Source organism: Cyclobacterium plantarum, assembly GCF_011290685.1.
Lineage (GTDB): Bacteria > Bacteroidota > Bacteroidia > Cytophagales > Cyclobacteriaceae > Cyclobacterium > Cyclobacterium plantarum.
In genome coordinates this window covers 519,697-577,367 of the sequence record NZ_JAANYN010000003.1, presented here as the reverse complement: position 1 = coordinate 577,367, position 57,671 = coordinate 519,697, and the positions used below count along the sequence as shown (strand labels likewise).

The following is a 57,671-nucleotide window of genomic DNA, read 5'->3' as shown; positions in this document are numbered from 1 at the left end:
GATATCCTGCTTTTGTCAATGTGGCTATGAGTTCTTTTTCATTCGTTTCAGTGGGGCTAAATTTAATGTTCACTAATTTTTTCATAGCCTTCGTATTTACGTCTTCCACACCTTTTGTTTCCTTTAAAATATCGGATATTTTTTCCGCACAACCCTGACAAACCATGTTGTCAATGGTCAATGATATTTCTTTCATACTTTCCTTTTTATTGAGTAAAAATTCATAAATCTTATCAATCTCCTGCATTTTGTCTGTTAGTTCGTAAAGTCCTAAATCAGGAAATTGGTTTTTAATAATTGCTATTCGTTCTTCTTGTCCACAATTACCCGGACAGGCTTCCAATGCCTCCGAAATTTTCATTGCCAAAGTTTTCCTGAATACTTCATCTAAAAGAAGCTGCTGAGTTTTTTCAAAACCTTTGTTAACCGCTTTAAACTGATTTAATATTTGGGCAGGGTCATTGCTTTCGTCAAGCATTTTTATTACTCCTACAACCTGACCTTTAATGCTATTTAGTCGGTCTTTAAGGTCTTTTGTCAAATCTCTTGGCAACATATTAATTAAGTTAAAAACCACCCAACCTCCATTATTTGCAAGTTGGGTGGTAATGGGTTAATAAATTAAATGGCTTTACCAATACCTGCTGCTGCTAATTCTTCCTTACTTACTCCTCTGTTCTGACAACAAGCAAGTAATTTCCCGTTAACTGCAACCGCTGGTAGAGAAGTAATGTTATACTCTTTCATTTTGTCTACGCAGACTTTGTCGTCACATTGTTTAACAAGGTCGTAAACGGTTACTTCACAAGAGTCGCAAGCCATTTCTTTTACTGTTTTTACAGTTGGTTCACATACCGGACACCCGGCTGTAAATACTTCAATTTGTCTTTTCATTGTTTTACGTTTTTAATGATTAATATTAACTACGGTACAAAGGTGCGACTGGTCAGGGGGTGGTCTCCAAGTTTATTTTCAAATATTTTTAGTTTTCTATCGAACGAGGGGAAATTCAGGCTCTTTTGGTTTTTCTGTAGTTGATTTATTAGCAACAACTTTCTTTCTCTTGAATTGAAGGACATTTTACAGAACCATAACTACAATAGACACAGCAATCCCCTTTATTAGGTTTCAAAACTGTTTTACAATTCTCACACTCGTAAAAAAATTGACAAGCATCAGTTGGCATATCCTCCACTTTTTTATGTCCGCAGTTTGGACAAGTAATTTCTGATTTTAATTGGACTTCCATTTGTTTTCTTTTTTATCGGTTACTTTATACCCTGTTGAGTTAATTGCTTTCTCGATTTCCTTTTCATTGGTTTTGGTTTTGTCAAATTCAACGATTGCATTTCCATTTTCGTAGGACGCTTTTGAGTTTACAATTCCGTTGAGTTTATTTACTTCGTGATTGACGTGTTCTTCACAACTCACACAAGTCATTCCGCTGATTTTAAATTCCGTTGTTTTAATGTCCGATTTGTCAACTACGATTACTTGTTTTTCTGTATTTGGGTAAAAAATTCCTGAATAGTATGGGAAAGCCAACATCACAATTGCAAATACAGTTACAATTCCTAAAAATTTCTTTGATTGAATAAATTTTGGTTTTTCGTCCGTTTCGCATTCACAGTCAATTTCTTTACGAGGTTTTAGTTTTTGATACCAAGCAAAACCGAGAACTAAAATTGTCAGTCCGATTAAATAAGGTCTAAAAGGTTCTATCCAAGAAAATGTTGAAGCAATTCCGCTCGTTCCTGCGATTAGAGCCAAAACTGGTGTAATACAACATAATGAAGCTGTAATCGCGGTTAACAAACCTGCACCAATTAATTTGTTTTCACTTTTCATATCGTTTCCAAGATTTTGTTTTTATCAAGTATCTCAAAGAACGGATTTAACATTTTTTCGTATTCCGCTGTCAATGAGTAAAATATTGTTTGAGCTTCTCTTTCCGTTTCTATTAAATTTCGGTCTTTCATTTTTCTCAAATGTTGAGAGATTGCAGAAATGTTCATACCAAGAATATCGCTTAAATCACAAACGCAAAGTCTTTTTTCCTCAAAGAGTAAGTAAAGTATTTTCAGCCGAACGCTATTTCCAACTAATGAAAGTCTGTTTGCTAAATAGTCGAACGATTCGTTTAATTCCGAAACTGTCTCTTTACAACGATTTATCTGTTTAATATCAGCTTGTTGTCTTATGCAAGAATTATTTTCCATAAAACAAAGTTACATTTATTACTTATTTAAGCAAATACTTAAATATAAAATTCTCAAGCGTTGGGAAAATTTAGGCTCTTTTGCTTGTGAAGTGGTCGCACGTGCGTTGGGGCAAGCAAATGTGCCTAAATGTGCGGTTGGCTTTTTCGCATGGCACACAACATCTGTATATAGCTATGTCTTGAAAGGGCAGTTGCGTGTATATGTACTATGTCCACAACTCATCTCCTGATTTCGCTGGTCAAATTAAGGAATTCGGATAAGAAATCAAGCCCTATTCACTGCAATTATCGGATTCATCATCCGCTTTCCATTCATCCAATTTCCAAAGTGAAGTTCCTTCGCCAATTATTCCGGCATTTATTTGATGAACGAATCGTAGGAATCCGGAAAGCCTGCGGTCAACACCGTTATTTCCTGGATTAGGCGTTTTACACCGTATTCAGCATTTGAAGCCTTATCAAATGTCTCTTCATCGCAGGATGCGATTTACTAACAGAGAACAACCTGACTTTCTTGAAAATTTATTCTTCCCTGCGGTTGTTCCATCAAGTAGGTATGTCCGAGCTTGGGAAAAGTGATACCTACCCCAATCGAAATCGAATCGGAAGATACATCCATGCAGTGGTGGGACTGCCTTGAAGATCACGGGCAGGCAGGAAACCCCCGGCGTATCGTTCCAGTACCCGTTCCACTTCTTTGACCAGGCTGGGATCTGAGGAAGCGCGGTTTACCACGAAGCTATCCATCAATTCCCCCCGCTCATCGATTTTCAGACCAAGCCAGATTTCCCCTTCTGCCCGGTTATTTCTGGCAGATTGGGGATAGGACAGGTTCTTGCCCAGGAATTCGTTCCAGGCCTTCATGTCAGGTAAACCAGGCTTAAAAATATCCCTATCCACGGCTTCCTCTTCTCCGTCGGGGGCTATAAAGAAGCCTTCGCAGTTTAGTGAGCTATCGCAAACCAGGTCGAGCACCGGTTTGTCCCCAACAAATACTTTGGTATAGTTGGCATTATCTTTCCGATACTTGAACTGCGTATACTTCAAGGTGCCATCCGAGGCATAATGTTTCTCTTCTTCCCAGACCGGCTCTAGAGGCTCAGACGCTTCAAACATCGATTTTTTCGCAGAGACTAAAGCGTAATTAAGGTCATAGGTTTTTTCTACCAATTCCCCCTCCGGGGAAACGGTGACTATTTTGCTGTATTTTTGATCTTCATCGCCGGATGCTATGGGCAAAAAATGCGCGTCCAGGGGGATGATTTTTCTTTCCTGCGCTTCCACAAGACCCGGGAATCCCAAATATCCAAGTCCTACAACCAATCCAAAAAACGTCCATTTACCCTTCATCATATCGCTAAACTATCACAATTTTGACAAATTACCAACTAGAAACTTATTTCTATCTCCTTGGCTTTTGCCTTCTACAAAGACATTTATGCAAAGCATTTAAACCCATTCATCAATCCAAACCGATAACGACCTTACTGTATAACCATGTCCATTGTCGAAAATTTAGATGTCATGATGGCAAAACGGAAAATATCCCTGAACGAACTCTCCGAAAAGGTGGATATCCCCTATCCAATCTTTCCATCCTTAAGACCGGTAAGGCAAAAGCCGTCCGATTTACCACCTTGGAAGCGATCCGCAAGGCCTTCGATTGTCAGCCGGGGGATATGCTGGAGTTTGTGGAGGATTGAAATAATATAGTTTCTGACAAGTTTTAATATATATGAACTACAAAGGCCACTCTGATACAGAAGTAATCGCCAACCGAATACCTAGCGGCAACAATAATAAATGTAAAATATCCAAAAATCTCATTTGGAAAATATTGCTTGAAATCGTATGTTTCAACCAAAGGACTGAACGCTGGACTACCTACAAATTCGACGGGGAGTCCCCTATTGGTGCAGCCTCATCTTAAGCAGGCCCAAGCGTTAAGAAATCATTCGCCGCGGCGGATGATTTTAGCGATGAGCCGAACATGCAGGGAGATACAGTCTGTACCGATTCATCGGTAAGGCCCTTACCTACGTTTGGTCGAGTGAGGGGTGCTCCGCAGGCTTATGGTTATGGCCTGCGGCCATCCTCGATTATAGGCAGTCTCTCATTTTTTCATTGCTTCGGCTTTTAATTCTTTCGGCATTTTTTCAATGGCGTAACGAAGTGCTATCCGTGGCATTACCTCTTTTTTTGATACCACATAATCAAAAACTTCCTTTTGGTTACTTTCACTTGCAGCTTTCAACATCCAACCGTAACCTTTTTGCACCATATCGTCTTTATCTAAAAGTAAAATGTCTGCAATTTCAAATATTTCTTTCAGAAACAATCCCTTTCTTGCAGGTATAATCAGGCTTACGGCAGAAGCTCTTTTTGTCCATCGATTATTTGATTTTGCCCATTTCTTTAATTCGTTAAGATATTCGGGATACATCATTATAAATGTTCCTATGGTATGGTTACAAAGTGTATCGCAATCTGCCCAATTGTTTACATATTTATTCACCAAACGTTTAAAAAATTCAAAGTCAGCGGTTTCGTATTGTTTCTTTAAAGACTCAGTAAACTTGCAAGCAATTATCGCTTCTTCAAGATACCCGGATTTCCATAGCTCTTCGCAAATATCAAAAACATGTTGTTTGGAATACGTCTTTATCTGTTTGTTTAATTCCTTTGCTATTTTGGTGACTTCGGCAGTTTTAGCTCCATAGACTAAAGCTTTCTCTCCTTTTTTAAAAAAACGACTCGCATCATTCCGTGTTTTAATACCGGCATTATTTTGCAATGCCAATCTTATTTTATCCATTAGTTCTTCTTTCATCAGGTTGAAATTTTATCGAAGGTTCTTTTTATAGTTGAGCAGAGTTTTAAAGCCTTCAAAGGATTCTTCATCTTTTATATCAACCATCAGTGGAATCAGTTTGCCTGTTGGCTTTGTGCTTGAAAAAGTAGATTTAATTTCTTCGTTAAAACTTAAACCCAATACTCCCGGACGAGTTTTTTCAGCAAAAATGAAACTGGCTTTAATGAAATTCTCCCAGATGGAAATCCAAACAATCTTTTTTTTCTTGCAAATAGCTTTTCCGTCTTTTTAATATCTCCATTCAAGGTCAATTCCTGTTGTTATGAAATATTCAGCAGTTGAAGCTAGTAGAAAATAGGAATCTAAGTTTGTAAAGCTGGTTAACCTCTGCCTGGCTTATTTTTAAAAGACAAAAAAGTGCTATTTCTTCCACTAATACCAACAAAACCAGTACGGCTGCCGGCTTCAGGGTCATATTTCCTTTACGGGCTTATCAGGTTTGGCATAGGCCAATCTGCCCAGCCTTTTCCCTACATGATAGGCATCGATCCCTGAGGAAGTAACCGTACCTAACTTGTCCAGATCAATAAAACCATCTTCACCCAATGCCTTTTCTTCAACATAAACATGTTCAATCTTTCCAATAATCAAAACAGTTTCATTGATAGACAGGGTGATTTGATCTGCCAGACTACAACCAATTTTGAGCGGACTATCTGACACATAGGGAGCCTTAAAGTCATCTTTATATTCCTCTTTTAACCCTGTTGCCTCAAATTCGGAAATTTTCCACCGGGCGCTGCATTGATGCGCAGCTTTATAAAAAGATGCCATTACATGATTTAAGGTAAAGCATTTGTTTTGACGAATATTTTCCAAAGTATGTCGCTCTACCGAATGAGGCCTGAACAAAACACCTACCAAAGGGGGATTCGCTCCAATATGAAAAACCTGACTAAAAGGGGCAAGATTGGTCACCTTGGTTTCCTGATTAATAGTGCCAATAAGATTCAGGCTTTTATAACCACTAAGACAGTTTATAAAATCTCTTCGGAATCCTTGTTCAGCATCAAGGATGTCCTGTAGGGTAAAATGCTTCATCAGGTAACAATGGCTTCCTCCAGTGAATCACAATATTTAATATCCAGGTTGTCAATAATGTTTCCCGGATTTTTTTCAAGTATCTCTTTCTTGGCAATCATCACCATTTTTTCAAACCATTTTTCCGGGGGCAGGATTTTACGGTGTACCGTAATGCCTTCAGCATACATTTCTTTTTTCCAATCAAGGAAATACCATTCCATGCTGGGTTGATGAAAAGCCCTGAGTGCTCTCTTGTCAAAAATAAATTTATGAAATTTTCCTTTTCTTATAATGGCTGATATTTTGTGGAAAGTTTCTTTGAAATCTTCAATGGGTACATAATCGACCAGAAGTTCGCAAACGATAGTTCCGCTGATTTCATTGACCAAAACCCTGGCGTATCTTCCTTCAAAAGATAGGTCAAAGTTTTTCATCGCCGATTTATTCAAGGTGTCATTCATTTTTAGCAGGTTTAAAAGCAATTACCCCTAATTTTACGGAATAAGTGAATAATAGATTTAGTGAAAAGAGTTTTTCCTTTGCTTTTTTTCATTTTCTACCTCCTCCTTAAAATTATCCAGATCCTCTTCCAGCTTTATAGCATAGTTTATGGTGGTTTTCATCAGCTCCTGCTGCGCTTCTATCTGTTCTTTCAAACGAGAAAGTTCCAGATTCATTTCCAGCAATTTTTCTTCATAAGCTCTTCTAAGCCGTTCTTTCTCTATTTGCGCTTTTTTAAGCTCTGCCTTAAAAATCAAATATGATTCAGGTGGAGTCCTCATATTACTCTTAAATTTATTTTAGGGACAATACCCTTTTTCATCTACACTTTGTTCAACCTAAATGTTGTAAGATAATGAAATTTTATCTAACGCTGGATAAGCCTCCGTCTATTTTTAAAACCTGGCCTGTGGTCCATGATGATTTTTCTGACAATAAAAAAACCACCGCCTCTGCCATATCATTGACATTTCCATGTCTTCCAAGGGGGTGCCTTCTGCCTGCAGCCTCCTTCTTTTCAGGACTGGACAATAAAGCTTCCGCCAGAGGAGTATCTGTAAGGGATGGGGCGATGGTATTTACCCTGATACCAGCATTGGCCCATTCGGCGGCCAGGGACCGGCTCAGCCCTTCAACTGCACCCTTGGCTCCAGCAATGGAGCTATGAAATCCCATCCCCGTTTGTACTGCAACGGTACTGAATAATACAACCGAAGCGTTGCCTGATTTTTTCAATGGCTTTTGCAATGCCTGCAATACTTTTACAACCCCTAAATAATTTATTTCAAGGTCTTTTTGAAAATCAGAAAGTGAAATACGGTGAAATGGCTTAAGGTTAATCGTTCCAGGACAATATACCAACCCATGCACTTCCTCGGGTATGCCTTCTATTTCTTTGAAACCTGAAGTGATATCCAAATTTCCGGATCCGGTTTTTGATTTGGAGAAGGCAAACACGTTTGCACCCTCTTTTTCCAATAGCTCTTTCACTTTTCCACCTATGCCACTGTTTCCCCCAATAATCACAATATTTCTATGCTCCATTTTCATTATATTTTACTAATACAATCCATTAAACTTTAAATTGTTTGCTTCTTTTAGGTATTAAACCAAAATTTAATGCTGCCTTGGAATAAAAAAAATCTCCCGTCAAAGCCACTGACGGGAGATAACTGATATATAATGAAGCTTTTGATTTATTAAATTTTCAGCTACCTGGGCAATTCCAGATATTTGAGAAATTCATTTCTTTTTTGATCCTCTTTCTCAAATATTCCGCTATAAAAAGAAGTCACTGTACTACTGCTGTTGTCTTTAACACCTCTGCTGGAAACACACATGTGATCCGCATCCAGGATTACGGCTACATCTTCTGTACCAAGTGCTTCCCTGAGCTCATTGCCGATCTGTACAGTCAGTCTCTCCTGTACCTGAGGCCTTTTGGCAAAATACTGAACAATACGGTTTATTTTGGACAAGCCGATTACATGACCATTGGAAACATAGGCGACATGTGCTTTACCGAAAATAGGCACGAAATGGTGCTCACAGTGGGAATAGAAGGTAATGTCTTTCTCTACCAACATTTCCTTGTACCGAAATTTATTCTCAAAAAGTTTGGCCTCCGGTTTATTTTTTGGATCAAGACCACTAAAAACCTCTTTAACAAACATTTTTGCTACCCGCTTGGGTGTGCCTTTAAGGCTATCATCGGTTAAATCCAGGCCCAGTACATACATGATTTCCTTAAAATGTTTTTCTATCAATTCCATTTTAAGCTCATCATCCATCTCAAAGGCATCTCCCCGCAATGGCGTATCATGTGAAAATGCCACATGCTCATCGCCCAATTCCTCTATATTGAGATCAATTCCCGCTGAATTCAACAAAGTTTCTTTCTGTTTCATATAATCGAACTGTTAAGTCGTATTTTTTTTCAATTTTTTCTCTCAAAATATTCCAAATAACCACAGCAATGTTTTCTGCAGTTGGGTTAAGGGTTTTAAATTCATCTGTATCTAAATTTAGGTTTTTGTGATCAAATCTATCGCTAACATACTGCTTTATCAGATCCTTTAACAGCTTCATGTCGTAGACATAACCTGTATTGGGATCAATAGGACCCTCAAGCTTTACAATAAGGTCATAGTTGTGTCCATGATAATTATCATTATTACACTTTCCAAAAACTTCCCTGTTTTTTTCTGCTGTCCAGTTGGGATTGTGCAAACGGTGTGCGGCATTAAAATGAGCTTTTCTGTAGACGGCAACTTTCATAGGATTTTTAACAGCTATATCCTTAATTTTGTTTAATAAAAGGAAAAATTAATTCAACAAAAATAATAACTCCTTCTTTCCCAGAAGATTTCATTTAAAGTAAAATATTGTCAGTTCGTATTTTTGTCAAATGATTTCCAACGCAAACAACAACAGTTTTAGGGCAATGGGTTCAAAATTGTTTCAATTTAAAGCCTTCAAATAGATAAAAAATTGAACTGAAAATAATATTTTTATGGTTAAGATGTTGTTAATTGGATCAGGGGAGAATTCAAAGTATCCCTGTGACCTTAAGATCCTTTTCTTTAATCATCCTTAATATGGTAAACAGGCTTATTATTATACTTCTTTTTCTAGCCAGTCCGGTGCTTTCCTTCGGAGATGGCAGGTTATCTATTCATGAACATAGAAATATCCGGACAATGGCCGCAAACCATTCAGATAAGTTGTCCGTGCTAACTGATTTAATCTGGCGAAATATTCAACAAGAGTCGGTATTATTAAGAAAGGAGGTTTTGGAACTGGCTTTGAGGGGATACCAGCGCATGCAGGAACAAGGCCTGATAAAAGAAGGCAAACCTTTAACCGTAATTGATTTTGACCTTCCCTCTACCCAGAAGAGACTTTGGGTCATCGATATGAAAAGTCAAACATTGCAACATACCTCTCTGGTGTCACACGGGAGAAACTCAGGCCTGGTCAAAGCCGAAAAATTTTCCAATACACCGGAAAGCCATATGAGCAGTTTGGGTTTTTATTTAACAGGCGAAACGTACATAGGCAAACACGGAGCGTCCCTGCGGCTCGACGGGCTCGAAAGGGGGATCAATGATCAGGCCAGATCCAGGGCAATAGTGATTCATGCTGCAGATTATGCAGAGCCTTCATTTTTGAAAAATTATGGCCGATTAGGCAGGAGTTTGGGCTGTCCGGCACTTCCAACGGAGCACTATGAAGAAATAATTGCATTGATTAAGGAAAAAAGCTGTCTGTTTATCCATGCTGATCAACGTTCCTATAAAGAAAAATCAGTTTTCGTGAATCAGGGGTAATTGCAGTAGTTTTAACAATTCACCGTCTCTGGAATAGATATCCCTTCTAATGTTTTCCCTGAACGCCCCATCTGACCAAAAAGTAAGGTACAGGATGATTACGGGTATTTTCTTTTTTAAGGTTACCGTTTGTTCTTTACCGCTTTCCATGGCATTTCTTATCCTTTCTTCATTCCATAACGGTTGGTCGGAAAGCAACAGTTGGGCCAGTTCAAAGGGTTTCTGAATACGGATACAACCTGAGCTTAAGGCCCTGTCTGCCCTGAAAAACAATTCTCTGGATGGTGTATCGTGAATGTAAACGTTGTATTTATTGGGAAACATGAATTTCACCAATCCCAAAGCATTATGCCTTCCGGGTGTCTGCCGCACCATGTAGGGGAAATTATTGCGACTGATACCGGACCAGTTGATGGCTTTCGGGTCAATCTCCCTACCGGAAAAATCCAGGATTTTCATCCTTTTGACGGCCAAATAACCAATGTCTTTTTTTACTGCCGGAATAACGTCATTTTTTAGAATGGTAGGTGGTACCGTCCATGTTGGACTAAAGACAAGGTAGGACATTTCTGCATTGAATACAGGAGTCTTTCTATAGGATTGCCCCACAATCGCATTGGAGTGTAATAAGGTGTCCCTTTCCCGGATATAATCCATGGAATAGTTGGCGATGTTTACAAGCACAAATTCCTGAAGTGTAGTATCGGGAAGCCATCTAAGCCTTTCCATATTTACCATTGCCTTATCTATCAAAGCCTTTGGGTCTTGGTTTAATGCTTCAATGGTTGCTTTTCCAAGTTTCCCATCCGGGAGAAGTCCGTTTCGCAGCTGAAATCGCTTCACCCCTTCCATCATGAGACTGTCGTAAACTTCAATTTCCCCCACACCCTGCGCATAGTTTTCCAGATCTTTCCAAAAGATCAGAATATCCCTGATAGCAGGAATCTGGGTAGCAGCTTGTCCCGGTTCAAGTGGTTCTTCGGGAACCGGATTTTTCCAATTTAGGCCCGTAGAGGCTTGTTCCATCTCGTAGTACTTTTTTAAAGACTGTCTCATCCTCTGGTAAATTGGAAACTTTGGATGAAGACTAAAAAGCTGTTGACGGACATTTTGCTTTGCCAGAGCCAGGTTTAGTTTTTCAAGCAGCCTGGGATCATCTTCTTTGGATTGGATATCCCAGATGCCCTCCAGGTGTTCGGGATGCACTTTCCCCTGGTACAAATGTTTGGCCAACAGCATAAACGCATCACTGAGTAAGATATCCATCTTGGCAAGCTCTTTTTCTGTGAGGATTTCATCGGACAGGGATCTTTCAAACAAAAAATTAAGCTGTTCCAGGTGATAATCTGCCGGCACCAGCCCATCAAACTTAGACTGCTGGATGAGCAGTCTTAATTCCAGTGCTTCGCAGGAAGGTTTTGATTCCTCCAGCCAGCCGGGCAAAAATGCCCTTTCCGAATAAAAGGTAAGGAGATAAGACCTGGAGTAAATCCTGCCGGCCTGAAATTCCATGCTGACTTGGGATTCATCTCCTTCTAATAATGCTCTTATTTCCATTGGCGTATCTTGATAGGATACTTCGCTAAATGCTGAAAAAGGAAAAAAAATCAGGAAAAAGAGCGTGCCCGGGATATTAAATAAATGGTGAAATGGAATACTCATGTTAACTGGTAGTTTTGAAATTCCCTCCCCAGATCCCATGCCTTTTTCAGCATGGCCAGAAAGCCATCCATTTCAGCCAAAGGGACCATATTTGGACCGTCGCTCAAAGCTTTGGAGGGATCAGGATGGGTTTCAATAAAAAAACCATCAACCCCTGCAGCTCCTGCTGCCCTTGCCAGGTAAGGGGCCATTTGTCTTTGTCCACCACTGCTGCCCTGATTGCCTCCAGGCTGTTGCACACTGTGGGTCACATCAAAAACCACCGGTGCAAATTGTCTCATGATGGGTAAAGCCCGCATATCGACCACCAGGTTGTGGTACCCCAAAGAAAAACCCCTCTCGGTAAGGCAAACCTGCTGGTTGCCGGTGGAGCGGATTTTGTCTACAGCATACTGCATGTCTTCAGGAGCCATGAATTGCCCTCTTTTTATCTTTATGGCCTTTCCTGTTTTTCCTGCTGCCAGTAACAAATCGGTTTGCCGGCATAAAAAGGCGGGGATCTGAATCACATCTACTACTTCGGCCACAGCTTCCAGCTGATAGCTTTCATGCACATCGGTAACCAACGGTACCTTTAAAGTATTGCCAACAGTTTGTAATACCTCCAAAGAGCGATCAAAACCAATCCCCCTGAAGGATCCTCCGGAGGTACGGTTGGCCTTGTCGAAGGAAGCCTTGAATACAAAACCAAAGCCGTTTTTTTGGGCAAAAGCCTTGACCTGCTCACCGATTTCCAAACATATATCAAGGCTCTCAACGGCGCAGGGCCCGGAAAAAAGCACCGGCTCCCCTCCTCCCAGCTGGAGGTCTTCTCTTATCGACATGCGGTAAGGACTTACTATCATTGCGATGTTTTTAAATGAGTTGATGGGGATTTATATACTGATCTTCAGTCCCCCCTGAGCATATAGGATAATATCTGCCAATTCCCGGAAGGCACCTTTTCCTCCTTTTGTAAGGGTAACGTAATCCACCTTGTCCCGGATGTAGGCCATGGCATCAGCAGGTGCGGCCGACAAGCCTACTTTGCCGAGCAATTCCAGGTCAATGAGGTCATCCCCTATATAGGCTACTTCAGAAGTAGAAATGCCCTTTTTTTCTATTATTTCTTTCAAGGTAGCCCATTTGTCCCGGACACCGTGAAAATGAAAATCCACCTTCATTTGTTCACATCGAACCTGCGATACCTTCACATTCCTGCCTGAAAGGATGCCGGTTTGAATTCCGGACAATTTCAGGTAAGCAATGATCTGCCCGTCTTTTACCTGAAATTTTTTATATTCCATTCCATTGTCATCCAGAATGATTCCCCCATCAGTCAGGACACCGTCCAGATCCGATACCAGAAGCTTGATCAGCATTGCTTTTTGAAGCAGGGTTCCGGGAATGTGCTTGAAATGATCCATTATCTTTTGTTTTTCCACTGAATGGAATAAAGATCCAATCTTCTTTGGGCCAGGTTCCTCACACTACCTGCTTTTCGCAACTTGGTCAGCAAATCCAGGTCAACGTCAGCCACAATGGTGGTCTCCGTATTGAGTGAGGCCTCTGCGATGATGGCATCGTGAGGAAATGAAAAGTCTGAGGGGGAATAGATGGCCGCTTGTGAATGTTGAATATCCATGTTTTCCACCCTTGGCAAATTACCTACGGAACCGGTAATGGCCACATAACATTCGTTTTCTATCGCCCTGGATTTGGCACAGGTACTTACCCTAAGGTAGGCATTTTTTGTATCTGTCCAAAAGGGAACGAAGAGGATGTCCATTTCCTTTTCGGCCAAAATGCGGCTCAATTCAGGGAATTCAATGTCATAACAAATCAAAATCCCCACTTTACCTGCATCCGTATCAAAAACCTTGATCCCGTTTCCTCCCTGCAGGCCCCAGTAGGATTGTTCATCAGGAGTAATGTGCAACTTATATTGTTTGTCCATGGTGCCATCCCTTCTGCACAAATAACTCACATTACGCAATTTTTTTCCATCATATTCGGGCATACTTCCGGCGATGATGTTCACATTGTAGGAAAGGGCCAGATCCCGCATGCGGTTTACAATCTCTTCTGTGTACTCCGCCAAATTTCTGATGGCTTCAGAAGCATCCATTTTGTTAAATTCAGCAAGCAGCGGCGCATTGAAAAACTCCGGGAACAAACAGAAATCAGACTTATAATCCGATACCGTATCGACAAAAAACTCCACCTGCTGCATCAGATCATCCACATCATTGAAACGCCTCATTTTCCATTGGACCAATCCAAGCCGGACGATGGTCTTTTTATTACCGATTAGTTTTTCCTCCTTCTCGTAATAGATGTTGATCCATTCCAACAAGGTGGCATATGCCCTGGAGTCGGTGTCTTCCGGAAGGTATTTGGTGATTACCTTTCTCACATGAAATTCATTGGCCAGCTGAAAGGAAAGCACGGGGTCAAATATTTCCTTGTTCTTGACCAATTCAATGTATTTCCTGGGAGACATCTGGTCAGCATATTTGTTGTAGCCCGGTATCCTGCCTCCCGCAATAATTGACCTGAGGTTCAGGTTTTCGCAAAGCTCCTTCCTGGCATCATATAGCCTTCTGCCCAATCGAAGCCCCCTGTACTCCTTGTCTACAAATACATCTGTACCGTATAGGGTATCCCCTTCTTCATCATGGGTATCAAATTTGCCGTAGCCGGTGATCTGGTCATAGGTGTGGTTGTCTCCATATTTGGCATAATCGACAATCAGACTCAGGGCCACAGCGACCACTTTTCCATTGTCTTCCAGACAAATCTGCCCTTCCGGAAAAGCATTCAGTTGGTTCTTGAATTCCTCCTTGGTCCAGGTCATTCCCTGGGTTTTGTAGGCGGAAACCATGATTCCACGGATATCATTGAAATCGGAATGTTTGATATTCCTGAGTTTGAGTCGGTGTTCGAGTTCTTCTTTTTGTTTACTCATAACGTAAAATTAATTACAAATTTACCTAAATTGATGGCTAATGATGAATACCCACCAGAATTTATCGGTCTTTTTTCAACATTTGAACAAAGCGAGAGGACTGTGGTTTTAAGGATCGAATGTAATGAAAGGTCCTTTAATGACTGTCAAAAAAAATACATATATTGGAAATCGTCAAATACCTGCTTGCGGACAAAACCCCTAAAACTGCAGCCTGAGAAAAATGAAGGAAATAATTGAAGATATAAAAAATGGCGATTTCGAGGCCTTTTTAGGGCATTTCAACGATCTGTTGAACCTGAAACTTTTGATGCTGGGGGAGACCAAATTAACCCTGGGTTTGTTTATCAGTCTCGTCGTGGCAATTTTTTTACTTTTTTTTATTGCCGAATTGGCCAGAAAATTTTTGGCCAACAAAGTGCTGACACGCTACAAACTGGAAGTTGGCGTCAGGCAATCTATTGCCACTATATTTAAATATGTACTGATCATTTTTGGCTTGGTGACCATCCTCCAAAACAGCAATGTGGACCTGAGTGCCCTAGGCATTTTGGCGGGAGCCATAGGGGTAGGGATTGGCTTTGGACTGCAGAATATCACGAATAATTTTATCAGTGGCCTGATCATCCTCTTTGAGAGGCCCATCAAGGTAGGTGACCGGATAGAAGTCGATGATGTTTACGGGGATGTGATCAAAATCTCCGCCAGGTCCACCATGGTACTGACAAACGATAATATTTCCATTATTGTACCCAACAGCCAATTTATCGACAATGCGGTGATCAACTGGTCGCACAATGACAGGAATATCCGGTTCAATATCCCCGTGGGCGTTTCCTACCGGGAAGACCCGGCAAAGATCAAAAGAATTCTACTTGAGGTGGTCAATGCCAATGAGGGGGTGCTTAAATTCCCGGAACCTGATGTGCTGTTTGAGCAATATAACGACAGTAGCATTGATTTTAACCTCAGGGTTTGGACCTCTCAATATATCAATAAACCCAAAGTATTAAAAAGCCAGTTGTATTATGAGATCTTCAAAAGGTTTGGTGAGGAAAAGGTAGAAATTCCTTTTCCTCAGAGAGATCTTCACATTCGATCCGGCCTGGAGAAATTTACTCCTTCCTAATTTTTTTTATTATTGCCTTTTATTTTATATTTAGGCTTTAAAACCCAAGGGGTTACATGGGTGGGATATAGGTGAAGTTTTTTATGCATAAATTCTTTTTGTTTGCAGTATTTTTTTTGCTGTTTCTTTCAACAGAGATACTGGCCCAAAGCATGTATAGGTTCAGGTTTGAAGAACCCTGGTCATTCTCCCTGCAAGCAGGACCTTCCCAATATTTCGGAGATTTGTATGCTTTATGGCAGTATAGTGAAGGGATACAGCCTGATTATAATGCTGCTATGAGTGCCAGGTACACATTCGGTACCAACCTTAAAGCCAGGGTAGACCTTACTTATTACCAGATATCAGGTCAGGATGTCAAAGCAGATCCAAGAAGTGGCCGTATTCCGAGAGATTTAAATTTTAGAAGCAGAAACTGGGAAGCAGCATTTTTGGTTGAATACTATTATAAGCCGGTAAAAGTTTACAACATCACCCGTGAATTCATCAATCCCTATGTGTTTTTTGGAGTAGGAGCAAGTACCAATAATCCACGGACCCTTTACCGGGAGAATTGGGTCGATTTGAGGCCTTTGAGAACGGAGAATGAACTCTATGCAAATAGGGTAATGGTTTTTCCCATGGGTTTGGGACTGAAATACAAAGTAAATGTGTACATGGATTTTTTCATCGAGGGAAATTACCGGTTTACCCTTTCCGATTACCTGGACGATATCAGCACTTACAATATTTCCGGATATTATGAGGAGTTAATTGCTGATTATGTTTCCGGGGAAAATCCCGACAGGCTCAGGCTGTCCGTGAGACAACCCAGGTACCTGCTGCCCAATGGGGAGCCTAATGTTGAACTGATCAGAAACAGCAGGGGAGCTCCACGCAGAGGTAGTGGCGACCCGCGGTTGGATGAGCCCGAGGCAAGGTATGATGGATATTTCACCTTGAATTTTGGGGCTGAAATTTACTTCTCTCAGGATATCTGGGACAACTGGATTTTCAGACACCGGGGAAGGGGGTTCAGGTTCTGGTAGATAGGTTCAATTCAAGCCTGAAGCTATTGCTGATCTACTGCGACTTTTTAGCGATTTTTTCCTAACAAGGAGTTTTAGATATCCATCTAATGTCTTATCTCAAAACCCAATTCCCCTTATTCAGGCATTGCTAAGTCAGCAGGTAAAATTGAATCACTTTGCTTTTGGCGATATTTCTGTGGTTAAGACCACGATCTAAAGTGAATACCGATATTTTTTATAATTTTGAAGCTGAATCTAACTTACAAATAGACCAATACAGCAAATGTCTGATTATAATTTTCGTGCCATTGAGAAAAAATGGCAGGGCCGCTGGGAGCAATCCAGGCTTTTTAATGCCAAAGTTGATACCGATAAACCAAAATTTTATTCTTTGGACATGTTTCCCTATCCCTCAGGAGCAGGTCTTCATGTAGGGCATCCACTGGGATATATTGCTTCCGATATCGTCACCCGGTACAAAAGGTTGAAGGGCTTTAATGTTTTGCATCCCATGGGTTACGATTCCTTCGGACTTCCAGCAGAGCAATATGCGATTCAGACAGGGCAGCATCCGGCCATTACCACCGAAAAAAACATCGCGAGATATACGGAGCAACTGAAAAATATTGGTTTCGCATTTGATTGGGAAAAGGAGGTAAGGACCTCTGAACCGGATTACTACCGCTGGACCCAGTGGATTTTCATGCAGCTTTTTGACAGCTATTATGATCTGGATGCGGATAAAGCAATGCCCATCAGTCACCTGGTTTCGATTTTTGAAAAAGAAGGTAGTCAGGGAGTTCGCGCCGTTTGCGATGAAAACCCGACTTCTTTCAGCCAGGCGGACTGGCAGGGCTTTTCGGAAGCACAACAACAGGAAATATTATTGCAGTACCGGCTGACTTTCCTGGCAGAGACCACGGTCAACTGGTGTGCGGCCCTGGGTACCGTGCTTTCTAATGATGAAGTCAAGGACGGCTATTCCGAAAGAGGAGGCCATCCGGTAGAAAGGAAGCGCATGATGCAGTGGAGCATGCGGATCACTGCCTATGCAGAGCGACTACTCAAAGGCCTGGACAAGCTGGAATGGCCGGAGCCGGTCAAGGAGATGCAGCGGAATTGGATTGGAAGGTCTGTTGGCGCAGAAATGGTCTTCGATATTGAAGGACATACAGATAAAATCAAAGTATTTACCACAAGAATAGATACCATTTATGGGGTAACCTACCTGGCTTTGGCACCGGAACATGAGTTGGTAGGACAATTGATTACTGATGAGCAGCGGGAAGTTGCCGAATCCTACGTGGCCCAGGCCAAGAACCGTTCCGAAAGGGACAGGATGGCCGATGTGAAGACCATTTCGGGTGCATTTACCGGGAGCTATGCGACCAACCCTTTTAACGGGGAACAAATCCCCATCTGGATAGCAGACTATGTGTTGGCCGGATATGGTACCGGTGCCGTGATGGCCGTGCCCGCACATGATGAGCGGGATTATAATTTTGCCAACCACTTCGGTCTGGAAATCAGACAGGTGATAGAAGGGAGCATGGAAGATGGTTCTTTTCCCGGTAAGGGAGGCACGATTATGAATTCCGGATTTATCAGTGGTTTGGAAATGCAGGCGGCCATGGACAAGGCCATCGCCTTTCTGGAAGAAAAAGGAATAGGAAAGGGCAAGATCCAATATAAAATGAGGGATGCCATCTTTACCCGGCAGCGGTACTGGGGGGAACCCTTGCCCGTGTATTTTAAAGAAGGATTGCCCTACCTGATAGCTGAAAAGGATTTGCCCCTCAGGTTGCCTGAGGTGGACAAGTACCTGCCCACCGAGGATGGGGCGCCACCGCTGGGAAGAGCCAGAGACTGGACTTACACCACTTCAGAGGGGTCTTTTCCTCTGGAAATGAGCACCATGCCGGGCTGGGCCGGGTCGAGTTGGTATTTTTTCAGGTACATGGATGCCAAAAACCAAGACGTTTTTGTCAGCCCCGAGGCGGCAGATTATTGGGGAGCAGTGGACCTGTATATTGGTGGCGCAGAGCATGCTACCGGGCATTTGTTGTATTCCAGGTTCTGGACCAAGTTTCTCTATGACCGTGGCCTGGTGCCCATAGCCGAGCCATTCCAGAAAATGATCAACCAGGGCATGATTCAGGGCAGGTCAAATTTTGTGTACCGGAAAAAAGGCAGCAATACCTTTATCAGCCATGGATTGATCGGGGACCATGAAGTGATCCCCATGCATGTGGATGTCAATATCGTCCATAACGATCATTTGGACCTGGAGGCATTCAAACAATGGCGACCTGATCTGGCTGACGCTGCATTTCTGCTGGAGGATGGCAAGTATGTCTGTGGTGCCGAAGTGGAGAAAATGTCCAAATCCAAATACAATGTGGTCAATCCGGATGATGTGATCGAGAGCTATGGGGCGGATACCCTGCGCCTGTACGAAATGTTTTTGGGCCCGCTGGAACAGTTTAAGCCCTGGAATACCAATGGGATAGATGGGGTTTTCAAATTTTTGAAGAAATTGTGGCGGCTTTTCCACGACCAGAACGGAAATTGGCAGGTGACTGAGGAGAAGGCCTCCAAAGAAGCTTTGAAAGCCCTTCACAAAACCATTCAAAAAGTGGAGGAAGATGTAGAACGCCATGCCTTCAATACGTCTGTTTCTTCCTTTATGATCTGTGTCAATGAGCTGTCTGCACTCAAGTGCAAGCAAAGGGAAGTTTTGGAGCCCCTGTTGGTCATCCTTTCCCCTTATGCGCCCCATATAGCGGAAGAGCTTTGGGAGAAGCTGGGGCATGCCCAATCCATCATACATGAGCATTATCCGCAGGCGGAAGAGCAATACCTTACCGAGGACAGTCATGAATACCCCGTTTCCATCAATGGCAAAATGCGGGCAAAGATCAAGCTGTCACTGAGCCTTTCCAGGCCCGAAATCGAAGCTGCTGCTCTGGAGCACGAGGACCTGCAAAAATGGATAGCCGGCAAAACACCCAAAAAAGTCATCGTGGTCCCCGGCAAGATTGTGAATATCGTGCTGTGATGGGTTTTTGCCGGGGTGGAGATGGTGTTTGTTTACAATGGTTAACCGAAAAGGGAGGTTGATGGGGGATACATAAGTTATCTGCAAGCCTTTTTTACTATGTTATATGACTAGAATTTTATTGATTTTAATAATACTTATAAGTTCATGTAATAATCCTAAAAATGCGTCTAATGGTGCAAAACCTAATACTTTAGTGGGTACTTTCTCAAATTCATTGCTGAAGCCTGAACATATCTTACAAGGTGAGGTCAAAAAAATAGAAAAAAACATTATTAAAGCCCTTACAACTAATAATTCAGATTCGGTTCAGCAGGCCCTTGAGGAAATATATTATTGGGATCAAGTTTATAGAGATAGCACTCAGAAGGGTTTCAATCTAGTCAATCGATCAAAACAAAAATATTTTTTAATAGAGAAAATGAATGAAAATATTGTATTAAATTTTTTAAAAGAATCTGGTTGGCCTAAAACAAAAAACATGACCAAAAAAGCACAAGATGCTTTTTGTCTTGTTGTTATCCATAGTCAGAATAAGGAATTAAATATAATCTCGTCTTCGCTATTGGATGAGGCATTTTATATGGATTCTTCGATGAACAATGAACTGTTTGCTGCCACCTACGACAAAATACAAGTGAGTTTTGGCCGAAATTATAAATTTGGTACGCTTCGATTTAAAAAAGAGGAACATCATGATACTACTATGATTAAAATCAATAAAAACAGGCGAGCAATTGGATTATCAGATATATAAACTAAGATTGGACGATTAAAATAAAGGACCAGCAGAAAACTTCATCTTGGATAAAGCCTAAATCCCGGTAAAGATTCTATTTTGTACTTCCAATAAAATCCGGTCATAAGTCTAGGGCTCCGGAAGGACCCGCAGTCTCCAAGCCGAATCCCGTTAGGGATCATATCAAAGGTGAGCTGGTATAAAATTCAACGGTTCGGAAATTCCTAACCGTTCACAGGGAAGGAAACCGGGAGGTTAGTAGAGAATTGCTGCACTATAGTTTAAGCGTCATCCTTTTTGGGAGTTTGGATAAAATCCAAAAGAGGCAAGTAATTCCGTATTTCGGCTTCAGACTCCAAAGATGCATTTCCGAACTTCAATACTACGGTTCCGAACTGAAACGATCCGTTTTTTAACCGCAAACATCCACCTTTTTACCCGGATCAGCCGCCAAAATGGCATCCTATTCCGCCTTTTAGCTGCATTGACCCACTTCCGAACCGCAAGCTTGCGGTTCAGAACCTGACAGGCCGGGTTCCGAAGTACTACCCCCCAGTTACGAAGTACCCTCTTCAAGCCGAAAATTCGAAAAGCTTCGGTCAACCTGTCAGGGTTTTTCTATTTTGACTGGAAAGTCTCGGTTTTTGGGTCAAAATCAGACCTTCCGAACCTTAAGAGGGGACTTCCGAACCGCAACGTTCGGGTTCCGAACTTCGTGCTTGTCAGTTTGAAGTCCCCCTCCCCACTTGGGAAGTAGGGAGGGGGACTTTGGTTCAATTCATAGTAAATTACCTTATATTGAGAAATGATTTCGTATGATGCAGCTCCATTTTCCAATGGGGCCTTCTTAAACCCTATAGAACGCAAAACCACATGCCCAAAGAGAGTAAGGACAAAAAGGTTCAATCCATTTCTGAAATACCATTCTCCGAATGGAAGACCATACTGATAAACGTAAAAGACCAGATTGGTGAAAACAATGTAGTCATTGTTTCGGCCGGTGTAGGATTTTTTGGCTTTTTGGCCATTTTCCCCGCAATTATGGCCCTGATATCCATTTATGGTTTCGTCATGGATCCGCAGCAAATCGAGGAGCAGGTATCTAAAATCAGTTCGATGATGCCAGAGCAGACACATGAAATCCTCCAATACCGGGTGGATCAGTTTATCAAGCCCACGGGAGATTCCCTGGGATGGGGTACCATTTTCGGAATTCTGCTGGGTATCTGGATTGCCAATATTGGGACAAAATCATTGTTCAGGGGAATAAACATCGCCTATGAAACCAAAAGTAATCGGGGGATCATCAAACACAATGCGCTTACTTTATTATTTACCTTTGGGGCCATCATTTTAATCATTCTAAGTGCTGCCCTGATCGTGGCATTTCCCTCAATAGTGGAACAAATAGGTTTACCGGATAATATTGAAAGCCTTATCAGTTGGCTGCGGTGGTTGATCATGGGGCTTATTCTGGTGGGTAGTATTGGCCTGATTTACAGATTTGGACCGGGAAGGAAGCGGCCTGAGTTCAAGTGGGTCATTCCAGGTGCCGTATTAGCCAGCCTTTTGTGGCTTTTGGCTTCCTGGGGATTTTCATTTTACATCCGCAATTTCTGGAATTTAGGTGAAATTTATGGCTCCATTTCAGCCGTTGTTTTTCTGATGCTCTGGCTTTTTATCAGCACTTTTATTATTCTCCTGGGAGCAGAATTGAATTCCGAAATTGAGCAACATGCCCTTAAAGATCCGGTTGATCCTAAATAACACCGAAGTTATTAAACAGCATCCATTTTCAACCACTGGAAGTGGGGCCGGTACCTAGGCTAAACCCACAGTAAAAAATAAAAAAGCTTCTCGTTAAGGAGAAGCTCTAACTGGCTGATTTTCAATGTACCAGGAGCGGGAATCGAACCCGCACGGCCTAATGGCCACAAGATTTTAAGTCTTGCGTGTCTACCTATTCCACCATCCCGGCATGTATAGAAAGTCCAAAGTTAGGTAAAATCCAGGATTTTACCTTTACCAAACACCCCCTAAATAAGAAAGCCCTGATTCAGGGCTTTTCTTGGAGCGAAAGACGAGATTCGAACTCGCGACCCCGACCTTGGCAAGGTCGTGCTCTACCAGCTGAGCTACTTTCGCTGATCATGATATAAAACACGAAAAGTCTTTTCTTACCGTATTTGTGAGTGCAAATTTACGCTATAATTTCTATTCTCCAATAATCCACAGGAAATTTTTACGCCATAAAACCTAGCCCCCTGAGCCTAAAACCACTAGCCTATTCCAAAATTTTCTTGACCTCATTCAGTTTCAGCAAGGCCTCTACCGGAGAAATGGTATTGATATCCAGGGATTCCAGCAAATCCCTGGCTTCCTTAAACTTGGGGTCAATCTCAAAAAGACTCAATTGATAATTGTTTTTGGGCATGTCTTTCATCTTTTCCTGATGCTGCTGCAACTGCTTGTCCTTTTCCAGGTACTTCATGATCTCCGCCGCCCGCAACACTACCGGATTGGGCATGCCGGCCATCTGGGCCACATGAATGCCAAAACTGTGCTCACTCCCCCCTTTTTCCAACTTGCGCATAAAGATGACCTTGTTGCCTACCTCTTTTACCGAAACATTGAAATTCTTTACCTTCGGAAAATCCGTCGCCAGTTGGTTCAATTCGTGATAATGGGTGGCAAAGAGGGTTTTGGCCTTGCACCTGGGGTGGTTATGCAGGTATTCCACAATCGACCAGGCAATGGAAATACCGTCATAGGTAGAAGTACCCCTTCCGATTTCATCCATCAGCACCAGACTGCGATCGGAAAGGTTGTTCAAAATACTCGCCGTCTCTGTCATCTCCACCATAAAGGTAGATTCTCCCTTGGACAGGTTATCGGAAGCGCCTACCCGGGTAAAAACCTTATCCACCATGCCTATGCGCGCAAAAGAGGCGGGCACAAAACTTCCCATTTGCGCCATCAGGACTATCAGGGCTGTCTGCCGCAACAACGCAGATTTACCCGCCATATTGGGTCCCGTGATGATAATGACCTGTTGGGAAGAATTATCCAGGTAAATGTCATTCGGCACATATTCCTCTCCTATGGCCAGCTGCTTTTCGATAACCGGATGACGGCCATCTCTGATTTCTATCGATTCGGAGCCGGTAATCTTGGGGGCACAGTAGTTGTTTTCCGCAGCTACTTCGGCAAAACTCAATAAGCAGTCGAGGGCCGCCAGCACCCGGGCATTTTGCTGGATCTGCGTCACATAATCCCCTGCATCCTGTACCAGCAACTGGAAATACTTTTGCTCCAATGCCACCAGCCGCTCCTCCGCATGCAGGATTTTTTCTTCATAGGTTTTCAGTTCCTCGGTAATGTATCGCTCGGCATTGACCAGGGTCTGCTTGCGGATCCACTCTGCCGGAACCTTGTCCTTGTGGGTATTGCTTACCTCCAGGTAATAACCAAAAACCTTATTGAAGGCCACTTTCAGGGAGCTGATCCCTGTCCGTTGCACCTCTCTTTGCTGGATCTGCACCAGGTAATCCTTACCGGAATTGGCCAGTTTGCGGTATTCATCCAGGTCCGGGTCTACCCCATTTTTGATAATGCCCCCCTGATGGGTCAGCATGGGGGCATCATCCATCAATTCCTTTTCAATTTTCTCCAGCAGGTAAGCACAGGTATTCAGCTGGTCTGCAAGCTTCTTCAGGGAGCCATGTTTTTGCTTACCAAGCAGGTCCTTGATGGGAAGGGTACTTTTAAGGGCCTTTTTCAGCTGGTTCATTTCCCGGGGATTGATCCTGCCCACCGCCACTTTGGAAATCAGCCTTTCCAGGTCCCCTACATGCTTGAGATGGGAAAACAATTCCTCCCTCAGTTCCGCTTCCTGATAAAAAAAATCAACCGATTTTTGTCTTTCGACGATGGGTTCTTTCTCCTTTAAAGGAAGCACCAGCCATTTTTTCATCATTCTGCTACCCATAGGCGTCTGGGTCCTATCCAGAATCTGGATGAGGGGAATCCCCCCTTCCTGTTGGGAAAAAATCAATTCCAGATTGCGGATGGTGAATTTATCCAGCCAGACATATTTCTCCTCCGCTATCCTGGATATAGCCGCAATATGCCTGACTTCCTTGTGCTCGGTTTCTTCCAGGTAATACAAAACGGCACCTGCCGCAATGGTGCCCAATACCATATTTTCTATGCCATACCCCTTCAGGTTATTGGTACCGAAATGATTGACCAGTTTCTCGTAAGTATATTCCTGTTGATACACCCAATCCTCACAATGAAAAGTGGTGAAATCATTTTTCAGCAAAGCCCCTGCGGCAGCCCGCGAAGCCTTGGAGTGGATCACTTCAGAGGGGTTAAAACTTTGCAGCAGTTTTTCTATATAGGATTGGTTGCCCTGTGCACACATGAACTCCCCGGTAGAGAGATCCAGGAAAGCGATTCCAAGTTGCTCTCCCTCAAAATGAATGCTGGCCAAAAAATTATTCCTTCTCTTATCCAGTACATTGTCATTGTAGGCAAGTCCGGGAGTGACCAGTTCCGTGACACCCCTTTTGACAATACCTTTTACCTCCCTGGGATCTTCCAGTTGGTCGCAAATGGCCACCCTGTTTCCAGCCCGCACCAATTTGGGCAAGTAGGCGTCCAGGGAATGATGGGGAAATCCCGCCAGTTCGATATGCGAAGCAGACCCGTTGGCCCTTTTGGTCAGCACAATATCCAGGATTTTGCTGGCCTTGATGGCATCTTCTCCAAAAGTTTCATAAAAGTCCCCTACCCTGAAAAGCAATATCGCTCCGGGATGTTTTGCCTTGATGGCATTGTACTGTTTCATCAGAGGGGTTTCTTTCACTGCCGGTTTAGCCATGTGAGCATTGTGTTTTGTAAAATAAATCCTGAATTTACCGCTTCCTTAGGATAAACAAAAATAAGGTAAAAAATAAGGGCTTTCTAATTTTTCAGCCAGCACTTATCTTTACATCTTTAAACCCTGTCCGAATATGAAAAAACTTAGTTTAGATGAGCTCAACCGCTTATCTGTTGAGGCATTTAAAAAAGCCGATAAAAACCCAATTGTATTGGTTTTGGACAATGTACGCAGCCTGAACAATGTTGGTGCTGCTTTCCGCACTGGAGATGCCTTCCTGGTCGAGAAAATATTCCTCTGTGGCATCACTGGTACCCCACCGCACCGGGACATTCACAAAACGGCCCTGGGTGCTACCGAATCCGTGGCCTGGGAATACCGCGAAAACACCATTGAGCTGATCAGGGAACTCCACCACGAAGGCTACCAGGTTTGCGTGCTGGAGCAGGCATCCCATAGCATTCCCTTAAACCGCTTTCAGCCAAAGCCCGGCCAGCCATATGCCCTTGTTTTTGGGAATGAGGTCTTTGGTGTACATGAGGATGTGGTGCTGGCAGCAGATCATGTGCTGGAAATCCCCCAGCTGGGTACCAAGCATTCCCTCAACATCTCTGTCACAATTGGCATTGCCTTGTGGGACCTGGTCTGCAAGACTGAGGGATTGGAAAAATAAACTGATCTTCTGCACGAAACTATGGGGAGCTATACCAACCTTGTCTTAAAGGTACCGTTTATAGTCAAAAAAGACCATCATTGAACTTACTCTGATTCATGAAAACATTTCTTTCTGTAGTTGCAGTTTTTTGCATTAGCTGTATTCTGAGCAGCTGTAAAACACAGCAATCCCTACCTGCCGGAGATACCAGTAGAAATGCCCTTGATTGGGAAGGCACCTATGAGGGCATCCTCCCCTGCGCCGATTGTGAGGGCATCGCCACTTCCATCCGGCTTGACCGGGAAGGAAAATACCTGAAAGTGACTCGTTATATGGGAGAAAGTGAGGAGGAATTCCGGCAGGAAGGCCGTTTTGAATGGAATCCTGAGGGCAATATTATCGCCTTATCCGGTATGGACAACGCACCGAATCAATACCTGGTGGGCGAAAACCAGCTTTTTCACCTGGACGGGGAAGGTAAAAGAATAACCGGAGACCTGGCAAATTCCTACGTGTTAAAAAAAGTAGTTGCCAAAACAGCCCATCCTTTACTCAACAGCAATTGGATGCTAACAAACATGGAGAAATTTCCGGAAGAAGACTGGACTCCGGGAGAGATCTTTGTTTTTCTGGAGGAAGAAAGCAACCGCCTGCATGGTTTTGGCGGCTGCAATAATTTTTTCGGTGTATACGAACTAAAAACCGAAAACCAGCTGGAGCTTGGAAAGATTGGCAGGACCCAAAAATACTGTCAGGACGAGATGCAGGCAGAAAATTACTTTTTCGCCTACCTGGAACAGGTACGGTATTACCGGCTGGAGGGGGATAGGCTGGAGTTAAGGGATGAGGGCAACAAGCTGCTGCTTACTTTTACTAAAAAGTCCGGGGATGATTAAAAATTCTTTTAATTTCTTAGGAAATTTAAAATTTATCGGCTAATTTTTTAGTCTAAAATTAAACTGCCGATGAAAAACTCCATCATTTTGGGCCTGTTTCTGGTCCTCGCTTCCTGCCAATCTTCTGGCAATGAATCCGGATCTGGCCAGGAATTTGACGTCCAACTGGATACGGTGATGGTCCACCCGGGAGAGGAAATCCTATTTCTAAATTCTCAGTTGTACCATGCCAAGCTGACTCCGGATAAAAAATACCTCTATAACTTCAATTATCAGGAATTCAGCATCGAAAAGATTGATCTGGACGAGTTAAAATTCGTCCGCAAAATCACCTTGGATAAAGAGGGGCCGAACGGACTGGGAGCCAACTTCCGCAACCTGGAGATGATTGGCGAGGATCGGTTTTTATTTTGCAGCTACGGGCAGGACAATATTGTGAACGATCAGGGTAAAAAACTGGAGCAGTTTGATCTGGGCAAATTGGGTGAGGATTCCGGGGAATTCGAAGAAGGCGATTACATTCAGGTACCGTTGAGTATCGGTGATGAAGGGCAGCACTTTGCTGGAATGGTGACCAACTGGGAAAAGAAAACGGCAAAACTGGTACTCATTGATCGGGAAGAAAACCGGGTGACCAGCTTTGCTGCGCCTGAAATTGAGAAAGCGTCCAAATTTGAAATTATGCTCAATGACGGGGAAATGAGAATGGGCCTGGGCACCCGTCGGTTTGGGACGGTAGAGAATGGGAAGCTTATTTTTGGAACCGGGGTAGGACATGAGCTTTATGTACTGGATCCAGAGGCGGAAGAATTCCGCCTGGTGAGCTATACCAGTGAAGTCCTCCCTCCGGAAAAGAGCGGAGATTTCCCGGCAGAGGTCAGTAGTCAAAACGAAATGCGGGTCATTCACGAGAAAATCCAATCTGACATCAACTTTGCCGCTCCGGTTTGGGACGAAAAAAAGCAGGTGTATTATCGTTTGGCTTTCCGGATGGAGTTTGACGACTCACAGCCCATTCCTGAAGGGAGTTTTATGCGGGAAATCAGTGGAGCAAATGTCTACCTGACCGTTTTGGACAAGGATTTCAATCCGCTTAGTGAAGGGCAACTTACCACAATGAACACATATCCTCCTTTTCATTTTGCCAAAGACGGCAAGCTATGGCTCTTCGAAAATCTGGAGGATGAAATGGGCTTTGTCCGGATGGATATTTCCTGGTAAGGAGAATATGGATAGGCATTGACCTTTGGGGTTTTCCCAACCCCGAAGGTCTTTTCCGAAGCCCGGACGTTAAAACCTTCGGGGTCCCAAAGACCCCAAAGGTTAAATCAGCAACGCGACCTTTGGGGTTTCCATAACCCCGAAGGTCTTTTCCGAAGCCCGGACGTTAAAACCTTCGGGGTCCCAAAGACTCCAAAGGTTAAATCAAGACCGCGACCTTTGGGGTTTCCATAACCCCGAAGGTCTCTACCGTAGCTCGGTCGTTAAAACCTTCGGGGTCCCAAAGACCCCAAAGGTTAAATCAGGACCGCGACCTTTGGGGTTTTCAAATACCCCGAAGGTCTTTCCCGAAACCAGGACGATAAAACCGTCGAGGTCTTAAAGACCTCAACGGTTATAAATCAGGACCGCGACCTTTGGGGTTTCCGCAATCCTGTATTTCTTTTAGTTTTATTGGAAAATTTGTATTTTCATTCCACTAAACTTTTCAAATTATGATGGATATTTTTGAGGTTGGGGGTATTTATCATTTATACAATAAGGCAATTGGAAATGAAAAGTTATTTCCGAGGGAAGAGAATTACGCCTATTTCCTTGAAAAATACCATCATTATCTCAATGATAAGTTGGAAACATTGGCATTCTGTCTTATTCCCAATCATTTTCATTTTTTAGTAAAGGCCAAAGAAAACACTACAAATGGACTAATTGTCAAAGCATTTTCAGATTTCCTGAATTCTTATTCCAAAAGTATTAATAAGGCACTGGGAAGAAATGGCGCATTATTTCAAAGGAAATTTAAACGCAAACAAATTGATTCCGATGATTATTTAACCGGAATAGTTATTTACATTCATCAAAACCCGGTAAAACATAAATTAACCAAGGATCCCTTAGATTGGAAGTACTCTTCGTATAAAAGTTATTTATCTAAAAGTCAGTCCAAGCTAAACAGAGAATTGGTATTAGACTGGTTTGGGGGCTTAGATGGGTTTAAGATAAGTCATAACTCAAATACTGATTTTTACATTGCTGAAGAACTGACATTGGAATAAGAGAATCGAAAATCTTCGGGCTGATAAAGGTTGAAAGGTCAGTCTTTCCCGAAACGAGAACGTAAAAAACCTTCGAGGTCTCAAAGACCTCAAAGGTTAAATCAGGACTGCGACTTTTGGGGTTTTCAAATACCCCGAAGGTCTTTCCCGAAACGAGAACGTAAAAAACCTTCGGGGTCCCAAAGACCCCAAAGGTTAAATCAGGACCGCGACCTTTGGGGTTTTCAAATACCCCGAAGGTCTTTCCCGAAGCCCGGACGTTAAAACCGTCGAGGTCTCAAAGACCTCAACGGTTATAGTAGAATCCTGACCTTTGGTTTCAAATTCTTCATTTATCAAAGCACCCTATAGGCCATACCATTTGGATCGCATGATTAAATGGTGGGCAATTTCATAAACAACAGCGGTTTTCCCTCCCCGGCGAATATTGCAATTGAAAAACTTTTTGACGGATCATATTTGATTGGCTTTTTGATTTCCTTATACAATTGGACAGGATCAATAACCCTCAACTGGTGAAAGATGGATGCTTCATAGTTTTCAGGGAAGCTTTTGGATGTTTTACCATCCTTTGTTTCGGTGTTTTGTTGCCAATATGGAACCTCTACATTAGCTCCATTGGAATAATCGGCTTGAATGCCTTCTATTTTTTTCCCCGGTTTAACATATTTATCATCATAATAGTCATGGGTCATTAAGCTAACACTGTAGCTAGGTTTCTTGAACAATCCTCCCGCTTCGGTTTCCCGTACGGTAAATCGCGCAAAATCAGCAGGCTGATAGTTTTCTATTTCAGCTTTTTCAATTTCCCTGTCATCAATGGTGAATGAGATATTCCTGGTTTTTATCCATCGTTCAAAAACATCCTTTTCAATTTCTTTTTTAGCAGGGGGGCTTTCATAAAGAATACTTGTTTTCACCTCCGGATAGGCTTGCTGCAAGGCCAGCAATTTCTCAAATGCCAAATCATCAAAAAAGGGAAATGACGTACTTTCCGATTTTTCGATCTCATTCAGCTCCAGGTAGGCTGTTCGAAGGGCGGTAAGGTCCAGTTTGTTCAATTCCAACTCAAAAGGATTCCCCTCCCTTAATGCTCCTGCCAGAATTTGCTCATAGTCATTTTCAGCATAAATCGTGGCCGAATCATAAGATTGGCCGGAGGACAAAAAAACCATCAGAAAACCTGTCATAAACAGGCTAAGTGATTTAAGTAGCCTGGTCTTCAGTTTTGAACTGGATTGGCCCATCATGATTAACCTGCTTCGGGTAGAGGAGAAGTTGAAAGGACTTCTGATCGATAAAGCAGGCTCTTTTCCTGAAATTTTATGGAATAAAAGCCACTGGTAGGCAGCTTTGTTGCGGAATCTGCCAATTACGGCTTCATCTGCCAGAAATTCATGATTCAACTGCATCGCATTTTTGTAAAGCAGGAAAACCGGGTTAAACCAAAAGACAACTTTTAGCACCTCCAAAAACAATATGTCCCAACTGTGCCGCTGCCGAATATGGGTCAATTCATGAAATAAAATCTCTTTTTCTATGGTCTTATCCTGGAAGGATGCTTTTTCGACAAATAGAAAATGTAAAAAGGTAAAAGGCAGGGTATTTTCCTTCAATAATACGTAGGTACAATCATTTGCTTTCAGGGTTAGATTATTCCGAATCATTCGCATCAGCTGTACCAACTGAATAATAAACCGGACTAAAAAAAAGAAAAGGCCAGACAAATAAATCCCCATTAACAGGGTATTCCAGGGGACAACAGTATCCGATTGTGCAATAAGGGAAGCTTCCACTTCATCCTGTAGCCCTCTTTGCGTTGGGAATGTATCGTTTTCTGAACTTATTTCACTGCTGAATGCAGCAGGCACCTTTTCTGGAAATAAATCTTCCCCGATTTGAAAGCTTAAGGGTACCTGAAGAAAGGGCACCATCAGGGAAAAACAGAGCGCAAAAATCAGGAAAAAACGGTTGAAGCCAAACATGCGCTCCTTCACCAAAAAGAGTCGATAAAAAGCATAAAAGACAAGCAAAGCAATCGTAGCCTTTAAGATAAATGCAGTCATCGCTTCTGGGATTTTAATTGTTCTTCAATAATTTTTTTCAGATCCTCCAGTTCCTTTGTGTCCAATTCCGTCTCTTTGGTAAAAAAGGAAGCAAACTGGGCCGGAGAATCATTAAAGAATTTTTTGATCATGGTGTTTACTTTTCTGGAGAAATAGTCATTCTTGTCCACCACGGGGAAATAGGCGCGGGAGTTGCCGTATAACTCAAAACGGATGGCCCCTTTTTCCTGCAATCTTTTGAGCAGGGTAGCCACCGTTGTATTTGCCGGCTTGGGCTCTGGATAGGAGGCCAGTATGTCTTTCATAAAAGCCCTTCCTTTTTCCCAAATCAAATTCATAAGTTGCTCTTCAGCATTTGAAAGGTTCATATTCTATTGTTTTAGATACTACTCTACAAATATAGAATAAAAATCAGTTTATCCAAAGCTTCCCCTGACCTTTGGGGTTTTTCCAACCCCAAAGGTCTTTTTGCGGAACTTGCCCGAAAAAACCGTTGAGGTCTCAAAGACCTCAACGGTTATAGACATTGACCTTTGGGGTTTTTCCAACCCCGAAGGTCTCTCCTAAGAGCGTACGCGAAAAAAACCGTCGAGGTCTCGAAGACCTCAACGGTTATAGAAGAATCCTGACCTTTGGGGTTTTCCCAACCCCGAAGGTCTTTCCTAAGAACGTACACGCAAAAAACCTTCGAGGTCCCAAAGACCTCAAAGGTTACAGGTATCGAGGTCTCAAAGACCTCAACGGTTTAGGGTGTCGCCCCCTGGGTCTACCCAAAAAGTGGCAGGTTCCTCCAGCGGAAATACATGGATCAGCTTTGTGCTAAGCTCCGTGCGGTCAATGCCGGAAACTTCAAAAAGTACTTCAAAATAGCGTGGTACCTCCCCCAATTGCCCGGCTATTTCACTTTCGATAGCTTGCCGGAGAGAGGTATCCGTGAAGTTTTTAAGGCTCTGCGTGGCTCCGGTATCCCAAAGACCACAGAAAAGGTAAACGGTATTTTGGTTTGGACCGGGAAATTTGGCCATAAAGCCGTAATCCGTATGGTAGCCATCCGGATCACCAGTTGGAGTAAAAACCTGCCTTTCGGCAGCATCCCCCTTTTCCAGAATCAATGCTTCCCCGGCCTCGTCATAGGCAAACCGGGAGTAATTGAAATAATCCGTGAACAAACCCAATGTTTTGATCATCCCCACTACCACAAAATTCTGGTCCTGCAATTCTTTGGGATTGAAGCGGGAAATGGTCCGGATGGAAAAGAAATGCCCGGCCGCGTCAAATAGGCGGGTGAGGTCCTTGATCCACTGCAAGCTTCCCCGAACAAGCAGGCCATAGGACAAGGCGGTGGTTTGCACACCCTCCCGGTGATCATCCTTCCGAAAGGAGGCAAAATCGGACAGTCCGTTGATGTCGGGATCCCGGATGGTTCGGCTCATCCCGGCGAGACTGTCCTCCTCCAGATAGATAAACAGGTCCCCCAAAAATACCGCCGTCGGAAAACCATTGCTGACCAAATCCGACCAGATACTTTCCCTTAGAGAGCCGTCCTCGCCTCGCCCTAGCTGAAACCAGGCCAGCAGTAACAGGCAGGCAAGGGTCCCACCCATCAGGCCGAGCCGAACGGTTTTCTGCTGAAGGAGCCGCAAAATTCCGGATTGGTGCTTCGCCTTTTCAAACACGATCCCGTAGCTCCCCTTGGGTATGCGCAGCCGGTACGGATCCCCGCTACCCTCCCCAGCGTAATAATTGCGCAACTTTTCCCGCAATTTGTACACGTATACCCGTATGAGGGTACTTTCCGAAGGATCAAAGTCCGGCTTACCAAACACTTCGGCCGCAATAATCGTCTCTTTGGGCGCATCCTCATCCAGGGAACTACGAACCAGAAACCGCAGTAAATTGGCATAGGTAGTGGATCGCCCAAAACCCTTACTCTTGATGATCTTCTCCGTAAGCTCCAGAAAAACAGCCTTCTCCATCCCGTAATTTCTTTTTTTTCTTAAAGATAATCAATAACTTTAACAGTTAACAAAACGGTTTTTCTCCTTGGTAATTGGGCAAATTTCCAATTATATTTGGAGATAGTCCAAAAGACAAAAACCTTGTTTATAAACCCAAATTACATGAGCCGTATTGCATTCAGAAATCTTTTGCCCATTATCGGTTTATCCATAGGCTGGATAAGTTGCGGTTGGGAAAGACCGGAAGCAATACAAGAGGCCTACTCTGATCTACCTGAAGCCATTGACTTCAATTATCATGTCAAGCCCATCCTTTCAGACAAGTGTTTTGCCTGTCACGGTCCGGATGCTGCCAATCAGGAAGCAGACCTCAGGCTGGATATAGAAGAATTTGCCTTAGCCAGCCTGAAGAGCAATTCTGGACACTATGCCATTGTACCGGGAAAACCAGGAAAAAGCAAACTCGTCGATCGCATCTTTTCCGGGGACAAGGAATTGGTCATGCCCCCACCAGAGTCCAATTTAAGCCTAAGCACGGAAGAAAAAGCCATCCTCACCAAATGGATCGAACAGGGAGCGGAATACAAACCCCACTGGTCATTTATTCCTCCGGCAAGTCCGAAAATCCCCGAAGTGGAAAACAAAGAATGGGCGAACAATGAGATTGATCATTTTGTGGGATCCAGCCTGCAGAAATCAGGTCTCCCGCCTTCTGAAAAGGCTGCTAAGGAAATCCTTATCCGCAGACTTAGTTTTGACCTGACTGGTTTGCCCCCTTCCCTGGAAGAAATCGAACGTTTTGTGGCAGACAATTCCTCCAATGCCTATGAAAAACTGGTGGACAGGTTACTGGCTTCTCCAGCCTACGGGGAGCGCATGGCGGCAGATTGGATGGATGTGGCCCGCTATGCAGATTCGGACGGCTACCTGGATGACAAGCACCGGGATTTCAGTCCCTACCGCGATTGGGTAATCGAAGCCTTCAACCAAAACATGCCCTATGACCAATTCGTGACCTGGCAATTGGCCGGGGACCTGATTGAAAATCCAAGTCAGGAAAGCATTCTGGCCACAGCTTTCAACAGACTTCATAAAAGAAATTCGGAGGCCGGAATCGTATTTGAAGAGTACCGTGCCGAATATGTGGCAGACCGCACCAACACCGTTGGAAAAGCCATCCTCGGCCTGAGTATGGAGTGCGCCCGTTGCCACGACCATAAATATGACCCCATCAGCCAGAAGGAGTATTATGAATTTTCTGCCTTTTTTAACAGTACCAATGAAATAGGTACCGCCGTTTATGGCCCAGGCCAGGTGCCGGGTCCTTCCTTGCTATTGACCAGCGAGGAGCAGGACAATATACTGAACTATATTGACAATGAACTTCAAACCGGGCAGTCCAGGCTTCGCGAATTGGAAAACAAAAGCAGCAAAGACCTGGAAACCTGGCTGGCAGGACCGGAGAGCAATGCCGCCTCCATTCAGCAGGGGCTAAAGAAGGGACTGCAGGTGGCCTATGATTTTGACAATTTGCGACCAGAGGCCAATCAAAAAGTTTTCAAAAGTCCCGGACTGGTTCCCCAAACAGCTCCTGCCATAATCAGGGAGCCAGATATCCGGGAAGGTGCCAATGGCGTTTTCATCAACGATTTTACCACGCTCTCCCTTCCGGATAAAGTGGGCTGGTTTGACCAGACAGACCCCTTTACGGTATCCCTCTCCGTTTACCCGGACACCTTGTACAAGGAAGCGGTTTTGTTTACCCATTGCGAGGACATCCGGCTGGGTTTAAAAGGTTACTCCTTGTTCCTGGAAGACAACAAGCTGAATTTTATCATGGCCTTCAGCTGGCCCAGCAATGCCCTGCAGGTGAAAAGCAAGGAGCCAATCCCTGTAAAAAAATGGTCTGATATCAGCATTACTTATGATGGGATGGGCAAAGCGGCAGGCATTGGCCTGTATGTAGACGGAAAAAAAGTGCCGGTAACCGTAGAAGCAGATCATATCTACAAATCCATTTTATTTGAACCGGATATACACACCTATGGCTTCCGGGGATTTGTACTCGGGGTGAGGGACAAGATGAAAACCTTTCTTAATGGAGGTCTCGATGAGCTGAAAATCTATGACAGGGCCTTGACCGGGCTGGAAATCCTGCATGCAGCGGACCCCAAAAAGGCCCGGGATGTAATCGACAAGCCGGGGGAAGGAAGAAACAATGAAATCCTGCAGCAACATTTTTTCCAAACACAAAATGCTGAATCCAGGCAATTGAAGTCGGAGCTACTCCAGTTGAGAAAACGAAGGGCCGAAAATACTACCGATATCCCGGAGATAATGGTCATGGGAGACCTGCCAGAACCCAGGCCTACTTATATCCTTGACCGGGGCCTCTACAGTGCGCCTACCGAAGAGGTTTTTCCGGACATCCCCAAGGCTGTACTTCCCTATGACCAGGACCTGCCCCAAAATCGACTTGGGTTGGCCAAATGGCTATTTGCTCCTGAAAATCCGCTTCCTTCACGGGTTTTTGTCAACCGCATTTGGCAAATGCATTTCGGAAATGGCCTGGTAAAAACCCCGGATGATTTTGGCAACCAGGGCAGCATGCCCACACACCCTGAGCTACTGGATTGGCTCGCCATCAATTTTCGGGAATCAGGATGGGATATCAAAAAGATGCATAAACTGATTGTGATGTCTGCCACTTACCAGCAATCTTCCAAAACCCGTCCCGAATTGCAGGAGAAAGATCCGGACAACGAATTATTGGCCCGGGGCCCCAGCTTTCGCATGACCGCCGAGATGATCCGTGACAATGCCCTGGCCATAAGTGGACTTTTGGTCCCCAAAATCGGAGGGGAAAGTACCTATCCCTACCAGCCGGAAGGGCTATGGGATGAAATCAGCACCAAATCCTGGCGCTACCGCTATCAGCAGGAACCTGGTGAAGGGCTTTATCGGAGAAGTTTATATACCATCTGGAAAAGAACCTCCGGACCACCATCCATGATGATCTTCGATGTGGGAGACCGGGCGGAATGCAAGGTGCGCAGAACGGAGACCAGCACGCCCTTACAGGCACTGGTCCTGCTGAACGATCCTCAATTCGTGGAGGCTGCCAGGGTAACGGCAGAGAAGCTCATCAGCAACTACCCTCCCGACAATCAATTGGTAAATGCTTTCCAACTGAGCACCGGAAGACAGCCGGATGAACAAGAACTACAAATCATCAGGGAGTTTCACCGGGAAGAAAGGGAAAGGTTTGCCAAAAATAAAGCAGAAACCCTGGCCTATCTCAGTACAGGGAGCCATGCTACTGACCCATCTCTGGATCCTGTTCAGGTAGCCGCACTGGCCACTGTGATCAACGGCATCATGAACACCACCGATGGATACACCATAAGATAACGCAAGTCATGAATGAAAATGAACATAAACTATTCGGAGAAAGCCGTCGGGGCTTTTTGAAAAAAGCTTCCCTTGGATTTGGGTCTATCGCCCTGTCCGGTATTTTGGGGCAAACGGGGGCCTGGGGAGGAAGCCTGGGCGATCCGGGACTGGGCGGCATATTGAATGGCACCCATTTTCCGGCCAAAGCAAAACGGGTGATCTACCTTTTCCAATCCGGGGGGCCCTCTCAGATAGAAACCTTTGATTACAAGCCCTCCCTGGCCAAATGGCACGGGAAAGAAATCCCCCCATCGGTACAGGGCACCCAGCGCAATTCGGGCATGGTGGCCGATCAATCCACCTTTCCCCTGGTGAAGTCCATCTATGATTTCAAGCAATACGGACAATCCGGCGCCTGGGTTAGCGATTTGTTTCCCTATACCGCACAGGTGGTGGACGAGCTCTGCATCGTCAAATCCATGATCACCGATGCCATCAACCACGAACCTGCCGTCATGTTCATGCAAACAGGCTCCCAACTGAGCGGCAGGCCCTCCATCGGTTCCTGGCTGAGTTACGGACTCGGCAGTGACAACGAAAACCTGCCCAATTTTGTGGTCTTGCTTTCCAAAAGCTCAGGGTCCCAACCCCTGAATTCCAATGCCTGGAGCAATGGCTTTCTTCCCTCCCACCATCAGGGCATACAATTCCGCTCAGGCAAAGACCCGGTTCTGTACCTGAACAATCCGCATGGAGTCCACGACCATGACCGCAGGAGGGCTTTGGATCATATCAAAAAGTTGAACGAAAGGCAATATGATCTATGGGAAGACCCGGAAATCCAATCCAAAATCAGCCAGTACGAAATGGCCTATAAAATGCAGAACTCCGTTCCGGATGCAGTGGATACCTCCAATGAACCGGATTACATCTACGAATTGTACGGAGAAGATGCCCGAATCCCGGGCACCTATGCTTCCAATTGCCTTCAGGCCAGGAGGCTGGCCGAACGGGACGTAAAGTTTATCCAGCTATACCACATGGGCTGGGACCAGCACGGCAGTTTACCGGCAGGCATCAAAAGGCAGGCACTCAGCACCGATCAGGCTACGGCCGGGCTTATCCAGGATCTCAAACAAAGGGGGCTCCTGGAGGATACCCTGGTGGTCTGGGGTGGCGAGTTTGGACGCACCAGCTTTTCACAAGGCAGGCTGACGGCCGACAATTACGGTCGTGACCACCATCCGGGCTGCTTCACCATGTGGATGGCCGGAGCCGGGGTAAAAAAAGGCATGGTCTATGGGGAAACAGATGAATTCAGCTATAACGTGGCCAGAAACCCCGTGCACGTGCATGATTTCCAGGCCACCCTGCTGCACCTGTTAGGCGTAGACCATGAGAAACTCACCTTCAAGCACCAGGGCAGGCGCTTCCGGCTGACCGATGTACATGGGCAGGTGGTAAAAGACCTTTTGGCTTGAGAAAATCCAAAATGGGCAATTAAAATGAACCAAAGAAGAAAATTCCTGAAAAATACGGTTTTAACCGGAGGGGCTCTGTCCGTCTCCGGCTTATCTGCTTTTTACATCAAACCAACTGCCCCAAAGCTGGAGGAAGAAATCCTGGGTCATGGGGATTTCAGGTACCGGGTAGAGAAAGGATGGGGTGACCTGGATCCCCAAAAGCACCCCGTTAAAAACTGCCATGAGATGGTGATGGACAAAACCGGAAGGCTTCTGATGCTGACCGATCACCCCCAGAACAATGTCATTATTTATGATACATCAGGAAAGCTACTGGACTCCTGGACCCTCTCCTTCCCGGGTGCTCATGGCCTGAGCATTCATGATGAGGGAGATGCAGAATACCTGTATATCACCGATCCGGGTTTGGGCAGGGTGGTCAAGTGCAGCCTGGAAGGAAAAATCCTAGTGGAATTGGAACATCCTGCCGAACTGGGGGCTTACGATGAAACATCAGCTTACCGGCCGACCGAGACCGCCATAGGGCCCAATGGGGATATTTATGTGGCAGACGGCTACGGATCGCAGTTTATTTTACAATACGATGCCGAAGGTCAATTCATTAGAAAGTTTGGCGGGGACAGCTTCCTGCAACCCAACAAATTCAAGCAGGCCCATGGGGTAGCCCTGGACTACAGGGATGCCGCCAACCCTACCCTGCTTTGTACTGCGCGCATCAAGAATTCCTTCAAACGGTTTACACTTGACGGGGAGTACATAGAAGAATACTACCTGCCGGGAGCCTTTGTCAGCCGGCCGATAGTGGATGGAGAAAACATCTATTCAGGTGTCTGCTTTGGCATGACGGAGGGCAATTATAACATGCAACTGAACAGGGGCTTTGTGACCATTCTTGACCAGGAAAACCGGGTGGTCTCCAATCCGGGAGGTACGGAGCCTCAGTATGAAAACGGAAAATTGACACTCATGCTACAGGAACAACCGGTATTCCGGCATTGTCACGATGTCTGCCTGGACCGGGACAAAAACCTGTATGTTTGCCAGTGGAACGCAGATGGGGTGTATCCGTATAAATTGCACCGGGTTTAATTTTTTAGCCTTTGGCAAGAACAACATTTTTCTCAGGATTTTACACAGGGCGTCAACGTTGATTACAAACGTGAGTTCGACCTATTTTATAATTAAACCGTCATCGGTAAATAGGCAAATCTCTCCGCCGCGGCGGAAGGCAGAGCCTGTCCCGACCAGAGTGGGGAGGGATTTTTACGCAAAAATGAAAATCACCTGTAACTCAATCTCCAAACAGACTGGTTCATGTAATCACAGCCTATCCAGCATGAAGTCCGAACCGGCACTACAAACCCATTGCATAATTCTATCTATTTGGGTTCGCAATACTACGATTCACCCATTAAAGCGTAATTTTTCCCCTGTCGTCAAATCCGGAATTAAAAATACTTATTGATTAAAATTATATTTATTTCTAGAATTCACCTAGCAATCTTAACTTTAAACAAATATACCTGAATGTATTGTATAAATTCATTTTGAATAATATTATAAAAAACTTTGCTGATCGGGTAGGATTAATAGGTAATTTTGTTACCTCCTTATTATTCTCTGACAGAATGGCAATAATTTTTTTCTGTAATGCATTATGGTGCAAACCTCTATGCTTTTTATTAACAGAAAGTAAAATGTCAATAAGTTGTCTTGAATTATATGGAGATTTAATAATTTTATTTAATGCCAATTGTTCGGTCCGACTCTTGCTAAGCCAAATTCCCATCCGATCTTCCCAATACAGGAAATCCATAAAATCATAACCTAACTTTTTAAACTCCGAGGTATTCTTTATCCATTCCTTATAAATTAACGTAGGGAATTTTAATTTCCCATTCCCCGTAATAAAAGCCAAATCCTCAGCAGTAACATTTTTTGCATATCCAAATACGCTTCTTGCAATTTCAAAGACATTCCCATTGATGTACACTTGGCCCTTAAAAACATCTTCTAATACTTCATTTGGAGGAAAATCCAGGCTTTTTTTCACATCTGATATATCCTCCATTTTTGGAATTTTAGAAGCATCTAAAATGACGATTTTTTTACCGTAAGCACGAGTTAATTTACCGGATAGGACAATATCATGATGGTTATCTGGCATGTTTAACCTCTTTAAGACGTAATAGGTGCATTTTTCTTCAGGAATCTCTAAACTTGCCAAAAATAATATTCTACTGTCATAGCCTCCGGTAACTGCCAAGGCAATTTTTTGGTGTCTATTAAAGATTGCTTTTAAATAGCCTTTAATCATGGTCGCTGCTATCCTCCCTGCATCATTCAAAGACCTTTCAGGCAAATTTTTATTGGGATAAAATCTTGTAACCTTTCCTCTTTTTAGATCAATAAAATGGTTACAATTTAAATGTTTAACATTCTTAACATGTGTTGAATCACCAATAAGAAGCTTTCGTTTCTTAAATACCTCTGAATTATAAAATTCAATCGCATGTTTATTGTCATGAGGAATCAATTCAATTCCCTGGGCAAGCAAGGAAACTTGTGAGGCAACATTATCAAACGATAAATCATAATAGATTTCTCTTTGACCAGTCGCATCATGAAAAATAATTAATGAATCTTCCGAAGAAAAAATAATGATAAACTCTCCGGTATATTTTGAAACTCTATCAAACAATGTTGACGCCGAACCTTTTGATAATTCGTCGATGATTTCTTGGTCAGTTAATTCAGGGAATTCCCAATCATATAGAGACCCAATTAAAAATAAATTGGGATTCCCCGTGGAGTTTTTAACTACGTTGATGTTTGGATGGCAAAAAAGGGTAAATTCCCCATTTCCAATAGATTCCTTTTTCCAATTTAATTGGTTCCATTTTTCTTTAAAATTAGGAGATCTGGTCAGTAAAAATTGATTTAGAAACATAATTAAGTCATTTTATGATTAAACCCAGATAATACTATGAATTATCCGTAACTCGGTGGAGCCGCTTTAAAATCAACAGGTTCTTTGCTATTATCTACTTCATCACAACTTAGCTATGCCTTAGTGGCTTAATTTTCTTGGGATTACACCAGTTCCTGATAAAAAAAGACAGGCAATACTAATCCAAAATAAAGATATTGAAAAAAAATTATAATATTATTGTAATATTAATAAAAAAATTAGCTTATCATTTTTGAAATATTGGTTTATAGGACAGATACAAAACAGAGGTAAATTTCAGGTCAGGAAAAAGAGTTGCTGCAATAATTACCTTCTTAAACTATTAATAAAATCCTCTTGGTATCCGGAAATAACATTTTCAATTACTCCTTTTTCATTTATCAGGTAGAAAGTCGGGTATCCGCTTACTCCATAAGATTTGCCGACCGATTTGGCTTCGGGGATAACAGGAAAAGGAACAGTGAATTTCTTCAGGTATTTTGCCATATCCTCCTTACTGTCCACAGGATTAATATACAAAGCGGTAATCCCCTCAGCGAATTCAAATTCTTCGTCATTGAAATTGTCGAGGGCAACTTTACACCAACCACAATTGATCATAGAAAAATTAATCAGCACTTTTTGCCCCCTGAGATCTGATAGGTTGATGTTTCGCCCTTCCATATCCATTAACTCAAATTCAGGAGCAGGCAGACCTGCTTCTAAACGATGCAGCTTTTCCTTTTCGGTGGCCATTTTAGACACATAATGGCTGGGATAGGAATAAGTGAGTTCCAAAGGATCGTTATGGAAATCATAATCAGAAAAGGTATAGATTATAAACTGTTTTTCTTTACCATTGTGATAAAGCCTCCTTTCGTAACGCTCCACCAAAGCTGAATGAGGATTTATAAAAAGATGGTTTTCGGTATAAATATTGATGTCTTTTATTACAGTATCCGTTTCCACTTTAAAAAAATCCAAAAGCTGTTTGTCTAAAATGGCTGTGTCACTTCTATACCTCCATTCCCCTGCTTTCAAAAGCATCATAGGAGAATAATTTGTTACCATCAGCTCATTCATTCGAATAGACTCCTTTTCGATGTCTTTTGTTGTATACACAATAACCACACTATCCCCGTGAAGGATTTGCTTGTATTCATCTCCAACATAGATGAGGTCATATTTATCCCGTTGGCTTATAAAATCATAATCAAAATAGGTATTTTTATTTCTTTTAAATTGGGAGGTACCTGCAATGGTGTCATTTTCCCCTATCATGTCTGGCCAAAGGGAAAAATAGCTGTAGGAGATATATGCATTATCTTCCATTTTTTGCTTTGCCAGCCCGAGAACCTCCTCTGGATTGGATTGACAGCTTATTAATAACCAAATAAAGCCGGTAATCAGGAATAATCTTGCCATGGTTGTTGCGATATTTAGTTAAAGATAATGTTATGTTATGTGAAATAAAAAATTAATTTGACGTCCCCTAACAATGACCTCCCCATGTAACTTCGGTTTTTTCCAAATTTCCTAACCATATAACCCTAATAACAACATCCTCACCGGGTGTAAGGGTTCGGCCCAGGTCTAAATCAAAACGGATTAATTTTGGATCATACACCGAACCTACTAAGGATTTATCATTTTTATTTAAAATCTTAAATACAGGAAATAGGGGGATTGATCCATCATTTGCGCCTTCCCATGAAACATCTATGTTTCCGGAATTGACTATTCGATAGTCAAATACAAAATCCTCACCTTCTTTAAATGAAATAGTGAGATTATCTGAAGCATCAAGCAGTTGGAATTCTGTCTCAAGAGGAGATATAGTCATGTCTTCAACACAACTGGTCACAATTAGCGTAGAGTGAATCATAATAAAAAAAACGATCCATTTTCTTTTAAAAACTACTATTCTCTTCATGATAGTCAAAATTACATTGTCAACCTCCTCCTTGTAAAAAGAAAGGATTAAAAACACATTTAAAAATGTAGTTTTTATTTTTACTATCCTTATTATTCTCTCCTCTTCTTTTAAGACGAAAAAATCCTGAATAACGACGGATAGGGAAGGCCATGACCAAATGCCTATACCGGAATACCTTATCCTTGTTTTAACCCTGGCGGATTTGCCCAAATCTTGTTATCTTTAGAAATAGTTCTTAATTGGTATAGCAACTATGGAAAAGCCCCAAGATAAAGTCAATGAACCCATTGCCGGGTATGGAAACTATTCTTATGCCGATTACCTCACCTGGCAGTTGGATGAGATGGTGGAGCTGATTCGGGGAAAGGTATTCCGACAGGCGGCCGCCGCCCCCAGGCGGATTCACCAAGAAGTCTCCATGATATTGGCCAACAGGTTTTATGAATTTTTGAAAGAAAAAACTTGCAAAGTATATCCGGCACCCTTCGATGTGCGGCTTCCCTTAGCATCAAGGCGACACGAGGATATTGACACCGTCGTGCAGCCGGATCTTTGCGTGGTTTGTGACCCGAATAAGCTGGATGAGCTGGGCTGTGTGGGTGCCCCGGACCTGATCGTGGAGATCCTCTCTCCGGGAAATAACAAGATAGAGATTCAACTGAAATACGAAGTGTACGAAACCTCCGGTGTGAAGGAATACTGGGTGGTACATCCCGACGAGCGTACTTTGCTGATCTATACCCTGGAAGCCGGGAAATACCGCCCCTCCCGGCTATTTACTTTTGGTGATCGGATAAGGTCCCAGGCACTTCCGGGGTTTGTTTTGGATCTGGATGAGGTGTTTGGGGAGTTGTAAACTCAGATTTTTAACTTTTTGCCTTTTATTGTAAGTAACTACCAAAAAAATGAAGCATTTCGCAGTTACTACCTTTTTCAATTATACACCAGATCCCCTAAGAAATAAGCCCGATCTTTAATCGGGAAAACAGTACCTTTAAGCTTACTATTTTTATTTCATTCTCACTATTTCAAAACAACCATAGTCTTCATCTTCATTGAATTTAATGATCTCCTCCGCATTTGCTATCAGTAGATCAGCCAGGTCCTGTGTAGCAAGATTACCTGTTCGGATCCAAATAATTTTTGGAGGAAATCCAAATAACAAATTTAAATCATTGAAATCAGAATCATTAGTGACAATAATATAGCCATTTTGCTTTGCAAATTCCCAAATTTCACGGTCAGTAGCATTGAGTAAACCTTCCTTTTTGATAGTGCTTGAGGCAGAAAATTGATTGGGGATAAATTTTAATATTTTGTGAGAAATATTCTGATCAAACAAAAACTTCATATAGCGATTTTATAGACCTTATTTTCCCTATCAGCGGCAAAACTTAATGCTGCATAAATATCTTCTTCAGTCAATTCGTCAAAATCGGCTAGGATATCTTGAACCGTCATTCCTGAAGCCATCCAACCTAAAATATCACTTACAGTAATCCGCATTCCCCGTATGCATGGTTTACCTCCCCGCTTACCCGGTTCAATGGTTATAATTTGTTTGTAGTCCACCATGGTGCAAATCTTTTATGTAAATATACAGCATTTAAAACTTTCAATCTGTATCAGACAGACCTGTCAATTCAGCTATTTGTATTTTCGATTTGTATATTCAAATTTACTTAAAATCTTAAACTCAGCATAGGCAATAGACCTTATGCTACCCAAAGGAATCATTACGAATCCTATTGCACCATCTGGGTTTTTTGGTATAATTGCTTTCAAAACACCTAATAATCTGTCCGAAATGAACAAATTCCTCCTTGCTTTTGCCTTTATCAGCATTTTTATCGGTATTCATTCTTGTTCAGAACGCCAAAAAGAAAATCAGATTCCCCCAGAGGTCCCCACTAATTATTTGCAGGATAAAACGTTTTTGGAAAAATACGATCCGCAACTTATCGAGCTGAGTACGGAAGACAAACAGGCCAAAGTCCTGGTATCCCCCAAATACCAGGGCAAGGTGTTCACCTCCACTGCAACAGGTGATCAGGGAGAGAGCTTTGGCTGGATAAACCATGAAGCATTTGAAGGCCCCCTGGACGAGCACATGAATGCCTATGGAGGCGAAAGCCGCCTGTGGCTGGGACCGGAAGGAAATACCTTCTCTTTGTTCTTTGAACCAGGAGAAAAAATGGAATTTGAAAACTGGCATACCCCTGCAGCCATCGACCACGAAGCCTGGGAAAAAATCGAGGCGAGCTCCAGGAAAGTCTCCATGACCAAATCCACGTCAATTACCAACTATCAGGGAACGGAGTTTTCATTAAAAATACAACGGATCATTACACTTCTGGAAGAGGAAGGAATTTTAGCAAACACCGAATTGACCGCCGATGTCTCCTCCATCAAGATGGTAGGGTACGAAACCATCAATTCCATTCAAAATACAGGAGACTTTCCATGGACCCGAGAAACCGGAGCTCCCTGCATCTGGGTCTTGGACATGTTCAAACCCAGCCCGGAAACCACCATTGTGCTACCTCTCCAACCAAACGAAACAAAAGCAGGCCTCACCACCAACTATTTCGGAACGATTCCGGAGGAAAGAATAACCATCACCAACAACCACCTGTTCCTGAAGGCAGATGGCCAAAGCAGAGGAAAAGTAGGTGTCTCTCCCGAAAGAGCCCTTCCCATGGCCGGCAGCTACGATCCGCTTCACAAGGTATTAACCATTACTACCTTCAATATCGCTTCTGAACTGCCCTACCTCAATCAGGAATGGAACACCGAAGCCGATCCTTTCAAAGGAGATGCCGTCAACGCTTATAATGATGGCCCTTTGGCGGATGGAAGCCAGATGGGGCCGTTTTACGAATTAGAGAGTGTTTCTCCCGCTGCCTTTCTTTCTCCAAGAGAAAGCATGGCGCATTTCCACCATGTATACCACTTTACCGGAGAGGAAGGCACACTAGATGAAATCGCCCGGCAATTATTGGGGATTTCCATTGCTGAGATTAATGAGGTGTTTAATCCGAAATAGGCAATTCATTTCAAGCTGATCCACCCTGTAGCAAAAATTCATCCTTACAGGTGACCTATTCAGGTCTTCGATCCGAGCTCAATGGATTTTTTCTGCCTTCAAGACTATATATTCTGAATCCAGATAGCGCAATATACGCCCTGGAAAATAACCAAAACAATGGTATCGTGAACCAATGTTTTCCTGCGATTTCTGATAGGAAAATCTCATTTTGAACATATCACGACTCTCGTCTGGCAGAAAACTGTGCCATTCCAATGGAACATCAAACATGTCGGTTGGTACCCCAAACAACATCAAGGTATCGGGGTTGGCACCAATAGTTGCCACCAGGTAGCCTTTGCCTTCTCCTTTACTCGTTGTTACTGTAGCATCGCGAACGCAGGGGTGGTGCCCAATCAGGTACCCTTCGGCCTGAAAAACGGGTGTTTCATCATTGTCCTGGCATCCGCCAAGAATCGGAATAAGAAATACCATTCCTACCCAAATCAACCAATTGCCTGTAAAAACTGCATTTGGCTTGATCTTGAAAAGTCTAATGTTCGATAACCTGGACCCTGATCTCATCTTGAGAAAAATCAATGGGAATAACACCGAAACAATAAATAATACCTATACTATTAAAGTCAGAAAGATCAATGTTTATTTTATATACAAGTTCAGTTTCATTTTCTAAATACAAGCCCTGATCCCTAAAATTTGGATATTTCATGGTTTCAATCCTGGTAACCGAAAGGAAAAATTCATTAAAATCTATCTCAGGAAGTTCCACAGAACAGGAAACCAGCACCTCAAAACCTTTTTTGTCTGTGATCCGGAGGGTTTGCTGATTCAAAAAATTCTTTTCAAAATTCTCCCTCAAACAATTGCTTGAATACATCCAATAGGTATCGACAGGTATCTCAATTTTAGGAGGTTCATCTTCCCGATTAACACAGGAATGAAATGTGAGGACAATCCCCACTAGCAGCATCCACTTGTTAAAAAAAAACTGTGACACCTCCATTCTGATCATTTATTATTAAAAACCAACTCCGGTTAAATTATACCTAAATATATAATATAAATTTTTGCCGTCCTAATCCTTTCGTGCCCTCCTTTAAAGACGAAAAAGACCTGCAAAACGCTACATTTACAAGTAGTCCTGGGACCAAACCTGCTGGTCGGTGGTTATATTGCCGGGTCTGGATTATCAGCTTTGTAGCCCTGGCCGATTTGCCCAAATCTTGTTATCTTTATTAATTACTTTCGGTTTGCCCAAAATATGGAAAAGCCCCAAAATAACGTCCAAAAAACCCTTTCCGGATACGGCCATTATTCCAATGCGGACTACCTTTCCTGGCAGCTGGACGAAATGGTCAAGCTGATCCGGGAAAGGTTTTTGGGGCGTTGTAAGCTTGGGTTTTCAGCTTTGCCCCTCTGATTATTGTCAGCTTCGAAAAAAATTGTGTCCAGAGAGAAGTCAGTTCAAATGGATTGCCCCCCTTCTTCCTTCCCGCTAGCTCGACCTTACTGAGGTCATAGCGATAAGCAACCTTTCAATTTCGAAATTATCGAATCACAGTATTTTTTGGGTAGAAAATATCAATATATTTGTTATTATCGGCTGAGGCCTAACCGAAGACGCTTCGCTACATCGGCAAATGGCGTAAATTTTAATCAAGGATGAATCCAAATGACATTCATTGCGAAAATTTGATTTTCAGCGATCATGCCATAAATCAAATGTTCAAGCGAGATATTTCCGTTGAAAATACTCGAATGATTGTCGATTTTGGGGAAATCATCCAAGATTACCCGGATGATAAGCCATTTCCCAACTGTTTGCTATTGGGACACATTTCGAAAAGGCCCATTCACCTGGTTATTGGTGTAAATAAAAACGAGTGTGTAGTCATTACAGCCAATGAACCTGACCCCAAATTGTGGGATGGAAATTTTAAAATGAAGACCAAATTGGAATGCTCCTTATGTAAAAACGGTACCACCGAAAAAGGTTATGTAACCGTGACACTGGAAAAAGGTGAAACCATTGTGTTGATTAAAAATGTGCCTGCAGAAGTTTGTACCAATTGTGGGCATTACTACCTTTCCGCTGAAACGACACAACTGGTCTTGGATAAAGGAAAGGAAGCCTATGAGAAAGGTACCGAACTGGAAGTGGTGAAGCTTCAAGTAGCCTGATTGGAAGTAAATGGGTTGGAGCAAATGAAAGCATGAAGATGTCGATACCTTGGTGCAGCCAGACCTCTGTGTGGTCTGCAATCCGGAAAAGCTGGACGAGCTGGGCTGTGTGGGTGCCCCGGACCTGATCGTGGAGATCCTCTCTCCGGGAAATAATAAAAAAGAAGTACAATTGAAATATGAGGTGTACGAAGCCTCCGGCGTGAAGGAATACTGGTGGTTCATCCCGACGAACGTACCCTGCTGATCTATACCCTGGAAACCGGAAAATACCGCCCCTCCCGATTATTTACCTTCGGTGATCGGGTGGTGTCTCAGGCACTTCCGTGGTTTGAATTGGACCTGGACGAGGTGTTTGGAGAGTTGTAAGTTCAGGTTAGTATAATTATTTTTTACAATTACCTGGCGGTTCTTGATGATCTTTTGCAAATGATTGATGGAAAAAAGCTTTTAAGGTTCTACATTTGTTTTTAAATAAGTTCTTTTTTATTTCTTAGCAACCGGAACAGGTTTTACTTAATGGTAAATGAATAGGGAATCGTGTGCAAATCACGAACTGTCGCGCAACTGTAAGTAACGCCAAAGGTTTTTACCCGAGAATATCCACTGTCCCGCATTCAGCGGGCTGGGAAGGATGGTAAAAATGTTACAAGTCAGGAGACCTGCCTGTTCCGCCCTGTTTACCGTCAGACAGGATTGACAATGCTTTCGCGATTTGAAGCAGGGTGTCATGTTAGGTGCAATATTAAGGAAGACAACTATTTCTGATCGGGATTGGTGTGTCCATACTTTTGCATTTAAATTTCTCCACCTTCTTCGATTTTTCAAGGCGTTGTGAAATAAAGCAAAAGGGCTTTTAACTCAATTTTAATCTTTTAAAAGTTAAAAGAACATGCAAACGCACAATCTTGGCTACCCGCGCATAGGTGCCAAAAGAGAACTCAAAAAAGCCTGTGAAAAGTATTGGTCAGGCGAAATCACCCAGGAAGAACTGGTCCGGACCGGATGGAACATCCGGATCAAAAACTGGAGAACGCAACAGGAGGCCGGAATAGACCTGATTCCATCCAATGATTTTTCTTTTTACGACCAGGTACTTGACATGTCCCTGGCATTAGGAGCCATTCCGGAACGGTACCACGATGTAATACTCGACAAGAAAAATACAGATCTGGACCTGTATTTTGCCATGGCCAGGGGATACCAAAATGACGGGCTAGACCTTACTGCCATGGAAATGACCAAATGGTTTGACAGCAACTATCACTATATTGTCCCTGAATTCACCAAAAACCAGAAATTCCGTCTTTTTTCGTCCAAAATCACCAATGAATTTTTGGTGGCCGAACAGGATGGAATCAAAACAAAACCAGTCATCATTGGTCCACTCTCCTATCTTTTATTGGGAAAAGAAAAGGAACCTGGTTTTGACAGGTTGAACCTGATAGATCAACTATTGCCCGTATATCTGGAAATTCTAGCCGAGTTGGATGCCTCGGGGGCAGAATGGGTCCAATTTGACGAGCCATTTCTTACCATGGACTTAACCCAAAAAGCCAGGGAAATGTATCCATGGGTTTATGCAAAGATCAGAAAGGCATTTCCTCACCTGAAAATATTGGTTGCCACTTATTTTGGTGGACTGGAAGAAAACCTGCCGTTAGCCTTATCTTTACCCATTTGTGCCTTGCACCTGGACATGGTACGCTGTCCGAAACAATTAGAGGAGGCATTGGATCAACTGCCAGAAAACCTGACCCTTTCTCTGGGCCTGATTGATGGCAGGAATATCTGGAAAAATGATTTTCAATCCTCATTGGAAATCATTCAAAAGGCGGTCCGAAAAATAGGTAGAAACCGCATCATGATCGCCCCTTCCTCCTCCCTGCTGCATGTTCCCCATGACCTGGAAGAAGAAAAAAATGAGCAACAGCTCCTTCCGGAAATCAAAGCCTGGATGGCTTTTGCCAGACAAAAAATAGGGGAAGTGAGCGTCTTGAAGCAGCTAGTTATACATCCGGAAAAACCATCGAATCTGCAGCTGCTCCTTGATAACCAAATTACAATCCATAACAGGCAGACTTCTACGCTGATCCAAAATCAGGAAGTCAGGAAAAAGACCAGGGCCATCGGGAATACGGATGCCAGTAGTCGCAGCGAGCATCCAGCAAGAAAAATTTTACAGCAAGCCACTTTAAATTTCCCCTTATTCCCCACCACCACTATAGGCTCATTCCCTCAGACCCAGGAGGTCAGGAATTGGCGGGCCAAACGAAAGAAAGGAGAAATCGGGGAAATGGAATACCAGGAGCTGGTAAAACAGGCAATAGCAGCAGCCATTCGAAAGCAGGAAGACATTGGCCTGGACTTGCTGGTACATGGGGAATTTGAAAGGAATGACATGGTAGAATATTTTGGGGAACAACTGAATGGATTTGCCTTTACCCAAAATGGTTGGGTTCAAAGCTATGGCAGCCGCTGTGTGAAGCCACCCATAATTTATGGAGATATTTCCCGTCCGGCTCCCATGACCGTATTCTGGTCCAGCTATGCCCAGTCATTGACCAGAAAATGGGTAAAGGGAATGCTCACCGGACCGGTCACCATCCTGCAATGGTCCTTTGTACGGAATGATCAGCCCCGTTCCGAAACCTGTAAGCAGATTGCTCTGGCCATTAGGGAAGAAGTAATGGATCTGGAAAGGGCAGGCATTAAGATCATCCAAATAGATGAACCTGCCATCCGGGAAGGACTTCCGTTGAAAAAAAGTAACTGGAAGGCTTACCTGGATTGGGCAGTACAAGCTTTCCGTATCTCCAGCTCCGGGGTACAGGACGATACCCAAATCCACACCCACATGTGCTACTCCGAATTCAATGACATCATGGAAAGCATAGTCGCCATGGATGCGGATGTGATCACCATTGAATGTTCCCGTTCCCAAATGAAACTGTTGGATGCCTTTGCAGATTTCAACTACCCCAATGAAATTGGGCCGGGCGTCTATGATATTCATGCGCCAAGGGTTCCTTCAAAAAAAGAAATGGTCGATCTGATTGAAAAGGCCGAAAAAGTCATTCCATCAGAACAACTTTGGGTCAACCCGGATTGTGGTTTAAAAACCAGAAAATGGGAGGAAACGGAGGCCGCACTCAAAGTGATGGTGGAGGCCGCCAGGGAAATTCGATTGAAATTACTGAAGTCCTGAGTGCAATCACGAAAAATCCTGTCTGGAGGATTGATCCTATTCAATAAAGCGGTTAACTGCCTTATAAGCAGTTAGCCGTTTTTTTTCATATCCTGGTAAAAAAAAATTTCGTAATCGGACTAATTCGATACGGTTACCTTCGGGAAATTGTCCCCAACCCCATTTTGGAAGTATAATCAATGCAAGTACTCAGAGTGATTCGAAAAAGAATATTAAAGGGTATTTTTATCTTTTTATCTTAATGGCTACCTTTGCCCCTTTCGGAAGAGATACCAACCAAGTGGTGTCAGGTCAAAATATTTCTAACCCTAATTCATTGAGTAAATGATCAACAAAAATCAACAACAAATTATTGCTGCAACAGCACCCATTTTGAAAGAACATGGACTTGTACTGACCAGCCATTTTTATAAAAGGATGTTTCAGCACCACCCGGAATTAAAGAACATGTTCAATATGGGCAACCAAAAGAATGGAAAACAACAGCAAGCCCTGGCCATGGCCCTTTTGGCTTATGCCCAACACATTGCCAATCCCGAAGTTCTCTTGCCGGATTTGCACCGGATAGGACACAAGCACGTTAGCCTGGATATCCGTCCGGAACATTATCCCATTGTAGGCAATCACCTACTGGCCGCTATTAAGGAAGTTTTGGGAGATAGTGCTACTGCCGATATTATCGATGCTTGGGAAGCGGCCTATTACCAGTTGGCGGAACTAATGATAGGTTTAGAAGCTGACAGGTACCAGAAACTGACCAACGAACCAGGAGGCTGGACCGGTTGGCGGCCTTTTCAAGTGGCCAAAAAAGTGGAGGAGTCGTCAGAAATCACCTCCTTTTACCTGTACCCATCGGATAAAGGAAAAGTACTTCCCCACCTTCCGGGTCAATTCATAAGTTTAAAGGTCTTTCTGCCCGACCCGGGTCTTAACCAGTCCAGGCAATACAGCATTTCAAGTATCCCCGACGAAAATTATTACAGAATTTCGGTGAAAAGGGAACAGGGTCCCCAACCCAACACGAGTGGAATGATCAGTAACAGACTGCACGATTTTGTAGATGTAGGGGATATCGTTGAACTCACCGCCCCATCTGGCAATTTTACTTTGAACGAGGAATGCAAAAACCCGCTGGTCCTGATCAGTGGAGGGGTTGGCGTCACACCATTGATCAGCATGCTGCAAACTGCCATTGAAAAAGACCAGGAACAAGCCATTACCTGGATTCATGGATGCAGGAGCCAGGAAGTGCATGCCTTTAAAAATAAAATCCACGAAATAAATGCGGAAAAGCCAAATATGGAACAATATGTCTTTTTTGATCAGGTAACAGCAAAGGATCGAATAAATGGCATTTTGCAAGGCCCGGTAGCATTGGACAGCCTCCCCGGTTATAAAATACCCTCCAACGCACGATGCTACATTTGTGGCCCGGCAGGGTTCATTGAAAAGCAATTCCGGGATTTGCTGTCGATTGGTATCCATGAAAACGCCATCTTTTTTGAAGAATTTGGGCCACAACAGCTTTCATTGAACTAAGAAAAAATCGCAAAAATAATAAAGGACTATTTTGTCTTTTATTATTTTTGTCCTACCTTTGCTTCACATTAAGACAAAAACCGGTAAACCTGAAACGTTATTAAAGGAGTACCAGGTCTGATTATCGTTTATAATTCTTAACCTATGATCAATATGGAAACTACAAAACAAGAAACAATTGGCGCTTTGGTGGCAAAGGATTATCGCCTGGCTACGGTGTTTGAATCTTTTGGCATTGATTTCTGCTGCAAGGGAAACAGGTCCGTTGAAGAAGCCTGCGAAAAGCAAAAAATCAACAGCAAGACCGTGTGGGCTGCTGTAAATAAAATGCTGAATTCCTCCACGGAAGGCATACAGGATTTCATCTTTTGGCCACTGGACCTGCTGGCGGATTACATTGAAAAAAAGCACCACCGCTATGTGGAAGACCGAATACCCCTCTTACAGCAATACCTGGACAAACTGTGCAAAGTCCATGGGCAGGCCCACCCGGAACTCTTCGAAATCACCGAACTTTTCAAACAAAGTGCTGGTGAGCTGACCGCCCACATGAAAAAGGAAGAATTTGTTTTGTTTCCTTATGTGAGGAAGATGTTAAAGGACCAGGAAAGTCCGGCAGCGGAAAAGTCAAAACCTCATTTTGGCACAGTGAAAAATCCCATCAGCATGATGATGGATGAGCACGAAAATGAAGGAGAGCGTTTTGAGAAAATAGCTGCACTTACCGGTGATTTCACCCCTCCGGCAGACGCCTGCAGTACCTACCGGGTTACGTTTGCCCTGCTGGATGAATTCAAAACCGATTTGCACCAGCACATTCACCTGGAAAACAATATTCTCTTCCCAAAGGCCATTGAAATGGAAGAAAAAGAGCAGCATTCAGGTAAAAAAATCCCTGTTTCCTAGGATAATTATTCTGAGAGGTCATTTCTTATCGTTACCACGACTCGGAAAAATCCCGCACCTGCTTGCGCCGACAGGTAGGTGCCTTTTAACCATCCCTCTTTAAATCAATGTCCTCATTCCTTTCTGCATATGGCTGGCATTATTGCCTAAGAATCCAGGGCTTATCGAAGACAACCTATTAGCAGTACATCCGTAATATCCCCACTTTTACAAATTTCATCAGCCAAAAATTACCGTACTTGTACATTTAAAAGTAAAATGTTACATTGTTAGGGTATAATATAAATCCTTATCGAATGAAAAAGTTCTGGATTTTATTGTCTTTTTCAAATTTTTTGATTGCTGCTCTCTTTGGTCTTGTTCTCCGGGCCGCCTTTGTCTGGGAGATAGATTGGATGGAATACAGGAATCTGCTGCATGCCCATTCCCATCTGGCCATGTTGGGCTGGGTATACATGGGTATTTTTGCGCTTTTTTGCCACCGCTTTGTTCCTTTACCAAAATCCAAAGCCTATCCAGTATTATTCTGGATTACACAAATCTCTGTGATAGGTATGATGATCAGTTTTCCGCTACAAGGTTATGCAGCCATATCGATCAGTTTTTCCACCATGCATATTCTGGCCAGTTATGTGTTTTGTTATAGGATTTGGAGAGACCAGCGAATCCCAAACCCGTCGGTCAAAAAGCTGTTTTATGCTGCCCTGGTGTTTTTGATTCTTTCTACTCTTGGGGTGTGGGTATTAGGTCCTCTGGCCGTTTCGGGTGGCAGAAACACCGCATTGTACCAGGTGGCCATACAATTTTACCTTCATTTCCAGTTCCATGGCTGGTTTACTTTTGCCATCCTTGCCTTACTACTGGATGCCCTACTCAAGCAGCAATGGAAAATTAGCAAGCAGGCATTCTCCTGGTTTTACTATTTATTTATCACTGCAACGGTTTTGACCTTCGGCCTGGTTTTATTCTGGGCCTATGGTAACAAATCATACTGGTGGCTCAACAACCTGGGCATCATCCTTCAACTGATTGGTATAGGATTATTTTTAAAAATATGGCAGCAGGGAATCGGCCTTCAGCTTAAACAATTCTCCGCCAGACAAAGCCTCCTTTTCCGATTTGGGCTGATTTCCTGGATAGCAAAAATAGGCATACAAAGTATGGTGATTTTTCCCGAAGCGGCCGTTTCTGCCACTACCATACGACCGTTGATGATGGGATTTATTCACCTTACGGTCTTGGGTTTTGTTTCTGCATTTCTGATCTATTTTTTCACCCAGTTGGGATTTTTCAGGGCTGCAACATTTCAGTTTCTAATGATCTCCATCTTATTTATCTCTGGCTTTCTATTGACAGAGATCTTGTTGTTTTCCCAGGGTTTATTTTACTGGATGCACTGGGGGCAATTGCCCTTTTACCACGAACTATTGTTTGTTTCATCGGCCTTCTTACCCCTGTCAATTATCCTTTTTATCTTTCAAAGCAAGGCCATTAGCAAAGAAAAGAAGCTTATTAAAACAGAATTTAATATCTACAACTAAATGAAAATGACCTATGAAAAATCTAACCCTAATCAAAATGGCTGTTGCCGCCTTGTTTTTTTATTCCTGTGGTTCGGGAAACAATGAGGAAACTACCTCATCCTCAGCTCCTGATACAGCACCTGAAGTCCCCGAATCCATTGCTGAAGGAAAAGGTATAGGCGAGATCGAAGAAGTTAATCTGGAGGAAGAGCTAGATGAGGACATGGTAAAAATGGGAAAGGCCATTTATGACATGAAATGTTCCGCCTGCCATAAGTTGACAGATCAACGTGTAGTTGGGCCGGGTTTTCAGGGGGTTACAAACCGCAGAAAGCCTGAATGGATCATGAACATGATTACCAATGTAGATGTCATGCTGGACGAAGACCCTGCAGCCAGGGCCATGCTCGAAGAGTGTCTTACCAGGATGCCGAATCAGAATGTTTCTGTAGGGGATGCCAGAAATATTCTGGAATTCTTCCGCAATAATGATGTAGAAAAAACCGGCAATAAAGACCAGGCCAATTCCTGATTAAACATTAAACCCATATAACGATGATACTTAACAAAAATGCACTTTTGCGCTTAATGCCGGTTCTCCTGATCGGTATGGTAGCCTGCAATAACAAGGATTCCAGTCAGCTCATTCATGGCGATGCAGCCCAACAGGCTTATGTTCCACCTGGCGAATACGATGAGTTTTATGCCTTTCTATCCGGTGGCTATAGTGGACAAATTACCGTTTACGGCCTGCCCTCCGGAAGACTGTTTAAAGAAATCCCTGTTTTCTCCCAATATCCGGAAAATGGGTATGGTTACAGTGAAGAAACCAAAAACATGTTCAATACTTCCTACGGGTTTGTTCCCTGGGATGACTCCCACCATATCGAGCTTTCCCAGCAAAACGGAGAGTTTGATGGCAGGTGGCTGTTCGTGAACGGTAACAATACGCCCAGGATTGCGCGGGTGGACCTCACCACTTTCGAGACCGTAGAAATACTGGAAATTCCTGATGTAGCCGGACTGCACTGTTCTCCCTTTATCACAGAAAACTCAGAATACCTGGTTTCGGGCACCCGGTTTAGTGTACCCATTCCCCAGGAAGATGTACCCATTGATACCTACAAGGAAAACTTCAAGGGCCTGATCAATTACGTATCTTTAGACCAGGAGCATGGCCATATGGATCTGGCCTTTCAGATTGAGATGCCCGGATTCAATTATGACCTGGCCAGAAACGGCAAAGCGGTATCTCACGGCTGGAGCTTTCTGACCACCTACAATTCTGAGCAGGCCCATTCCCTGCTGGAAGTAAATGCCTCCCAAATGGACAAGGACCTGATGGCCATTGTTAACTGGAAAAAAGCAGAAGAATACCTGGCCGCCGGTAAGTTTACGGAAAGAGAAACCTCCTATTACCACAACCTGATGGACGAAGGATCCGGGATTGTCAATTCTGAGGAAAGGACCACTACAAAAATCCTTGATCCAAAAGAATGCCCGGACATGGTCTATTTTATCCCGGTACCCAAGTCACCACACGGATGTGATATAGATCCCACCGGAGAATATATTGTCGGAAACGGAAAGCTCTCTGCTGACATGTCTGTCTATTCCTTCAGCCAGATAATGCAAGCCATAGAGGAGGAAAATTTTGACGGTGAATTTGACGGCATTCCCATCATCAATTATGAAGCAGGACTCCATGGCATCGTTCAGAAACCAGGGCTAGGTCCCCTCCATACGGAATTTGACGGAAGAGGAAATGCCTATACCACATTTTTCATCTCTTCCGAAGTGGTAAAATGGGATGTGGAATCCAAGGAAATCCTGGACCGTCAATCCACCTTTTATTCTCCCGGCCACCTGGTGATCCCTGGAGGAGAAACCCGAAAGCCCAATGGCAAATACCTGGTAGCCATGAATAAAATCACCAAAGACCGGTTTTTGCCTACCGGCCCGGAAATGATGCACTCTGCCCAGCTTTTTGACATCAGCGGAGAGAAAATGAAATTGATTCTGGATTTTCCCACCAAGGCGGAGCCTCATTATGCCCAGGCCATAGAAGCCGAAAAGCTCATGTCCAACTCCAAAAAATTCTATCCCATAGAAGACAACACCCATCCTTATGCCACCATGGGTGAAGGACGGTCCAGGGTGGAACGTGAAGGTGATGAAGTACACGTTTACATGACCGCCATGAGAAGTCACCTGGCCCCGGACAATATAGAAGGGATCAAGGTGGGAGATAAAGTGTTTTTTCACCTCACCAATT

Annotated in this window: 52 protein-coding genes, 2 tRNA genes, 2 pseudogenes and 1 riboswitch (2 of these 57 only partly in view); of the genes and pseudogenes, 25 read left to right on the top strand and 31 right to left on the bottom strand. The window is 43.3% G+C overall.

Annotation, left to right across the window (positions count from 1 at the left end):
- From G9Q97_RS10270 to G9Q97_RS10245, 6 genes are all read right to left on the bottom strand, one after another.
- Positions 1-556 carry the 5' portion of a metal-sensing transcriptional repressor gene (locus tag G9Q97_RS10270; RefSeq protein WP_166146459.1) on the bottom strand. The gene continues 20 nt to the left of window position 1, outside the view, so only the first 556 of its 576 coding nucleotides appear in the window; its start codon is at positions 554-556; its stop codon lies off the left edge, out of view.
- A gap of 65 nt (positions 557-621) precedes the next feature.
- A complete protein-coding gene (locus G9Q97_RS10265; RefSeq protein WP_166146457.1) occupies positions 622-894 on the bottom strand; it encodes a thioredoxin family protein in 273 nt (90 codons plus the stop codon).
- A gap of 148 nt (positions 895-1,042) precedes the next feature.
- Entirely contained in the window at positions 1,043-1,249 is a 207-nt protein-coding gene (locus tag G9Q97_RS25025; RefSeq protein WP_166146455.1) for a GDCCVxC domain-containing (seleno)protein, read from the bottom strand.
- Positions 1,234-1,848 (bottom strand): mercuric transport protein MerTP, encoded by a 615-nt coding sequence (merTP, locus tag G9Q97_RS10255; protein WP_166146453.1) that lies wholly within the window; start codon positions 1,846-1,848, stop codon positions 1,234-1,236. Before merTP ends, G9Q97_RS25025 begins: the two co-directional genes overlap by 16 nt.
- Entirely contained in the window at positions 1,845-2,219 is a 375-nt protein-coding gene (locus tag G9Q97_RS10250) for an ArsR/SmtB family transcription factor (protein ID WP_166146451.1), read from the bottom strand. Before G9Q97_RS10250 ends, merTP begins: the two co-directional genes overlap by 4 nt.
- 584 nt (positions 2,220-2,803) lie before the next feature.
- The gene (locus G9Q97_RS10245; protein ID WP_166146449.1) at positions 2,804-3,574 is read right to left on the bottom strand and encodes an energy transducer TonB; all 771 of its coding nucleotides are present in this window, start codon (positions 3,572-3,574) and stop codon (positions 2,804-2,806) included.
- Positions 3,575-3,718: 144 nt separating this feature from the next.
- Between G9Q97_RS10245 and G9Q97_RS10240 the strand changes: the two are divergent.
- A pseudogene (locus G9Q97_RS10240) lies at positions 3,719-3,924 on the top strand (helix-turn-helix domain-containing protein).
- 410 nt (positions 3,925-4,334) lie between these two features.
- Here the strand turns inward: G9Q97_RS10240 and G9Q97_RS10235 are convergent.
- The 8 genes from G9Q97_RS10235 to G9Q97_RS10200 form a co-directional block, all read right to left on the bottom strand.
- On the bottom strand, positions 4,335-5,051 hold the full coding sequence (locus tag G9Q97_RS10235; protein ID WP_166146447.1) for a DNA alkylation repair protein: 717 nt from the start codon (positions 5,049-5,051) through the stop codon (positions 4,335-4,337).
- 12 nt (positions 5,052-5,063) lie between these two features.
- Positions 5,064-5,306, bottom strand: a complete 243-nt coding sequence (locus G9Q97_RS25380) for a DUF3788 family protein (protein ID WP_166146535.1) — start codon at positions 5,304-5,306, stop codon at positions 5,064-5,066.
- Between the two features lie 198 nt (positions 5,307-5,504).
- Positions 5,505-6,134: a flavin reductase family protein gene (locus G9Q97_RS10225; protein WP_166146445.1), complete on the bottom strand. Its 630-nt coding sequence runs from the start codon at positions 6,132-6,134 to the stop codon at positions 5,505-5,507.
- Positions 6,134-6,577 (bottom strand): hypothetical protein, encoded by a 444-nt coding sequence (locus G9Q97_RS10220; protein ID WP_246255564.1) that lies wholly within the window; start codon positions 6,575-6,577, stop codon positions 6,134-6,136. Before G9Q97_RS10220 ends, G9Q97_RS10225 begins: the two co-directional genes overlap by 1 nt.
- A gap of 57 nt (positions 6,578-6,634) precedes the next feature.
- The gene (locus tag G9Q97_RS10215) at positions 6,635-6,898 is read right to left on the bottom strand and encodes a hypothetical protein (RefSeq protein ID WP_166146443.1); all 264 of its coding nucleotides are present in this window, start codon (positions 6,896-6,898) and stop codon (positions 6,635-6,637) included.
- 82 nt (positions 6,899-6,980) lie between these two features.
- Positions 6,981-7,661 (bottom strand): SDR family NAD(P)-dependent oxidoreductase, encoded by a 681-nt coding sequence (locus tag G9Q97_RS10210; protein ID WP_166146441.1) that lies wholly within the window; start codon positions 7,659-7,661, stop codon positions 6,981-6,983.
- Between the two features lie 167 nt (positions 7,662-7,828).
- Complete coding sequence (folE, locus tag G9Q97_RS10205) at positions 7,829-8,524, bottom strand: GTP cyclohydrolase I FolE (protein WP_166146439.1); 696 nt, start codon at positions 8,522-8,524, stop codon at positions 7,829-7,831.
- Positions 8,484-8,894, bottom strand: coding sequence for a 6-pyruvoyl trahydropterin synthase family protein (locus G9Q97_RS10200; RefSeq protein WP_166146437.1), 411 nt, complete (start codon positions 8,892-8,894; stop codon positions 8,484-8,486). The genes folE and G9Q97_RS10200 overlap by 41 nt, the downstream gene beginning before the upstream one ends.
- 320 nt (positions 8,895-9,214) lie before the next feature.
- Between G9Q97_RS10200 and G9Q97_RS10195 the strand changes: the two genes are divergently transcribed.
- Positions 9,215-9,946, top strand: coding sequence for a murein L,D-transpeptidase catalytic domain family protein (locus tag G9Q97_RS10195; protein WP_166146435.1), 732 nt, complete (start codon positions 9,215-9,217; stop codon positions 9,944-9,946).
- Here the strand turns inward: G9Q97_RS10195 and G9Q97_RS10190 are convergent.
- Genes G9Q97_RS10190 through G9Q97_RS10175 form a run of 4 tightly spaced genes read right to left on the bottom strand, consistent with a single transcriptional unit; the run spans position 9,923 to position 14,555 of the window.
- Positions 9,923-11,608, bottom strand: a complete 1,686-nt coding sequence (locus tag G9Q97_RS10190) for a L,D-transpeptidase family protein (RefSeq protein ID WP_246255563.1) — start codon at positions 11,606-11,608, stop codon at positions 9,923-9,925. The two genes, G9Q97_RS10195 and G9Q97_RS10190, sit on opposite strands and share 24 nt — an antisense overlap.
- A complete protein-coding gene (gene kdsA, locus G9Q97_RS10185; protein WP_166146433.1) occupies positions 11,605-12,453 on the bottom strand; it encodes a 3-deoxy-8-phosphooctulonate synthase in 849 nt (282 codons plus the stop codon). The genes G9Q97_RS10190 and kdsA overlap by 4 nt, the downstream gene beginning before the upstream one ends.
- A 30-nt stretch (positions 12,454-12,483) precedes the next feature.
- Positions 12,484-13,014, bottom strand: a complete 531-nt coding sequence (locus tag G9Q97_RS10180) for a KdsC family phosphatase (protein WP_166146431.1) — start codon at positions 13,012-13,014, stop codon at positions 12,484-12,486.
- The gene (locus tag G9Q97_RS10175; protein ID WP_166146429.1) at positions 13,014-14,555 is read right to left on the bottom strand and encodes a carbon-nitrogen hydrolase family protein; all 1,542 of its coding nucleotides are present in this window, start codon (positions 14,553-14,555) and stop codon (positions 13,014-13,016) included. Before G9Q97_RS10175 ends, G9Q97_RS10180 begins: the two co-directional genes overlap by 1 nt.
- 223 nt (positions 14,556-14,778) lie before the next feature.
- Here G9Q97_RS10175 and G9Q97_RS10170 point away from each other — a divergent pair, with 223 nt between their 5' ends.
- The 5 genes from G9Q97_RS10170 (at position 14,779) to G9Q97_RS10150 (ending at position 22,258) form a co-directional block, all read left to right on the top strand.
- Positions 14,779-15,684: a mechanosensitive ion channel family protein gene (locus G9Q97_RS10170; RefSeq protein WP_166146427.1), complete on the top strand. Its 906-nt coding sequence runs from the start codon at positions 14,779-14,781 to the stop codon at positions 15,682-15,684.
- 152 nt (positions 15,685-15,836) lie between these two features.
- A complete protein-coding gene (locus G9Q97_RS10165) occupies positions 15,837-16,712 on the top strand; it encodes a DUF6089 family protein (protein ID WP_246255561.1) in 876 nt (291 codons plus the stop codon).
- A gap of 265 nt (positions 16,713-16,977) precedes the next feature.
- Positions 16,978-19,752: a leucine--tRNA ligase gene (gene leuS / locus G9Q97_RS10160; protein ID WP_166146423.1), complete on the top strand. Its 2,775-nt coding sequence runs from the start codon at positions 16,978-16,980 to the stop codon at positions 19,750-19,752.
- A 106-nt stretch (positions 19,753-19,858) separates the two neighbouring features.
- Positions 19,859-20,509: a hypothetical protein gene (locus tag G9Q97_RS10155; RefSeq protein ID WP_166146421.1), complete on the top strand. Its 651-nt coding sequence runs from the start codon at positions 19,859-19,861 to the stop codon at positions 20,507-20,509.
- An 855-nt stretch (positions 20,510-21,364) separates the two neighbouring features.
- Positions 21,365-22,258: a YihY/virulence factor BrkB family protein gene (locus tag G9Q97_RS10150; RefSeq protein WP_166146419.1), complete on the top strand. Its 894-nt coding sequence runs from the start codon at positions 21,365-21,367 to the stop codon at positions 22,256-22,258.
- A gap of 127 nt (positions 22,259-22,385) precedes the next feature.
- Here G9Q97_RS10150 and G9Q97_RS10145 read toward each other — a convergent pair.
- The 3 genes from G9Q97_RS10145 to mutS all read right to left on the bottom strand — a co-directional run bounded on the left by G9Q97_RS10145 (position 22,386) and on the right by mutS (position 25,376).
- Positions 22,386-22,469, bottom strand: a tRNA-Leu gene (locus G9Q97_RS10145).
- 91 nt (positions 22,470-22,560) lie between these two features.
- Positions 22,561-22,636, bottom strand: a tRNA-Gly gene (locus G9Q97_RS10140).
- A gap of 139 nt (positions 22,637-22,775) precedes the next feature.
- Positions 22,776-25,376 carry a DNA mismatch repair protein MutS gene (gene mutS / locus G9Q97_RS10135; RefSeq protein WP_166146417.1) on the bottom strand — a complete coding sequence of 867 codons (2,601 nt, stop codon included), beginning with the start codon at positions 25,374-25,376 and terminating at the stop codon, positions 22,776-22,778.
- Between the two features lie 133 nt (positions 25,377-25,509).
- Between mutS and G9Q97_RS10130 the strand changes: the two genes are divergently transcribed.
- From G9Q97_RS10130 to G9Q97_RS10115, 4 genes are all read left to right on the top strand, one after another.
- Complete coding sequence (locus tag G9Q97_RS10130) at positions 25,510-26,049, top strand: RNA methyltransferase (RefSeq protein ID WP_166146415.1); 540 nt, start codon at positions 25,510-25,512, stop codon at positions 26,047-26,049.
- A gap of 98 nt (positions 26,050-26,147) precedes the next feature.
- Positions 26,148-26,927, top strand: coding sequence for a copper resistance protein NlpE N-terminal domain-containing protein (locus G9Q97_RS10125; RefSeq protein ID WP_166146413.1), 780 nt, complete (start codon positions 26,148-26,150; stop codon positions 26,925-26,927).
- 69 nt (positions 26,928-26,996) lie between these two features.
- Complete coding sequence (locus G9Q97_RS10120) at positions 26,997-28,148, top strand: DUF4221 family protein (protein WP_166146411.1); 1,152 nt, start codon at positions 26,997-26,999, stop codon at positions 28,146-28,148.
- A gap of 494 nt (positions 28,149-28,642) precedes the next feature.
- Positions 28,643-29,203 carry a transposase gene (locus G9Q97_RS10115; RefSeq protein ID WP_166146409.1) on the top strand — a complete coding sequence of 187 codons (561 nt, stop codon included), beginning with the start codon at positions 28,643-28,645 and terminating at the stop codon, positions 29,201-29,203.
- Positions 29,204-29,577: 374 nt separating this feature from the next.
- On the opposite strand, the gene G9Q97_RS10110 is transcribed toward G9Q97_RS10115, so the two are convergent.
- From G9Q97_RS10110 to G9Q97_RS10100, 3 genes are all read right to left on the bottom strand, one after another.
- A complete protein-coding gene (locus tag G9Q97_RS10110; protein ID WP_166146407.1) occupies positions 29,578-31,269 on the bottom strand; it encodes a M56 family metallopeptidase in 1,692 nt (563 codons plus the stop codon).
- Positions 31,266-31,637, bottom strand: coding sequence for a BlaI/MecI/CopY family transcriptional regulator (locus tag G9Q97_RS10105; RefSeq protein WP_166146405.1), 372 nt, complete (start codon positions 31,635-31,637; stop codon positions 31,266-31,268). Before G9Q97_RS10105 ends, G9Q97_RS10110 begins: the two co-directional genes overlap by 4 nt.
- A 369-nt stretch (positions 31,638-32,006) precedes the next feature.
- Entirely contained in the window at positions 32,007-33,245 is a 1,239-nt protein-coding gene (locus G9Q97_RS10100) for a hypothetical protein (protein ID WP_166146403.1), read from the bottom strand.
- A gap of 144 nt (positions 33,246-33,389) precedes the next feature.
- Between G9Q97_RS10100 and G9Q97_RS10095 the strand changes: the two genes are divergently transcribed.
- From G9Q97_RS10095 to G9Q97_RS10085, 3 genes are read left to right on the top strand one after another with little or no spacing between them, the layout of a single operon-like run.
- Positions 33,390-36,638, top strand: coding sequence for a DUF1553 domain-containing protein (locus G9Q97_RS10095; RefSeq protein ID WP_166146401.1), 3,249 nt, complete (start codon positions 33,390-33,392; stop codon positions 36,636-36,638).
- An 8-nt stretch (positions 36,639-36,646) separates the two neighbouring features.
- Entirely contained in the window at positions 36,647-38,101 is a 1,455-nt protein-coding gene (locus G9Q97_RS10090) for a DUF1501 domain-containing protein (protein ID WP_166146399.1), read from the top strand.
- A gap of 24 nt (positions 38,102-38,125) precedes the next feature.
- Complete coding sequence (locus G9Q97_RS10085; protein WP_166146397.1) at positions 38,126-39,193, top strand: NHL repeat-containing protein; 1,068 nt, start codon at positions 38,126-38,128, stop codon at positions 39,191-39,193.
- A 394-nt stretch (positions 39,194-39,587) separates the two neighbouring features.
- Here G9Q97_RS10085 and G9Q97_RS10080 read toward each other — a convergent pair whose 3' ends face one another.
- The 3 genes from G9Q97_RS10080 to G9Q97_RS10070 form a co-directional block, all read right to left on the bottom strand.
- Positions 39,588-41,054, bottom strand: coding sequence for a hypothetical protein (locus tag G9Q97_RS10080; protein WP_166146395.1), 1,467 nt, complete (start codon positions 41,052-41,054; stop codon positions 39,588-39,590).
- A gap of 327 nt (positions 41,055-41,381) precedes the next feature.
- A complete protein-coding gene (locus G9Q97_RS10075) occupies positions 41,382-42,479 on the bottom strand; it encodes a peroxiredoxin family protein (RefSeq protein WP_166146393.1) in 1,098 nt (365 codons plus the stop codon).
- A gap of 67 nt (positions 42,480-42,546) precedes the next feature.
- A complete protein-coding gene (locus G9Q97_RS10070) occupies positions 42,547-43,200 on the bottom strand; it encodes a hypothetical protein (protein WP_166146391.1) in 654 nt (217 codons plus the stop codon).
- Positions 43,201-43,243: 43 nt separating this feature from the next.
- On the opposite strand from G9Q97_RS10070, the gene G9Q97_RS10065 reads away from it, so the two are divergent.
- Entirely contained in the window at positions 43,244-43,846 is a 603-nt protein-coding gene (locus G9Q97_RS10065; protein ID WP_166146389.1) for a Uma2 family endonuclease, read from the top strand.
- 153 nt (positions 43,847-43,999) lie between these two features.
- Here G9Q97_RS10065 and G9Q97_RS10060 read toward each other — a convergent pair whose 3' ends face one another.
- A complete protein-coding gene (locus G9Q97_RS10060; RefSeq protein ID WP_166146387.1) occupies positions 44,000-44,341 on the bottom strand; it encodes a DUF5615 family PIN-like protein in 342 nt (113 codons plus the stop codon).
- Positions 44,338-44,565 (bottom strand): DUF433 domain-containing protein, encoded by a 228-nt coding sequence (locus tag G9Q97_RS10055; RefSeq protein ID WP_222851962.1) that lies wholly within the window; start codon positions 44,563-44,565, stop codon positions 44,338-44,340. Before G9Q97_RS10055 ends, G9Q97_RS10060 begins: the two co-directional genes overlap by 4 nt.
- 232 nt (positions 44,566-44,797) lie before the next feature.
- Between G9Q97_RS10055 and G9Q97_RS10050 the strand changes: the two genes are divergently transcribed.
- Complete coding sequence (locus G9Q97_RS10050) at positions 44,798-46,036, top strand: DUF6786 family protein (protein ID WP_166146385.1); 1,239 nt, start codon at positions 44,798-44,800, stop codon at positions 46,034-46,036.
- 78 nt (positions 46,037-46,114) lie between these two features.
- Here the strand turns inward: G9Q97_RS10050 and G9Q97_RS10045 are convergent, their stop codons facing one another.
- Both G9Q97_RS10045 and G9Q97_RS10040 read right to left on the bottom strand, forming a co-directional pair.
- Positions 46,115-46,603, bottom strand: a complete 489-nt coding sequence (locus tag G9Q97_RS10045) for a hypothetical protein (RefSeq protein ID WP_246255559.1) — start codon at positions 46,601-46,603, stop codon at positions 46,115-46,117.
- Positions 46,572-47,051 (bottom strand): hypothetical protein, encoded by a 480-nt coding sequence (locus tag G9Q97_RS10040; RefSeq protein ID WP_166146383.1) that lies wholly within the window; start codon positions 47,049-47,051, stop codon positions 46,572-46,574. The genes G9Q97_RS10045 and G9Q97_RS10040 overlap by 32 nt, the downstream gene beginning before the upstream one ends.
- Positions 47,052-47,300: 249 nt before the next feature.
- On the opposite strand from G9Q97_RS10040, the gene G9Q97_RS10035 reads away from it, so the two are divergent.
- The 9 genes and pseudogenes from G9Q97_RS10035 to nosZ form a co-directional block, all read left to right on the top strand.
- A complete protein-coding gene (locus G9Q97_RS10035) occupies positions 47,301-47,459 on the top strand; it encodes a hypothetical protein (RefSeq protein ID WP_166146381.1) in 159 nt (52 codons plus the stop codon).
- Positions 47,460-47,701: 242 nt separating this feature from the next.
- Positions 47,702-48,220 (top strand): DUF4258 domain-containing protein, encoded by a 519-nt coding sequence (locus G9Q97_RS10030; RefSeq protein WP_166146379.1) that lies wholly within the window; start codon positions 47,702-47,704, stop codon positions 48,218-48,220.
- 28 nt (positions 48,221-48,248) lie between these two features.
- Positions 48,249-48,589, top strand: a pseudogene (locus G9Q97_RS10025) (Uma2 family endonuclease); the annotation flags it as partial.
- A gap of 121 nt (positions 48,590-48,710) precedes the next feature.
- A riboswitch (cobalamin riboswitch) is annotated at positions 48,711-48,904 on the top strand.
- Between the two features lie 208 nt (positions 48,905-49,112).
- Complete coding sequence (gene metE, locus G9Q97_RS10020; protein WP_166146377.1) at positions 49,113-51,428, top strand: 5-methyltetrahydropteroyltriglutamate--homocysteine S-methyltransferase; 2,316 nt, start codon at positions 49,113-49,115, stop codon at positions 51,426-51,428.
- Between the two features lie 324 nt (positions 51,429-51,752).
- On the top strand, positions 51,753-52,967 hold the full coding sequence (hmpA, locus tag G9Q97_RS10015) for an NO-inducible flavohemoprotein (protein WP_166146375.1): 1,215 nt from the start codon (positions 51,753-51,755) through the stop codon (positions 52,965-52,967).
- Positions 52,968-53,120: 153 nt separating this feature from the next.
- Complete coding sequence (ric, locus tag G9Q97_RS10010) at positions 53,121-53,873, top strand: iron-sulfur cluster repair di-iron protein (RefSeq protein ID WP_166146373.1); 753 nt, start codon at positions 53,121-53,123, stop codon at positions 53,871-53,873.
- Between the two features lie 296 nt (positions 53,874-54,169).
- A complete protein-coding gene (locus G9Q97_RS10005) occupies positions 54,170-55,414 on the top strand; it encodes a hypothetical protein (RefSeq protein WP_166146371.1) in 1,245 nt (414 codons plus the stop codon).
- 13 nt (positions 55,415-55,427) lie between these two features.
- Complete coding sequence (locus tag G9Q97_RS10000) at positions 55,428-55,928, top strand: c-type cytochrome (protein WP_166146369.1); 501 nt, start codon at positions 55,428-55,430, stop codon at positions 55,926-55,928.
- Between the two features lie 56 nt (positions 55,929-55,984).
- Positions 55,985-57,671, top strand: the 5' portion of a protein-coding gene (gene nosZ / locus G9Q97_RS09995) for a Sec-dependent nitrous-oxide reductase (RefSeq protein WP_222851968.1). The gene runs 299 nt beyond the window's last position; 1,687 of the gene's 1,986 nt are visible here — the first part of the coding sequence; the start codon lies at positions 55,985-55,987; its stop codon lies off the right edge, out of view.

Excerpts from the sequence above, each read along its gene's own strand:
- G9Q97_RS10245 (WP_166146449.1), bottom strand. The coding sequence starts at position 3,574 with ATGATGAAGGGTAAATGGACGTTTTTTGGATTGGTTGTAGGACTTGGA.
- G9Q97_RS10210 (WP_166146441.1), bottom strand. The coding sequence starts at position 7,661 with ATGGAGCATAGAAATATTGTGATTATTGGGGGAAACAGTGGCATAGGT.
- G9Q97_RS10190 (WP_246255563.1), bottom strand. The coding sequence starts at position 11,608 with ATGAGTATTCCATTTCACCATTTATTTAATATCCCGGGCACGCTCTTT.
- G9Q97_RS10150 (WP_166146419.1), top strand. The coding sequence starts at position 21,365 with ATGCCCAAAGAGAGTAAGGACAAAAAGGTTCAATCCATTTCTGAAATA.
- G9Q97_RS10165 (WP_246255561.1), top strand. The coding sequence starts at position 15,837 with ATGTATAGGTTCAGGTTTGAAGAACCCTGGTCATTCTCCCTGCAAGCA.
- G9Q97_RS10035 (WP_166146381.1), top strand. The coding sequence starts at position 47,301 with ATGGAAAAGCCCCAAAATAACGTCCAAAAAACCCTTTCCGGATACGGC.
- G9Q97_RS10155 (WP_166146421.1), top strand. The coding sequence starts at position 19,859 with ATGACTAGAATTTTATTGATTTTAATAATACTTATAAGTTCATGTAAT.
- G9Q97_RS10215 (WP_166146443.1), bottom strand. The coding sequence starts at position 6,898 with ATGAGGACTCCACCTGAATCATATTTGATTTTTAAGGCAGAGCTTAAA.
- G9Q97_RS10045 (WP_246255559.1), bottom strand. The coding sequence starts at position 46,603 with ATGAGATCAGGGTCCAGGTTATCGAACATTAGACTTTTCAAGATCAAG.
- G9Q97_RS10055 (WP_222851962.1), bottom strand. The coding sequence starts at position 44,565 with ATGGTGGACTACAAACAAATTATAACCATTGAACCGGGTAAGCGGGGA.
- G9Q97_RS10175 (WP_166146429.1), bottom strand. The coding sequence starts at position 14,555 with ATGAGTAAACAAAAAGAAGAACTCGAACACCGACTCAAACTCAGGAAT.
- G9Q97_RS10195 (WP_166146435.1), top strand. The coding sequence starts at position 9,215 with ATGGTAAACAGGCTTATTATTATACTTCTTTTTCTAGCCAGTCCGGTG.
- G9Q97_RS25025 (WP_166146455.1), bottom strand. The coding sequence starts at position 1,249 with ATGGAAGTCCAATTAAAATCAGAAATTACTTGTCCAAACTGCGGACAT.
- G9Q97_RS10170 (WP_166146427.1), top strand. The coding sequence starts at position 14,779 with ATGAAGGAAATAATTGAAGATATAAAAAATGGCGATTTCGAGGCCTTT.
- G9Q97_RS10000 (WP_166146369.1), top strand. The coding sequence starts at position 55,428 with ATGAAAAATCTAACCCTAATCAAAATGGCTGTTGCCGCCTTGTTTTTT.
- ric (WP_166146373.1), top strand. The coding sequence starts at position 53,121 with ATGGAAACTACAAAACAAGAAACAATTGGCGCTTTGGTGGCAAAGGAT.
- G9Q97_RS10050 (WP_166146385.1), top strand. The coding sequence starts at position 44,798 with ATGAACAAATTCCTCCTTGCTTTTGCCTTTATCAGCATTTTTATCGGT.
- leuS (WP_166146423.1), top strand. The coding sequence starts at position 16,978 with ATGTCTGATTATAATTTTCGTGCCATTGAGAAAAAATGGCAGGGCCGC.
- G9Q97_RS10105 (WP_166146405.1), bottom strand. The coding sequence starts at position 31,637 with ATGAACCTTTCAAATGCTGAAGAGCAACTTATGAATTTGATTTGGGAA.
- G9Q97_RS10005 (WP_166146371.1), top strand. The coding sequence starts at position 54,170 with ATGAAAAAGTTCTGGATTTTATTGTCTTTTTCAAATTTTTTGATTGCT.
- G9Q97_RS10065 (WP_166146389.1), top strand. The coding sequence starts at position 43,244 with ATGGAAAAGCCCCAAGATAAAGTCAATGAACCCATTGCCGGGTATGGA.
- G9Q97_RS10180 (WP_166146431.1), bottom strand. The coding sequence starts at position 13,014 with ATGGATCATTTCAAGCACATTCCCGGAACCCTGCTTCAAAAAGCAATG.
- G9Q97_RS10100 (WP_166146403.1), bottom strand. The coding sequence starts at position 33,245 with ATGGAGAAGGCTGTTTTTCTGGAGCTTACGGAGAAGATCATCAAGAGT.
- metE (WP_166146377.1), top strand. The coding sequence starts at position 49,113 with ATGCAAACGCACAATCTTGGCTACCCGCGCATAGGTGCCAAAAGAGAA.
- G9Q97_RS10080 (WP_166146395.1), bottom strand. The coding sequence starts at position 41,054 with ATGTTTCTAAATCAATTTTTACTGACCAGATCTCCTAATTTTAAAGAA.
- G9Q97_RS10220 (WP_246255564.1), bottom strand. The coding sequence starts at position 6,577 with ATGAATGACACCTTGAATAAATCGGCGATGAAAAACTTTGACCTATCT.
- G9Q97_RS10265 (WP_166146457.1), bottom strand. The coding sequence starts at position 894 with ATGAAAAGACAAATTGAAGTATTTACAGCCGGGTGTCCGGTATGTGAA.
- G9Q97_RS10200 (WP_166146437.1), bottom strand. The coding sequence starts at position 8,894 with ATGAAAGTTGCCGTCTACAGAAAAGCTCATTTTAATGCCGCACACCGT.
- G9Q97_RS10250 (WP_166146451.1), bottom strand. The coding sequence starts at position 2,219 with ATGGAAAATAATTCTTGCATAAGACAACAAGCTGATATTAAACAGATA.
- G9Q97_RS10120 (WP_166146411.1), top strand. The coding sequence starts at position 26,997 with ATGAAAAACTCCATCATTTTGGGCCTGTTTCTGGTCCTCGCTTCCTGC.
- mutS (WP_166146417.1), bottom strand. The coding sequence starts at position 25,376 with ATGGCTAAACCGGCAGTGAAAGAAACCCCTCTGATGAAACAGTACAAT.
- G9Q97_RS10225 (WP_166146445.1), bottom strand. The coding sequence starts at position 6,134 with ATGAAGCATTTTACCCTACAGGACATCCTTGATGCTGAACAAGGATTC.
- hmpA (WP_166146375.1), top strand. The coding sequence starts at position 51,753 with ATGATCAACAAAAATCAACAACAAATTATTGCTGCAACAGCACCCATT.
- G9Q97_RS10040 (WP_166146383.1), bottom strand. The coding sequence starts at position 47,051 with ATGATCAGAATGGAGGTGTCACAGTTTTTTTTTAACAAGTGGATGCTG.
- G9Q97_RS10115 (WP_166146409.1), top strand. The coding sequence starts at position 28,643 with ATGATGGATATTTTTGAGGTTGGGGGTATTTATCATTTATACAATAAG.
- G9Q97_RS10030 (WP_166146379.1), top strand. The coding sequence starts at position 47,702 with ATGAATCCAAATGACATTCATTGCGAAAATTTGATTTTCAGCGATCAT.
- kdsA (WP_166146433.1), bottom strand. The coding sequence starts at position 12,453 with ATGATAGTAAGTCCTTACCGCATGTCGATAAGAGAAGACCTCCAGCTG.
- G9Q97_RS10235 (WP_166146447.1), bottom strand. The coding sequence starts at position 5,051 with ATGAAAGAAGAACTAATGGATAAAATAAGATTGGCATTGCAAAATAAT.
- folE (WP_166146439.1), bottom strand. The coding sequence starts at position 8,524 with ATGAAACAGAAAGAAACTTTGTTGAATTCAGCGGGAATTGATCTCAAT.
- merTP (WP_166146453.1), bottom strand. The coding sequence starts at position 1,848 with ATGAAAAGTGAAAACAAATTAATTGGTGCAGGTTTGTTAACCGCGATT.
- G9Q97_RS10125 (WP_166146413.1), top strand. The coding sequence starts at position 26,148 with ATGAAAACATTTCTTTCTGTAGTTGCAGTTTTTTGCATTAGCTGTATT.
- G9Q97_RS10090 (WP_166146399.1), top strand. The coding sequence starts at position 36,647 with ATGAATGAAAATGAACATAAACTATTCGGAGAAAGCCGTCGGGGCTTT.
- G9Q97_RS10110 (WP_166146407.1), bottom strand. The coding sequence starts at position 31,269 with ATGACTGCATTTATCTTAAAGGCTACGATTGCTTTGCTTGTCTTTTAT.
- G9Q97_RS10130 (WP_166146415.1), top strand. The coding sequence starts at position 25,510 with ATGAAAAAACTTAGTTTAGATGAGCTCAACCGCTTATCTGTTGAGGCA.
- G9Q97_RS10060 (WP_166146387.1), bottom strand. The coding sequence starts at position 44,341 with ATGAAGTTTTTGTTTGATCAGAATATTTCTCACAAAATATTAAAATTT.
- G9Q97_RS10095 (WP_166146401.1), top strand. The coding sequence starts at position 33,390 with ATGAGCCGTATTGCATTCAGAAATCTTTTGCCCATTATCGGTTTATCC.
- G9Q97_RS10085 (WP_166146397.1), top strand. The coding sequence starts at position 38,126 with ATGAACCAAAGAAGAAAATTCCTGAAAAATACGGTTTTAACCGGAGGG.
- G9Q97_RS10075 (WP_166146393.1), bottom strand. The coding sequence starts at position 42,479 with ATGGCAAGATTATTCCTGATTACCGGCTTTATTTGGTTATTAATAAGC.